Below are 56,762 nucleotides of genomic sequence, written 5' to 3' on the forward strand. Positions count from 1 at the left end.
CAGTTCGACCGTTCCGCCGCCCACGGGCTGCGGCTGGACATTCCCGCGGGCACCGCGGTGCGTTTCGAACCTGGTATCGCGCAGACGGTTTCACTCGTGCCGCTGCGCGGGACCCGGGAAGTGCACGGGCTGAGCCTCACTCCTCCCGGAAAGCTGGACGCGTCATGACCGATCTCAGCCGCGCACGGTACGCGGAGCTGTTCGGTCCCACGTCCGGCGACCGCATCCGGCTCGCCGACACCGACCTTCTGATCGAGATCACCGAGGACCGCAGCGGCGGACCGGGACTGGCCGGCGACGAAGCGGTGTTCGGTGGCGGAAAAGTGTTGCGCGAGTCCATGGGTCAGGGTCGCGCCACCCGCGCCGAGGGCGCGCCCGACACGGTGATCACCGGCGTGGTGGTCGTCGACCACTGGGGAATCATCAAGGCGGACGTCGGTATTCGGGGCGGGCGCATCGTGGCGCTCGGCAAGGCGGGCAACCCCGACACGATGTCGGGCGTGCACCCCGATCTCGTGGTGGGCCCGTCGACCGAGATCATCGCCGGGAACGGCAAGATCCTCACCGCAGGCGGTATCGACTGCCACGTGCACTTCATCTGCCCGCAGATCATGGACGAGGCGCTGGGCGGCGGCATCACGACGATGATCGGCGGCGGCACGGGCCCCGCCGAGGGCAGCAAGGCCACCACCGTCACCCCCGGTTCCTGGCACACCGCCCGGATGTTGGAGGCGCTGGACGGCTGGCCGATGAACATCGCCCTGCTCGGCAAGGGCAACACGGTCAACTCCGAGTCGATGTGGGAGCAGTTGCGCGGCGGGGTCTCCGGGTTCAAGCTGCACGAGGACTGGGGTTCGACTCCGGCGGCGATCGACGCGTGCCTCACCGTCGCGGACGCCGCGGGGGTGCAGGTCGCGCTGCACTCGGACACGTTGAACGAGGCCGGTTTCGTCGAGGACACGATCGCGGCGATCGCCGGGCGGGCGATCCACGCCTACCACACGGAGGGGGCCGGCGGCGGCCACGCGCCGGACATCATCACGGTGGCCGCGCACCCGAACGTCCTGCCCAGTTCGACCAACCCGACCCGGCCGCACACGGTGAACACGCTCGACGAGCACCTCGACATGCTCATGGTGTGCCACCACCTGAGCCCGGCGATCCCGGAGGACCTGGCGTTCGCGGAGAGCCGCATCCGGCCGTCCACCATCGCCGCGGAGGACCTGCTGCACGACCTCGGCGCCATCTCCATGATCGGCAGCGACTCGCAGGCGATGGGACGGATCGGCGAGGTGGTGTTGCGCACCTGGCAGACCGCGCACGTGATGAAACGCCGGCGCGGTTTCCTGCCCGGCGACAGCGGCGCCGACAACCAGCGCGTCCAGCGCTACGTCGCGAAATACACGATCTGCCCCGCCGTCGCGCACGGGCTGGAGGACGAGATCGGGTCGGTCGAGGTGGGCAAACTCGCCGACCTGGTGCTGTGGGATCCGGCGTTCTTCGGGGTCCGGCCGCACGCGGTGATCAAGGGCGGGATGATCGCGTGGGCCGCGATGGGAGATGCCAACGCGTCCATACCGACTCCGCAACCGGTGCTGCCCCGTCCGATGTTCGGGGCGGCCCCCAAGGCCGCGGCCGCCACGTCGCTGCACTTCGTCGCGCCGCACGCCCTCGAGGACGGTCTGGCGGATCGGCTGGACCTGAACCGGCGACTGGTGCCGGTCGCGAACGTGCGGTCGCGCGGCAAGGCCGACATGCCGCGCAACGACGCGCAGCCGCGGATCGAGGTGGACCCCGACACGTTCACCGTCCGCATCGACGGCGAGGTGTGGGAAGAACAGCCGGCGGCGGAACTGCCGATGGCCCAGCGATACTTTCTGTTCTGATGCGCCTCGCTCACCTGATGTCGCTCGCCGACTCGCGGCTGCCCACGGGCGGCCACGTGCATTCGGGCGGCATCGAGGAGGCCGTCGCCGGTGGTGTGGTCCGCGACGTCGCGACGACGGAAGCGTTCCTGCGGCGACGGATCCGGACCGCCGGGCTCGTCGGGGGATCGGTCACCGCGGCGGTGTGCGCAGGCGGGCTCACCGCCGAACGCGCCGACGCCGAGATGGACGCGCGCACCCCGTCCCCGGCGGCGCGGTCGTCGTCGCGGGCGCAGGGTCGAGGCCTGCTGCGGCTGGCCCGCACCACGTGGCCCGGAAACGACTGGTCGCCGCTCGGACCGCGCCCGCACCTGCCGGTGGTGTCGGGGGTGGTCGGGGCCGTCACCGGGGTCGGACCGCGGGAGGCGGCGCTGGTCTTCGTGTACACCACCATGACCGGGTCCGCGATCGCCGCGCAGCGTCTGCTCGCTCTCGATCCCGCACAGGTCGCCGCGTGCACGTTCGCGCTGGCCGACCTGTGCGACGACATCGCGGACCGGTGCGTGACCGGGCTGGCGAGTGTGTCCGACCCGTTCCTGGACGTCGTCGCCGAACGGCACGTTCTGCGGGACCGCCCTCTGTTCGTGTCGTGACACCGCTGTACCCAGTGAGGAGAAATCAACCATGCCACCACATTTCATCGACGGTGAACCGCACGACCACCACCACGACCGACCCCGGCGAGTCCGGGTGGCGGGGGAACCGGTCCGCATCGGGATCGGGGGTCCGGTCGGGTCGGGCAAGACCGCGCTCGTCGCCGCGCTCTGCGGGCAACTGCGCGAGGAGTTGTCGCTGGCCGTGCTGACCAACGACATCTACACCACCGAGGACGCGGACTTCCTGCGTCGCCACGCCGTGCTGCCGGACGAACGCATCGCCGCCGTGCAGACCGGTGGCTGCCCCCACACGGCGATCCGCGACGACATCACCGCCAACCTCGACGCCATCGACGACCTGATCGCGGCCAACCCGCAGCTGGACCTGATCCTGGTGGAGTCGGGCGGCGACAACCTCACCGCGACATTCTCGTCGGGCCTGATCGACGTGCAGATCTTCGTCGTCGACGTCGCCGGCGGTGACAAGGTTCCCCGCAAGGGCGGACCCGGTGTGACGTTCTCGGATCTGCTCGTGATCAACAAGACCGACCTCGCCCCGATGGTCGGAGCCGATCTCGGGGTGATGCGCCGCGACGCCGAGCAGGTACGCGAGGGACGGCCCACCGTGCTGATCTCGCTGACGGAGGACCCGTCGTCCGGACCGGCGCTGGCATGGGTGCGGGAGCAGGTGCGCACGCTCGCCGCCGTGCATCCGTAGTGCGCACCGAACTGACGATCGTCGCGTCCCCCGACCGCAGTCCGCGGATCTCCGCGGCCGGGGGACTGGCGGCCCGGATCACCGGTCGCGACACGGTCCACGTGATCGGCACCGCCGCGACCCCGCTCGGCGGCGACCACTGGGACATCACCGTCCGGGTGCTGCCGGGTGCCCGGCTGACGCTGCGCAGCGTCGCGGCGTCCCTGGCGCTGCCCGGCCGCGGTCGGGTGCTGTCCACGGCGCGGTGGTCGGTGGAGGTCGGGGACGACGGGGTGCTCGACTGCGCACTGGAACCCACCGTGATCGCGGGCGGCGCGGAGCATCGCGTCGAGACGACGGTCACCCTCGCCGAGTCGGCGACGGTGCTGCTGCGTGAACGGGTGCAGATCGGGCGGGCGGGGGAGAGTGCGGGACGCTGGGTCGGCGTCACCGACGCCGATCTCGGCGACCTGCCGCTGCTCCGGCACCAGCTGGAACTCGGCGTCGGCACCGTCTCGCACGATGTGCTGGACGGTCCGGCGGCCGTCACCAGTGAACTGCGGTACCCGGACGACCGGCCGGCTGAAGTCACGGGTGACATCCGGTCGGCGCGGACGCGTCTGCCCCTCGCCCGCGGCGGCAGCCTCACCACCCGGCTCGGCCCGCACCTGTGACGCACGTGAGCGGCAAAGTGCGTGATGGTGCGCATTTCCGCACCCGTACCGGGAGCGCCTAAGCTCTACCCTTGTGCTTTCCGTCGTTCCTCGCCCCGTCGTCGTCCGGGCCCCGTCCAAGGTCAATCTGCATCTGGCCGTCGGGGACCTGCGTGACGACGGCTATCACGAGCTGAAGACGGTGTTCCAGGCGCTCTCGCTCGGTGACACGGTGTCCGTGGTCCCGGCGGAGACGCTGTCGGTGACGGTCCGCGGGGAGGACGCCCGCGTCGTGCCCACCGACAGCGGCAACCTCGTGTGGCAGGCCGCGGAGATGCTCGCGGCCGAGTCGGGGCGGCGTCCGGACGTCGAGATCGCCATCGACAAGGGCATCCCGGTGGCAGGCGGGATGGCCGGCGGCAGCGCCGACGCCGCGGCGACGCTGGTCGGTCTGAACGCGCTGTGGCAGCTCGACCTGTCGCGCGAGGAACTCGACGGGTTCGCCGCGAAACTCGGCAGCGACGTGCCGTTCTCCCTCCACGGCGGCACCGCCGTGGGGACGGGACGCGGCGAGCGACTGCTGCCGGTGCTCTCCCGCAGCACGTTCCACTGGGTGCTCGCGCTCGCGAAGGGCGGCTTGAGCACCCCGACCGTGTTCCGGGAACTGGACCGGCTGCGTGCCGACGGGAATCCGCCGCGACTCGGCGGACCCGAAGATCTGATGCACGCCCTCACGACGGGCGACGCTGCCACGTTGGCTCCCTTGCTGGGCAACGATCTGCAGTCGGCCGCGCTGTCGCTGAATCCGGGACTGCGGCGGACGCTGCGAGCCGGGGTCGCGGCGGGCGCCCTGGCCGGGATCGTCTCCGGGTCCGGCCCGACCTGTGCCTTTCTATGTGCTGAAGCGGATGCCGCGGTCCGTGTCAGCGCAGAACTCGCAGGTGCGGGGGTGTGTCGCACGGTGCGAGTCGCCAGCGGACCCGTACCGGGCGCCCGAATAATCAACGACGCGGCGGAGGGATCGCACTGATGGCGAATCTGATCAATCTCGAGCAGGTATCGAAGTCCTTCGGCATCAAGCCGCTGCTCGATTCGGTATCCCTCGGAGTGCAGGAAGGCGAACGCATCGGCGTCGTCGGCCTCAACGGCGGTGGCAAAACCACCATGCTCGAGGTGCTCGCCGGGGTGGAGTCTCCCGATTCTGGACGTGTCAGCCGGGTCGGCGGCCTGCGCATGGCGGTCGTGACCCAGCGCGGCGTCCTGCCGCCCGGCTCGAGCGTCGGCGACGTGGTGCTCGGACCGCTCGGGGTCGCCGACCACGAGTGGGCGGGCGACGCCCGCATCCGGTCGATCCTGGCCGGGATCGGCATCGACAACCTCGGTCTCGAAGTGTCGGTCGACGGACTGTCCGGTGGCGAGAGGCGGCGCGTCGCGCTGGCGGCCGCGCTCGTCCAGGACCTCGATCTGCTGGTGCTCGACGAGCCGACCAACCACCTCGACGTCGAGGGCGTGCAGTGGCTGGCGGAGCACCTCGTCGGCCGTCGCAGCGCGCTGGTGGTCGTGACCCACGACCGGTGGTTCCTCGACACGGTGGCCAACCGCACGTGGGAAGTGGTGGGCGGCAGGGTCGAAAGCTACGAGGGCGGCTACAACGACTGGATCTTCGCCCGGGCGGAGCGTTCCCGGCAGGCCGACGCCGCCGAGGAACGCCGCCGCAACCTCGCCCGCAAGGAACTGGCGTGGCTGCGGCGCGGCGCGCCCGCCCGCACGTCCAAGCCCAAGTACCGGATCGAGGCCGCCGAGGCGTTGATCGCGGATGTCCCGCCGCCCCGCGACAACGTGGCGCTGGCGTCGTTCGCGCAGCGCAGGCTCGGCAGGGTCGTCATCGAACTCGAGGACGCGCGCCTGGAGACGCCGGACGGCCGGGTACTCGTCGGCGACCTCACGTGGCGGCTGGCTCCGGGTGAGCGTGTCGGTCTGGTCGGCGTCAACGGCTCCGGCAAGACGACGCTCCTGCGCACGCTCGCCGGGGAGATCGCGCCGGCGTCGGGCAAACGCATCCAGGGCCAGACGGTGCACATCGGCTGGCTCCGTCAGGAACTCGACGACCTGCCGACGAACATGCGGGTGCTCGAGGCCGTCAAGGACGTCGCCGAGCGGATCACGCTGGGCGACAAGGAGGTGTCGGCCGGGCAGCTCGCCGAACGGCTGGGATTCACCCCCGCCCGGCAACGGACCCCGGTCGGCGACCTGTCCGGTGGCGAGCGTCGAAGGCTGCAGCTGACGCGGGTGCTGATGTCGGAGCCCAACGTCCTGCTGCTCGACGAGCCGACCAACGACCTCGACATCGACACCCTGCAGCAACTCGAGGACATCCTCGACGGCTGGGCGGGCACGATGGTCGTCATCAGTCACGACCGGTACCTGATCGAACGCATCTGTGACTCCACCTGGGCGTTGTTCGGCGACGGCAAGCTGACGAACCTGCCCGGCGGCATCGAGGACTATCTGCGCCGACGGGCGAAGATGGTCGACACCGGCGCACCGTCGGTGGCGTCGACGGCGACCGGTGCGTCCGCGCCCAAGCAGGTGCGGGACGGGGCCGCCGAACGCGCCGCGCGCAAGGAACTGTCGCGTCTCGAGCGCGCCGTCGCGAAGCTGGACGACCGGGAACGGACGCTGCACGAGAAGCTGGCGGAGGCCGCCACCGATCCGGACAAGCTGCAGAAGCTCGACGCCGAGCTCAAGCAGGTCGTCGCGGAGAAGGAAGCCACCGAGGAACAGTGGATGGAACTGGTCGCCGAGCTGGACTAGCTCCGCCCGGTCACCACTCGATCCGGTAGTCGTACATCCAGCGCAGGCTGTCGCGGCGGCCGATCATCCGCATGACGGTCGGCAGGGTGAGGTCGCGGACGACGCGCCCGACCGGTCCGGGTGCCTTGCCGCTGCCGTTTCGCTTGCCCTGGGCGACGATTCGCTCGACCCTGGCGCGTCGTGCGGTCTCGTACGCGGCCAGGGCGACGGCGGTGTCCCGGTGCTCGCGCAGGCATCGTGCGAGCACGACGGCGTCCTCGATCGCCATGGAGGCGCCCTGCCCGGACGACGGTGACGTGGCGTGCGCCGCGTCCCCGATGATCACCATCCGCTCGTTGCGCCACGTCGGCACGGTCGGAAGGTCGTAGGTGCTCCAGCTGCCGATGATGTGCTCGGTGGCGTCGATGATCTGCAGCGCGGGCCCGGCGTCGCGCGAGAACAACTCGGTCAGTTCGGCGCGCTGCTGCTCCGGCGTGATCGAGGCGAGTTCCGCGGCCGTCGGTTCCGTACGTCGCCCGGGGTTGGCGAACCACCAGACGTCGCCGTTCGGATGGATCAGATAGCCGAAGAAGCACCGGGTGCCGAAGACGAAGTGGGCCGCGCCGGGTTCACCGTCCAGGGCGAGGCCGGTCGCGAATCCTCCGGTGTTGAGGAGGCCGAGATATCGGGGTGCGGGCGCCTGCGGGTCGAGGAGGGACCGGGTGCGCGACCACAGCCCGTCGGCGCCCACCAGCAGATCGCCGTCCGCGGACGTGCCGTCCGCGAAATCGGCGTGCACCCGATCGTCGCCCTGGCGGGCGTCCCGGAGTTGTTTGCCGTACTCGATGCGGATGCCGCGCCGGAGTGCTTCGTCGCGCAGGGTGCGGTAGAGGTCGGTGCGGCGCAGCGTCCGGGACGGCGTGCCGAAGGAGGTGAGTCCACCGTTGTCGAATTCGGCCAGGCGTTTCCCGGTTCCGCTGACGATTCGCATCCTGCGGGTGCCCATCCCGAGCCCGGTGACCCGGCGATCGAGGTCCAGCAGGTGCAGTGCCTCCAGGCCGTTGGTGGCCAGGGTCAGGAACGCGCCGACACCGTCGGCGCCGTGACCGTGCGCTTCGTACACCACGGGATCGAGTCCGGCCTTCTGCATGGCCATCGCCGTGACCGGGCCGGCGATGCCTCCTCCGATGATCACAACCTGCTTAGTCATAAATAGACTATACATAAAATGACTAACAGTGTTCGACCGATATGCTCGGCAAATGTCCTCACCGCGTAGATCCGTGCTGGCGATGGCCGTGTTGTCGATGCTGTCGGAAGAGCCGATGCACGCCTACCGCATGCAGCAACTGATCAAGGAGCGACACAAGGACGAGGTCGTCAACGTCGCTCAGCGCAACAGCGTGTACCAGACGATCGAACGCCTGCTGCGCGACGGATTGATCGAGGTCGCGGCGACGGAACGGGCCGAGAATCGACCCGAGCGCACGACGTACCGGCTCACCGCACCGGGCGCGACGACGCTGACGCGCTGGCTGCGCGAGATGGTCGCGGAACCGGCGCGCGAATTCCCGGAATTCCCTGCCGCGCTGGCGTTCCTACCGAGTCTCGACTCCGGCGACGCGCTCGACGCCCTGCGTACGCGGATCGCCTCGCTCGAACGGCAACTGGCCGGGCTCGATGCCGGCCTCGCCGAGTCCGGAACGGTTCTCCCGCGACTGTTCCTCGTCGAGGACGAGTACCGCCGGGCGGTGGTGGCCGCCGAACTCGACTACGTCCGGTCGCTGGCCGACGACGTCGCGGGCGGCGACCTGCGCTGGTAGCGCGTCACGCCAGCGCGGGCCGAGCTATCTGGGGATTCGGGGTCACGGCAATCGTGTCCGACGTTCGGTGCGGTCGGCTCGCCCGTGCGACCCGGGGCGGCAACGTTCACTGAAACTACTGTGCAGCAATGGGATTCGACCGTCACGGCTCCGGACATGCCCCGGAGGGTTGCACCACTATAAGGTGAGGCTTGCCTAAGGTAGTGTGGAGTGTGTGCTGGAGCGCAGGCCATGCAGTCATTTCGTAACCTTTTCGTGTCCCGGATCACGGCCTGAATATGCATGATCCGGGCAAAACGGGGGAATCCAACGCGAACCTGCAGATTCTCGGACTAATCTGCAGTCCAGGGTTTGCATGTCGCTGCACAGGAGGCGGGGGTCATGGATCTCGAAGCGATCAAACAGATCGAGCAGCTCAAGCACCGTTACTCACGTGCACTCGACACGAAGTCGTGGGTGGAGTTCGCCGACACGATGGTCCCGGACGTCACCGCGACGTACAGCGAATACCTCACGTTCGACTCCCGTGACTCGTTCGTGTCCTTCCTCGAGAACACCCTCGGGACACACGTCATCACCGAGCATCAGTGCGGCCAACCCGAAATCACCGTCACCGGTGACACCGCGGTCGGCGTGTGGTTTCTCGCAGACACCACGCTGATTCCCGAGGACGGCATGCTGCTGCGCGGGTCCGCCTACTACCACGACCGTTACCTTCGGTGCGCCGACGGCAACTGGCGGATCACGCACACCGGGTACGAACGCACCTGGGAATCGGTTGCGGCGCTGTCCGATTTCCCGAGTTTCCGGCTCACTTCCAACAAGTGGGCGATGTTGCAACCTCCGGCGTCCGCCTGAGGGGGCACACTGGGACGCGGGTGCATCACGGACACTGGGAGGTGACGACGTTGCCGGAAGTCCCCGTTCCCGGCGCGCTGCCGTACCTGACGGTGCGGCGCGGTGTCGAGGCGATCGAGTGGTATTCCAAGGTGTTCGGCGCCCGGGTGGTGGGTGAGCCGATCGTCATGGACGACGGCCGGGTCGGTCATGCGGAACTGCGTTTGCCGACCGGCATGATCTATCTCGCCGAGGAATTCCCCGAGATGGGTCTGACCGCGCCGGAGTCCGGGTCGACGTCCGTGAGCCTGATGTTGTCCGTCGACGACCCCGACGCCGTGCTGGTGGGTGCCCGCGACGCCGGCGGCACCGTGGAACGCTGGATCTCGGAGGGGCACGGACACCGCAACGCCACCCTCATCGACCCGTTCGGGCATCGCTGGATGCTGGTGGGGCCTGCCGATCCGGCCGTGTCCGACTGAACGATCCGGGCCGCGGCTAGTGTCGGCACATGCCGAACATGCCGACTGCACCCGACCGCTCGTCGTTTCCGGACACCCGCGCATGGATCCGCGCCCTGCCCGCACTCGGCGGTGCGACGCCTGCGCCCGTCGACACGCCGCCGGATTCACCGACCGCGCTGTTCCTCGACTGGATCGAGCAGGCCGCGGAAGCCGGTGTTCCGGAACCGCACGCCGCTGCGCTGTCGACCGTCGACGCCGACGGCAATCCGGACGCGCGTTTCCTGCTCCTCAAGGACGTCACGGAGCAGGGCTTCTGGTTCTCGGGCGACACCCGCTCACCGAAGGGGCGTGATCTGGCCGCGAATCCCGTTGCCGCACTGTCGTTCTACTGGCGCGAGCAGGGCAGGCAGGTGCGGGTGCGCGGCACCGTGATCGAGGGGGTGCCGGCGCTGTCCGCACGCGACTTCCGCGAACGGTCGGTCACCGCGCGGGCCGTGGCGGCCGCCAGCAGGCAGAGCGAGGTGCTGGACGATCCCGCCGAATACGAACGCGTGGTCGCGGCGGCGGTGGCCCGCATCGAGGCCGACCCCGACTTCGTGTCGGCGACCTGGCGGGCATGGTGCATCGTCCCGGACAGTGTCGAGTTCTGGCAGGCGGACGCCGGACGCAGGCACGTGCGCCGGCGGTACCGCCGGGAGTCGGACCGGTGGATCCGTGAGGTGCTGTGGCCCTGACCGCGCCCGGCGGCAGGAGTCAGCGCGCGGTCGAGGGCGAACGCAGGTCGACGACGATCGACTGGCCGTTCAGCTTCGCGTGGATCTCGGGGCGTTCGAACCCGGCCGCGACAAGGTACTCGCCGAGCAGCGCCAGCAGTTCGTCGGCGTCCACGGTCGGGTCGGCGGAGTGGCTGCTCGCCGACGCGAGGTGCTCCTCGAGCAGTTCGGTGTGTGCAAGACGGCCCGCGACTCGCACGGCTGCCACTCCCATCGCGTTGCGTCGCATGACGGTGCGTCCACGAGCTTCGGGCGGCGCCGTCGTGTCGGAGGCCGCGGCCGGTTCCTCGGTGCTGTGCGAACCCGAACTGCGCGTCGGCAGCGGGAAGGTGAACGTCTCGGCGGAGCTGGTCGTGGACTGGCCGTTGCCGTTGCTGCTGCCGGTCAGCCCGCCCGTGCCCGGTTCGGCGAAAGGGGACCCCGTCGCCGGGCTCCCCGCGGAGCCGTTGCTGCCCGATCCGTTCGTGGAAATGCCGTTCTCCATCGTTTCGCTTCCTGCTCGTGGCCAAACGGGTACCGCGCAAAGCCCGTCAGTGTGCTCGATTCGATCTGAAAGCTACCAGCAGCGTCCGGCGGGCCGCGCACCTCGACGGCTCACGACACGGCCCGTCGCCGCCCGGACTCTCGGTACCGCCGCGTCAGCGCACCCCCTCCGTCCGCAATTCCCGGGCCCATGCCGACGCGTGCCTCGTCAGCACACCGGCGATCCGCTCCAGCTCACCCGGGTACGACGCGACCTCGGCGGGCATGGACACACTGAGGGCGTCGGTGGCGGGGATCCGGTAGGGCACCACGGTGGCGATGCACACCACGCCGACCGTGCCCTGTTCCCGTTCGAGGGCCCACCCCCGGTTGCGGACCTCGCCGAGTTCGGTGACGAGGTCGTCGAGGTCGACGATGGTGTTGTCGGTGAACCGCTCGAGTTTCGCGGGAAGCAACTCCCGTACCTCACCGGTGGTGAGTTCGGCGAGAAGGGCCTGCCCGAGTGCGGTGACGTGGCACGGCAGTTTGCGGCCGACGCGGTGCATCCGCCGAACCTCGACCTTCGATCCGCGGCTGGCGAGATAGATGACGCTTTCCTCGTCGCGTCGCGCGAAGTGGACGGTGTGGCTGACTTCCGACCGGAGCGCCTCGAGCACCGCCGCCGCCCTCGACACGACCGAATCCTTGTCGAGATACGACGTGCCGGTGAGCAGCGCATGGGTGCCGATGCCGTAGCGGGAACCGGACTCGTCCGCCTCGATCCACCGCAGATCCTTGAGCGTGCGCAGGAGGGCGTGCAGACTCGAGCGCGGATACTTGCACGCTTCCTGCAGCTCGCCGAGGCTCATGCGGGTCGGCGACGCGGCGAGCGTCTCGAGGATGTGGATGGTGCGTTCGGCGGATTTGACCGGCTGGGATTCCGGGGCCGCCCCACGCGTGTCTTCTGTCACCATGAAGACACTATCTCTCATTCTGAACGCGATATCACCTACTGACCCGTGCCCGGTGCCGGCGAGGGGTCGCACTCAGTACTCCGCGACGAGGTTGGCCGCGATGTACTCGAGATCGATGTCCTCGCCGAGACCCGGCCGCTGTGGCATCGCCACCATGCCGTTCTCGTCGACGGGGTCGACGATGGACTTCAGGTGCGGCGGCACCCAGTCGTAGTCGACGTGCGGGTGCAGAAGACCGCGCTCGTACCACTGGACGTTGTTGGCGGCGCCGACCAGCGCGAGATTGGGGGCGCCGTTGCCGTGGATCTCGCAGTCGAGGCCGAATCCCTCGGCCATGTGCATCGTCTTCAGGGCCGGGGTGATGCCACCGCCGTTCATGGCCCCGACGCGCAGGATGTCGCACGCGTCGTTCTCGATCCAGTCGGCACGGGACCGGTGCCTGCCCGGTGTGGTCTCGGGTCCGATCACCGGGGTGTCGATCTGGTCGGCGAGCCACTTGTACGAGCGCAGCGAGAACTCGTCCATCGGCTCCTCGAACCAATCGAACTTCAGCCGGTCCAGTTCGCGCCCGAGCCTCAGGGCGTCGGTGCGCGAGTACCAGTGGTACCCGTCGAGCATCAGCGAGAAGTCCTCGCCGACGGCGTCGCGGACCGCGGCGCACGCGTCGATGTCCCGGCTGAGGCTGGGGGCGCCCGGCAGCGGCGGCATCCAGGTGTGCAGTTTGATGCCCTGGTAGCCACGCCTTCTCAGCTCGACGGCGAAGTTCGCGTAGTCCTCCGGCGTGGCGAGGCCGCCGTCGATGTCGTCACCGCACATGGTGCTGGCATACGCCTTGACCTCGGTGCGCGCGCCGCCGAGCAGTTTCCATACGGGCGTGTCGAACTTGTTGCCCGTGAGGTCCCACAGCGCCTGGTCCAGGTAGCTGCACGTGTGTTCGGGAAGCTCGACCGCCCGCGTCCGCTGCCGGATCGCCCACTTCTTGTCCGCCGCCTCCCGTGCCAGCGGGTCGGAGCCGATCAGGACGGGCCGGAAATGCTGCTCCACCTGGTCCTGCCGAAGGTAGTTCGGCTTGCCCAGGACGTACCCGCTGACGCCGTCGGAGTCGGTGATCCGCAGCAGCGCCCCGGTCGTCGGCACGGACGGACCGGGATGGCGATGACCGTACGAGTCGACCGAGGTGCGTGCCTCCGTCTTGAAAACCTGCACGGCGACTTCTGTGATCACGCTGGACATGATGATTCGCTTCCTCTTCGAAAAGTCTTATTTGCCCTGGCGGGCGACGTACTTGGCCATGGAGCGGTCGAGTTTCTCGGCGAAGTCGTCGGCGAAGTCCTGCGCGCTGAGCTGGCCGATGAGCACCTTCTGCCACTGGCCGAGCATCTGCACCTGAACGATCTTGCCGAAGTCGGGCAGGTAGTCCGGCGGCGTGACCAGCACCGTTTTCGGGTCGTCCAGTGCCGCGAGCGCGGCCTGCACCGACGGCATGCTCGCGAATTCCGGCGCGGAGCGGGCGGCCTTGTTGACCGGGATCTGCCCGACCCGCTCGTTCCAGTACGCCTGCGATTCCTGGGACGTCATGAACTCGAGGAACTTCCACGCCGCGGCCTGGTGCTTGCTGCTCTTGAACACGGTGTACGACGGGAACGGGTCGGTCATGACAGTGCGCTTTCCCTCTTCGTTCCGCGGCAGGGCCACGGCGCCGGCCTTGTCGCCGAGTGCCTTCTGGTGGTTGCTCAGCGAGCCGAGGTTGTGCTGCATCATCGCCACGGATCCGCCGCCGAAGCTCGCGACCATCTGCGGGAAGCCGTTGTTGACGTCGGCGGTCGGGGTGGCGACGTCGTAGAGCGCGGCGAAGCGTTCGATGGCGTCGACCATCTCGGGACGGTTCAGCGTCGACTCGCCGTCCTCGAAGAAGCTCTCGATTCCGGTGCTGGCGAACATGTACTGCAGCAGTGGGTAGATCGATCCGGCGCCGCCGCGAATGGTGAATCCGTAACGGCCGTCGTCCTTGTCGGTCAGATCCTTCGCGGCCTCGAAGAACTCGTCGTAGGTGTCCGGCGGTTCGATCCCGGCCTCGGCGAACCAGTCCGCGCGATACCAGAGGGTGGCGTTGTTGCTGGTGTACGGGAGACCGAACAGATGCTCGCCACCACCGGATTCGCGTGCCGAGTCGAGAATTCCGGCGTCGTACTCGTCGCGCTGCGGTGACGCCGCCATGAAGTCGTCGAGTGAGATGACCGCGTCCTGGGCGACGAGCGGGGCGAGGTAGGCGGTGGAGACGATTCCGAGATCCGGTGCCGAGCCGCCGGCGAGCGCGGTCTGGTACTTCTGCTGGGCGCTGTCCGACGGGAGGCCCACGTATTGGATGTCGATGCCGGGATTCGCGGCCTCGAACCGGCGGATCAGCTCCTCGTACAACGGAGTGCGGTCCGGTCCGGCGTTGTTGTCCCAGAACGTGAGCTGGGCGTTGTTCGGATCACCGAGGGCGCCATCGGGCAGCGAGGTCTCGGAACTGCAGGAGGCGAGCACGAGCGTGGCCGCCGCCCCGACCAGGGTGGAGCGCAGGAGCGTTCGCCGGTTCATGTGGATCCTCTTTTCGAAAGTCATGATCAGCCCTTGACGGCGCCGGCGCTCAGGCCCTGGACGAGGTACTTCTGGATGACGGCGAAGACGGCGACCACCGGCACCGCGGCGATGAGACCGCCCGCTGCGAGAACTCCGAAGTCGACGTTGTAGGAGCCGATGGTGTAGCTGAGGCCGACCGGCAGCGTGAACTTCTCCTGGCTGCTGATGAACATCAGGCCGAACAGGAAGTTGTTCCAGCTGCCGATGAAGGCGAACGATCCGACGGCGATCAGGCCGGGCCGTAGCAGCGGCAGCATGATGATGCGGAACGCGCGCAGGCGTGAGCAGCCGTCGACCATCGCGGCTTCCTCGAGTTCGACCGGGATCTGCGCGATGAAACCTGCCATGAGCATGGCGGCCAGCGGAAGCTGGAACACGGTGTCGGCGACGATGAGTCCCGTCAGGTTGTTGACGAGGTTCATCTCGCGGAACACCTGGAACAGCGGGATGAGCAGCATGGCGCCGGGCACGAACTGGCTGCAGAGCAGGGCCATCACCAACGGGATCTTGGCGCGGAACTTGAAGCGGGCCAACGCGTATCCGGTGGCCAGCGCGACGAAGGTGGTCAGGACGAGCGACAACGCGGCGACGATGAGGCTGTTCTTGAAGAAGAAGCTGAAGCCGAGGGTGTTCCACACGGTGTCGAAGTGCTCGAACGTGATGGGCCAGGGGAGCATCGAGTTCGATCCGGCGGGCCGGAACGCGAACACGATCATCCAGTAGAACGGCACGAGTGTGAACAGCAGGTACAGGGCGAGCGGCAGTCCGACGCTGAACAGGCGCGGCTTCTTCGTGCGCGCCCGCAGCGTTCCGGTGGTGTCCGGCTCGGGCAGCGCAACGGCGGGGCGATCGGTGGTGGTGGTCACGGCGGTCAGACCTTCTCACTGTTGAACTTGCTCAGGCGCAAGTAGAGGATCGAGCAGAACAGCAGGATCACGAATGCGACCGTGGTGAGTGCCGAGCCGTATCCGAAGTCCTGGGCGGTGGTCGCGAGCTGGGAGACGTACAGCGGGAGCGTCGTGGTGACGTCGGCGGGGCCGCCCGCCGTGAGGGTGTAGAGCAGATCGACGTTGTTGAATTCCCACACACCGCGCAGCAGGGTCGACAAGATGATGACGGCCTTCAGGTGCGGGAGGGTGACGAAGCGGAACCGCTGCCAGCGGTTGGCGCCGTCCACGTTGGCCGCCTCGTACAGGTCCTTGGGGGCGCTCTGCAGCTCGGCCAGGATGAGAATGGCGAAGAACGGAACACCGCGCCACAGTTCCGCGACGCCAGTCGCCCAGAACGCGGTGTCCGGATCGGCGATGGGAGCGGCGGTGCCGTCTCCGATGCCCATGTTCCCGAGAAGTTTGAACAGGCCCGTGGACGGGTTGTAGATCAGCAGCCAGATGCCGGTGGTGAGGACGCCGGAGACCGCCCAGGGAGAGAACACCAGGGCGCGGGCCAGGCCGCGGCCCCGGAACACCTCGTTGACCAGCAGGGCCAGCCCGAGGCCGAGGATCAGCTGGAACACGACCTGAAATCCCACCCATTTCGCGGTGGTGACCAGGCTGGTCCAGAAGAGGGAGTCGGCGAACATCAGCCGGAAGTTGTCGAGACCGGCGAAACCGTTGTCCCACGGCGTCGTCGGATTGTAGTACTGCAGGCTGTAGTAGAAGACGCTGCCGACCGGGTAGAAGATGAAGACCACCAGCAGGAGGACCACCGGCGCGATCAGGATGTAGGGGGCGGCGGTTCTGCGCCAGGCCGGTCTGCGGCGAATGCGACCGGGAGAGGCAGGCGCCGCCGCCGCGGTCCGCCCTCCTGGCCTGGGGGAGGTGGTGGTGACCATGGTGCACGCTCCGAGGTTCGGTGCCGGTCGCGCCGGCGGGTCAGGGGATTGTGGCTATTGCTGCTGACGCGAGATCACCGAGGGTGGCGCGTCAGCGGGAAAGGCGATGGGGAACGACTGCGGCCTCCGGCCGTCCCGGCGAGCCCGATGTGCTCGGGCCGCCGGTGGCGGTGCGTCCAATCGTTCATGTATGTGAACTCACGTTCTCTATGTGAATTGTCGAAATCACTATGACGGCAGTCACAAGGTCCTGTCAAGCGTGATGGGCTAGACGTTGCACCGGATCCAGTCGACGGCCCCGGCCTGCATGTCGGCCGAAAACCGGTGCCCGCCCGCGAACCACTGCGTGGTCAGCGCATCGGACCCGACGTACGCGCGTCGCAGCAGGCTCTCGGAGTCCCGCATCCCCTGCATGCCGAAGTGCGAATCGTCCCGCGCGTACTGAACCAGCAGCGGCCGCGGCGCACCGCATGCGGCGACCTCCGGCCAGTCGCAGACCGCAGGCAGGCCGGGGGTGATCATCAGCCACGTCGTGTCGTCTGCCCTGCCGTCCGCGACGTCGGCAAAAGTGCTCATCATCGCGGTGATCACCCCTGCTCGCAGGCGCGTCGAACACGCCAGCAGGTGTGCGACGCGAGCCCCGCCGCCCGAGAATCCCGCCGCGGCCACCCTGTTCGGATCCACGCCGTCGGTCGCGAGGAGAACGTTCAGCGCCCGCAGGTCCTCGGCGACGACCTTGGCGGCGAGCGAGGTGCCGGTCAGGGCCGCTGCCTTGGCGAGGCCGTTCTCGTGCTCGCGGGCCGCCGCCTCGTATCGGCGCAGGCGAACCTCGGGGGTGTCGGGCCCGGGTGGACATGCGGTGAAACCCGCCGACCTGGCGCGGTCCGGCAGTTCCGGCCAGGGCACGCGCCTGCTGCCCCAGGGGAAGGCATCGTGCACGAGTACGACGAAACCCGCCTGCACCAGCCCCGTTGCCACGGCCAGGCCGTCATACCCCCGTGCCCGGAGTCCGGCGACGGCCGGTGGGACGCCGCCGGGGCCGTCGGCCACCTTCTCCTTGCCGTAGAACTTGACGCCGTCGTGGGCGTGCATCAGCAGGACCGCGGGACGCGCGGCGGTCGCGGCGGGCCGGTCGGGGCGCAGGAGCCAGGCCGCGGTGTCCGGACCGTCGTCACCGGCCGCCCAGGTGAGTTCGCGACCGGCGACGCCGTCTCGGGTCCACGACCTGCCGTACCGCACGTCGGGGGTGGCCGCCGCCTGTTCGCCGGGCGCTCCGAGGACGTCGCGAACGGCGTCGCGGTGTCGGTCGGAGGGGGTCGATCGTGGACAGTGGGGCGAAAGGTGTGTTCCCATGTGTGAACTCCGTCTTGTCTACCGAATCCTGTTGTCGAACTGCCGAGGGGTTTTCACATGTCCGAAAGAACCGTCGATCGCATCGTCGCGCACGCCTATCCGTGGGACGTGCTCGGTGATCCGCACTTCGTCGACCGTGCGCGCGCCCTCGGGGTCGCCGAGATCTCGCTCGCCGCCAGCTACCACTCGACCCGCGCCGCAACGCCGCTGCATCCGGCCCACAAGGTGGTCGACGCCCACCACGCCGCGCTCTACCGCCCCATCCGGTCCGCCGCGTGGGACGGCCACACCGTCACGGCCAAGGCGGCGACCTGGGCCGGTTCCGAGGACGCGTTCGCCGATGCGGCTCGAATCCTGACCGACGCCGGCATCGAGGTGAACGCATGGATCGTGCTGTCCCACAGCACCGTTCTGGGGCATGCGCATCCGGGCGCCACCGTCGTCAACTGCTTCGGGGACCGCTACCCCTACGCGCTCGCGCCCGGGCACCCGGACATCGTCCGGTACGCCCGCACCCTCGCCGCGGAGGCGGTGCGCGGCGTCGACCTGCACGGTGTGTCGATCGAAGCGTGCGGACAACTGGGCATCGCGCACGTCGGACCGCACGAGAAGACCGATGGCGCCTATCCGGGAATCGGCGACACGCTGATGTCGATCAGCTGCACCGAACGGGAACAGGCACTGTGGGCGGATCGGGGCGTCGATCCGGACAAGCTGACGGCCACACTGCGTGCCGGCGTGGATGCGCTGACCACGGGCACCCTCGCGCCGGATGCCGCGATCACCGATGTCCTCGACGAGGCGGAGGCCGAGGCGGTGCTGTCCGTGCGCCATGCGGAGGCCGATACCCTCCGGGGTGCGGTGCTCGGCGCCGTGCGGGCCGAGATTCCGTCGGCCCGCGTCACGCTGCACGGTCATCCGAACCCCTGGAAGACCGGGCCCTCGCCGGCGCTGACGCCGGCCGCTGCGGAAGACGTCGACGCCGTGCTCGTCTCAGCCTGGCCGGGAACCGCGGAGACCGTCGCCGTCACCACACAGACCCGGGCGATCGTCGGTGACGCCGTCGACGTCGGCGCCTACGTGTCGGTGTTGCCGCCGAAGAACCTCGACGACGTGAGCGGCCACGTCGCGGCCACGGTCGCGGCCGGAGCCAACGAGCTGCACCTCTATCACCTCGGGTTGGTCAACGCGGTGCAACTCGACGCGTTGGGCCGCATCATCCGCGACTTCTCGGTCTGACGCAGTCGAGGTGGGCGCCCACGGCGCCCACCTCGGGACGTCACCGCATCCGCTGTCCGAGCGGGTGGTCGCAGAACGCTCCGCCGACCCGCTGGAGGATCGGGTCGTCGAAGGACCACTCGTGGTCGGCGAGGAACTCGTCCGCGAACACCTCCGCGTCGTCCCGGGGTTCGTACCCGATGGCGGCGCCCTCCGCTGCGGACCACCAGCTCCGCGTGTTCCGCGAGATACCCCACACGGTGTGAAATCCCTTGGCGGAGTCGGACAGTGCGGCCTCGATCAGGCGAGCGGTGTCGGCCGGGGACATCCAGGACGCGAGCCCGCGGTAGTTGGGCGGCCGGTCGAAGCTCGAGCCGATGCGCAGGTTGACGACGTCGATGCCGAAACGGTCGTGGTACAGCCGGCCCAGTGCCTCGACCGCTGCCTTGCTCCAGCCGTAGAACCCGTCCGGGCGCGGCGGAACGTCGCCGGGCAGCGGGTCGCCGCCGGCCTCCGCGTGCGTCCAGAAGCCCACGGCGTGGTTGCTCGACGCTGCGATCACGCGCGTCACGCCGTGCGCGACGGCGGCCTCGAACACCGCCTGGGTGCCGTCGACGTTGACGGACAGAATGTTCTCCCACGAGTCCTCGGTACTGAGTCCGCCCAGGTGGAGCACGGCGTCGACGCCGTCGACCGCGGCGGCGACGGCGGCGCGGTCGGTGACCGAACCCTGTACGTACTCCTCGTGTTCGGGGTCGATGTCGGTGATGTCGGCGATGTCGAACAGGCGGAGGGTGCGGCCGGGCTTGCGGAGCAACGGCCGCAGCATCTTGCCCATGTTTCCTGCGGCGCCGGTGATCAGCAGACGCGAGGCGGTGTCGGTCATGTCTTCTCGTACCTCTCTGGGGTGAGTCTTGTAATGCGCATCACGGTAGTACATACTTCGAAACGAAGTCACTACCTTGGCATAGATTCACGTATGTGAACAACATATGGGGATCGGCGTCTACTTCACACTCCCACTCGGATCGTCCGGCACGTTCCTGCCGGTGAAGGGACCTCCCACCATCATGGCAACAGTCGCATTCCACGGCGTCACCAAGTTGTTCCCCGGCGGCGACAAGGCCGCGGTCGACCACCTGGACCTCCACATCGACGACGGCGAATTCCTCGTCCTCGTCGGACCCTCCGGCTGCGGGAAGTCGACGTCCCTGCGCATGCTCGCCGGACTCGAAGACGTGGACAGGGGCACGATCGCCATCGGCGGCAACGACGTCACCGAGTTCCAGCCGAAGGACCGTGACATCGCCATGGTCTTCCAGAACTACGCCCTCTACCCCCACATGACGGTGGGGGAGAACATGGGCTTCGGTCTCCGGATCGCCGGCGAGGACAAGGCGGAGATCACGCGGCGCGTCCAGGACGCGGCCAAGATCCTCGACCTCACCAAGTTCCTCGACCGCAAGCCCAAGGCCCTCTCCGGTGGCCAGCGGCAGCGAGTGGCCATGGGGCGCGCCATCGTTCGCAAACCGCAGGTGTTCCTGATGGACGAGCCGCTGTCCAACCTCGACGCCAAGCTCCGCGTGCAGACCCGTGCACAGATCTCGGCGCTGCAGCGCCGGCTCGCCACCACCACCGTCTACGTGACGCACGATCAGGTCGAGGCCATGACGATGGGCGACCGCGTCGCCGTCCTGAAAGACGGCGTGCTCCAGCAGTGCGACACTCCCCGCCGCATGTACGAGCACCCGAACAACGTGTTCGTCGCCGGGTTCATCGGCTCGCCCGCGATGAACCTGCTCGAACTTCCCCTCGTCGACGGAGGTGTCAGCTTCGGCGGCTCCGTGGTCCCCGTTCCGCGTGCCGCGATCGCCGGGATCGGGGAGCACTCGGTCACGCTCGGTGTGCGTCCCGAGGATCTCGCGATCACCACGGGCAGCGGGCTCGACGTCACCATCGACGTCGTCGAGGAGCTCGGCGCCGACGCATACGTCTACGGCCAAGCGGACATTCACGGTCGCAGGCAGCCCATCGTCGTTCGCGCCGACGGTCGCATCCCGCCCAAGCGCGGAGAGGTGATCACGCTGTCGTACGCGGCCGAGCGCACACATCTGTTCTCCACCGTCACCGGTGACCGGCTCGTCGACTAGCGGCGACCCGGTTCTCCGACGGACACCCGACCACATCGATCAAGGAGTAAGACCATGCTCGACGGAGTTCTCTTCTTTCCTGTCACCCCGTTCGACGACAACGGCGACGTCGATCTGCCCGCACTGGCACAGCACATCGAATCCGGTGTCGCGGCCGGACCGGGCGGCGTGTTCGCCGCGTGCGGCACCGGCGAATTCCACGCACTGTCCGCGGCCGAGTTCCGGACCGTCGTGGAAACGGTGGTCGCGGTCACCGGCGGCCGGGTCCCCGTCTTCGCCGGCGCCGGAGGGCCGCTACCCGTCGCGAAAGAGTTCGTGGCCGCCGCCGCGGACGCGGGCGCCGACGGCATCCTGCTCCTGCCGCCCTATCTCGTCGGAGCGCCGGCCGACGGCCTCGTGGAGTACGTGCGGCAGGTGTCGGAGTCGAGCGACCTCCCGGTCATCGTGTACCACCGCGCGAACGGCCAGTTCACCGAGCAGAGCGCTCTCGAGGTCGCGCGACTGCCGAAGGTCGTCGGGTTCAAGGACGGCGTCGGCGACCTCGACCTGACGTCGCGAATCGTGCGCACGCTGCGGGATTCTCTCGGCGACAAAGAGTTTCAATTCTTCAACGGCCTGCCGACGGCCGAGGTCTCGCAGCAGGCCTACCGGAGCATCGGCGTCACCCTCTACTCGTCGGCGACGTTCGCCTTCGCCCCGGACGTGTCGCTCGCCTACTACCGGGCACTCGAGGAGGACGACACCGAACTGGTCGACTCACTCAACCGCGAGTTCTTCCATCCGCTGGTCCGGCTCCGCGACACCACTCCCGGATACGCGGTCGCGCTCGTGAAGGCGGGCGTGACGTTCACCGGCCTCGACGCGGGTTCGGTGCGGGCACCGCTCGTCGACGCCAGTGCCGAGCACCGGTACGCATTGGAGCAGATTCTGGCGGCGGGCCGGAAGGTTCTGGCGCAGTAGCGTCTTCGGTCATCGGCGGGTCGGCGGACCCGCCGATGACCGAAGCGCGTCTGCACTAGTCGGCGGCGGCCACGAGGGGCTCGAGCGTAAGGTCGGGCAGCTCCTTCTGGATGTACTGCAACCGCCACTTGTCGCTGACGAGGGCCAGCATCACCCCGTCCGATCGGGTGAACACCTCGACACCGCGCTGACGGTTCAGCTCGTCGGCCGATTCGGCGTCGGTGCGCCGCGCCAACGCGTAGCCCAGCGGTTCCATCCGGGCCTCGACGTTGAACTCGGCCTTCATCCGCGCCGCGACCACCTCGAACTGCATGGGGCCGACGGCGGCCATGACCGGCGAGGCGTCGCCGCGGAGGTCGTTGCGGAGGATCTGCACGACACCCTCGGAATCGAGCTGATCCACGGCCCGCCGGAACTGCTTGTACTTGCCCGCGCTCTCGGCCCGCAGGATGGAGAAGTGCTCCGGCGCGAACGACGGGATCGGCGGGAACTCCACCTTCTTCTCGAAGAACAGGGTATGGCCGGGGGCGAGTGCGGTGGCGTTGACGAGTCCCACCACGTCGCCGGGGTACGCCGATTCGACGGTCGAACGCTCACGGCCGAACACGGTCTGCGCGTACTTCGTCGTGAACGGCTTACCGGTCTGCGCGTGGGTGACCACCATGCCGCGCTCGAACACCCCCGACACGATGCGCATGAACGCCAGCCGGTCGCGGTGCGCGGTGTCCATGCCGGCCTGGACCTTGAACACGACCGCGCTGAACGGGTCCGTGACGTCGCGGGGGGTGCCGTCGACGTCCTCCCGGGCGCGCGGCGGCGGCGCCAGCTCGACGAGCGTGTCGAGGATCTGGCGGACACCGAAGTTGAGCATCGCCGACGCGAAGATCACCGGCGACGTCTGACCGCCGAGGAACAGCTCCTGGTCGTGGTCCTGACCGGTGGCCGACAGCAACTCGCTCTCCTCCGCGGCGGTCTCCCACTCGGAGCCCTCCTTCGCGAGGGCGGCGTCGGCGTCCATGACCTCTTCGGGGGCGATCTTCGCGCCGCCGGCGGTGCGCGTGAACCGGATGTACTCCCGCGGGGCGCCGTCCTCGCCGCGGCGGAGCAGGCCCCGGAAATCGCCGGCGATCCCGACGGGCCAGTACAGGGGAGTCGGGGTGAGCCCGATGCGTTCCTGGATCTCGTCGAGAAGCTCCAGCGGCGTCTGGCCGGGCCGGTCCCACTTGTTGATGACGGTGATCACCGGGATTCCGCGGTGACGGCACACCTGGAACAGCTTCAGCGTCTGCGGTTCGAGACCCTTCGCGGCGTCGATCAGCATGACGGCGGCGTCGACCGCGGTCAGGACGCGGTACGTGTCCTCGGAGAAGTCGGAGTGGCCGGGCGTGTCCACCAGGTTGATCACGTTGTCGACGGGCTCGTCCGCCGACGCCTCGGTGGAGCGGTAGTTGAACTGCAGGGCGGTGGAGCTGACCGAGATGCCGCGGGCCTTCTCCATCTCCATCCAGTCGGACACCGTCGACTTGCGGCCCGCCTTGCCGTGGACGGCGCCCGCCTCGGAAATGACCTTCGCGTGCAGCGCGAGCGCCTCCGTCAGCGTCGACTTACCGGCGTCGGGATGTGAGATCACGGCGAACGTGCGGCGACGCGAAGCCTCGGCCCGGACACCCTTCTCGGATTTCCCCTCCGGTGAGGCGGATGCCTCGGATTTCGCGTCCGATGAGTCGGACGCCGCGGCAGGCGCCGCCTCGGCTGGAATGGTGTCGGCCGAGTCGGACGGGGTAGTCAACGAAGAACCTCTCGGGGGGACGGAATGCGTGCGGGAAGGCCGTGTGGCCGCATACCAGGTTACTCGGGTGCCGAAGACCCACTCGCAGCACAGTCACATCCAGGGAGAAGTAACGATCGGAGTCCGGTGGGGGATTTATATGGGTGAGTCGTCGGGGCGCTCCGGAGTTCATCGTTTCTGCTTTCGGACACCCGTATGTGCAGGAGGAAGACAGTGAGCAAGTTCACCGACGAGATGTACGCGACCGCGGCGAGCAGCACCCGTGGTCTCAACACTGGTGAGCCCGACGCGCCACTGCGCCAGCCGTGGGGCGAGATCCACAAGGCGGCGCGCCGCATGGCGGGCGCGCTCGCCGAGACAGGCATCGGTCACGGCGACGCCGTCGGCATCCTCGCCGGTCAGCCGGTCGACATCGCGCCCTCCTGCCAGGGCACCTGGATGCGCGGCGCGTCGGTCACCATGCTGCATCAGCCGACCCCGCGGACCGACCTGGCCGTGTGGGCCAAGGACACCGAAACCGTCATCACCATGATCGAGGCCAAGGCCGTCATCCTCGGTGCGCCGTTCGACGCCGCCAAGCCGCTGCTCGAGGAGCGCGGCATCACCGTGGTGACGGTGGCCGAGCTGAACGAGGGCACGCCCATCGACCCGGTCGAGACGTTCGAGAGCGACATCGCCCTGCAGCAACTCACGTCGGGTTCCACCGGTTCGCCCAAGGCCGTGCAGATCACGCACGAGAACTTCTACACCAACGCCTACGCCATGATCGACCGCATCAAGTTCTCCATCGAGGACGACGTGATGATCAGCTGGCTGCCGCTGTTCCACGACATGGGCATGGTCGGGTTCCTCAGCGTGCCGATGCAGGTCGGTGCGGAGGTCGTGAGCATCACCCCGATGGACTTCCTCCGCACGCCGCTGCTGTGGGCGGAACTGATGGGCAAGTACAAGGGCACCGTCACGGCCGCCCCCAACTTCGCGTACTCCCTGCTGGCCCGCCGCCTCAAGCAGGCGGAAGACGGCGCCGTCGATCTCAGCACCGTCCGGTACATGTGGAACGGCGCCGAACCCGTGGACCCCGACACCATGAACGCGCTCGCCGAGGCCGGCGCCCGGTTCGGGCTGAACCCGTCCGCACTCGCCCCCGTCTACGGAATGGCGGAGACCACGCTCGCCGTCTCCATCCCCGATCCGGACCAGGGACAGGTCCTCGACCGCGTCGACCCGGATCTGCTCGAAGCGATGCAGCGTGCCGTCCCGTCGAACAAGCCGAACGCGCGCGCCCTCGCCACCCTCGGGAAGATGGTGCCGAACCTCGAGGGACGCGTCGTCGACAGCGAGGGGGAACTGCTCCCGACCCGCGGTGTCGGCATCATCGAGGTCCGCGGCAAGGCGGTCACCCCCGGGTACATCACACTCGACGGGCACAAGCCCGCGCAGGACGCGGACGGCTGGCTGAACACCGGCGACGTCGGCTACTTCACCGAAGAGGGTCTCGTCGTCGTGTGCGGTCGCGTCAAGGACGTCATCATCATGGGCGGCCGCAACATCTACCCGACCGACATCGAACGGGCCGCGGGCACCGTCGCCGGAGTGCGTCCCGGCAATGCGGTGGCCGTGCGCCTCGACGCCGGGCAGAAGCGGGAAAGCTTCGCCGTCGCGGTCGAGACCAACGACTACCAGGACCCCGAGACGGTCAAGCGCATCGAGCACGAGGTTGTGCACGCCGTGTTCTCCGAGGTCGGTGTGCGACCCCGCACCGTCGCCGTCCTCGGCCCCGGGAGCATCCCCAAGACGTCGTCGGGCAAACTCCGCCGCGCCACGTCCGCGTACCTGGTGGGGTAGGCGCTTCGCGCCCGTGCGTGGTTGGAGAGTCCAGAGACTCGTTAACCACTCACGGGCGCGAAGCGCCTGTCAGTGCAGGCGGTTCTGCGCGGCCTCGAGCCCGAGGCGCAGGACCAGTTCGACGGCGTCGGCGGATTCCTCGCAGACGAGGTCGAGTTCCTTGCGTTCGACCGACGAGAACGGCTTGAGCACGTACGACGCCGGATCCATCCGCCCGGGGGGACGGCCGATCCCGACGCGGGTGCGCAGATAGTCCTTGGTGCCGAGCGACTGCGAGATGGACCGCAGTCCGTTGTGCCCGCCCTCGCCGCCGCCCTGCTTGAGGCGGATGGTCCCGAAGTCGAGGTCGAGTTCGTCGTGGATGACGACGATGTTGCCCGGGTCGACGGAGAAGAACCGGGCCAGCCCGGCGACGGCGGAACCGGACAGGTTCATGAACGACCGCGGCTTGGCGAGGATCGTCGGACGGCCCTCGAGCCGTCCCTGGACGATCTCGGCGCCGCTCTTCTTGTGCGCGCTGAACTTGCCACCCATGCGCGCGGACAGCACGCCGGCCACCATGAAGCCGACGTTGTGCCGGGTCTTCTCGTACTGCGGTCCGGGGTTGCCCAGACCCACCACCAGGGCGGTGTCTTCACTCACCGACAGGGTCCTTCCGTGCGTGAGGGGGTCGTGTCAGACGACAGCGGCGCGTCACCCCGGGACAATCCGGGACGACGCGCCGCAGAGATCAGTGCGGTTGCGAGAGGATCAGCCCTCGGCGCCCTCTTCGGCCGGAGCCTCGGCGGTCTCGGCCGCGGCTTCGCCGGTCTCCTCTTCGAGGTCGGCCGCGGTCGGGGCCGCGACGACGTTCACGATGAGCAGTTCCTCGTCGGCCTGCAGGGTCGAACCCTTGGGCAGCTCGAGCTGGTTGGCCAGGATCTGGGTGCCGATCTCGAGGCCCTCGACCGAAACCTCGATCTGCTCGGGGATGTGCAGCGCGTCCGCTTCGAGGGAGACGGTGGCGGCGTCCTGCGCGACGAGGGTGCCGGATGCGGCCTCACCGGTGACGACGACGGGGACGTCGACGGTGACCTTCTCGCCCTTCTTGATGACGAGGAGGTCGGCGTGCTCGATGTAGCTGCGGATCGGGTGAACCACGACCGACTTGGTGAGCGCGACCTGCTCCTTGCCCTCGATGTCGAGGGTCAGGACGGCGTTCGTGCCGTGCGCGCGCAGGATGGCGGCGAACTCGCGGGACGGCACGTTCAGGTGGCGGGGGTCCTCACCGTGGCCGTACAGGACCGCGGGGACCTGGCCGTCGCGGCGCGCGCGGCGGGCGGCGCCCTTGCCGAACTCGGTGCGCACGGCGGCTACGAGGCGATTTTCGTCAGACATGGTGAAACGGCTCCTACAACTCACGGTGGTAACTGGCGGGCGGTTCGCGTCGGCGAGGGACGAACGCGCGACGGCCAGGAGCGAAACGCTCGAGCAGAGCCGTAGCCGCGTCGATCACGGTGAGCCAGCCAATTGGAACTTTTCTGGTTCACCCTCGCCGAGACAACTTATGGAACTCTACCGGATGGGCCGCTGACCTGCTAATCGGGTGTCCTCGGGCGGGTGGTGCGACCGCGCCGGTCCGGCGGCAGGTAGTGGTGTGGCTCACAACGCCGGGGGTAGCCTCGGCGTGTGAGCGCTGAACGTCCGACCGCCGACCGGCTGACCGCAGTGGCAACCGGTGTGGATCTGCCGCGACATGCGCGGCTGCTCAGCCGGGTGCACGACGCGGTGCTGTCCGGGCAGCGGCCGCCGGCGCTTCCGCGGGACGTGGTGGCGCGGTCGTGGTCCCGTCTGCAGGCGGGCGGTGTGAGTCCGGACCATTGCGCCGACGTGGAGCCCGCCGACTTCTCCGAGATCGAGGCGCGGCGCACCCGCACGGCGCTGCGTACCGTGCTCCCGGAGTTGCGCAGCACGTTGACGCAGGTCGCGGAGGACGCGAATTTCATCGTCGTCATCGCCGATGCCGACGGTGTCCTGTTGTGGCGGGAGGGTTCTCGCGGGGTCCGGAAGGCGGCCGACGCGCTCGGGTTCACGGAGGGTGCACGCTGGGCCGAACAGGCCGTCGGCACCAACGCGATCGGCACGGCCCTGATCGAAGACGCTGCGGTGCAACTGTTCTCGGCCGAACACTACGCGCCCACGCACCACGGCTGGTCCTGCACCGGGTCGCCGGTGCACGACCCGCGCACCGGCGCGATCCTCGGCGTGGTCGACATCAGCGGGTCGGCGATGTCCGTCCACCCGACCACCGTCGCGCTGGTCCGCACCGCGGTGCGACTGGCCGAGGCGACATTGTGGCGTGAGCACACCGCGCAGCTGGACAGGCTGCGCGGCCGGGCGGCACTACTGCTCGCGTCCGCGGGAGGTCCGGCGCTGGTCGTCGACAAGCACGGGTGGGTCGCGGAGGCGAGTGGCATCGCGGCGCCGGAGCGGGTCGCGCCGCCGAGTCTCGACAAGCCGCTGCTCGTCCCGGGGCTCGGGCTGTGCGTGCCCGAACCGCTCGGCGACGGCTGGCTGGTGCGCCGGCGCGTCGACGGGGCGGCCATCGAATTGGAACTCGACCTCGGCGATGCGCCGCAGGTGACGGTCCGGGGCGACGTCAACTGGACGCGGGCGCTCTCGCCGCGGCACGCCCAGATCCTGCGGGTGTTGTCGGCGGCCGGATCGGCGGGCGTCGACGCCGCGTCGCTCAGTGAAGCGTTGTTCGGCGACCGCGACCACGTGGTGGCGGTCCGCGCCGAGGTGTCGCGTCTGCGCAAGAGCCTCGGCGCGGTCCTGAGTACCCAGCCGTACCGGTTCGCGGCCGGGGTGACGGTCCGGCGCGTCGGGTAGGGCCGGTCGGGGGGTAGGTCCGGTCAGGCCTGCTTCGCCGCACTGACGCCGGCGCGGCGGCCGTAGAAGCTGCCGTCGCCGAGGGACGTGCCGCTGGCGTAGCCGCCGGCGCACACCCCGGACGTGCACCGTCCTGCTGCGAAGAGGCCGGGAATCGGTTCGCCGGAGACGTGCAGGACCTCGGAGTTCACACTCGTCCGCAGGCCGCCGAGGGTGAAGCCGAGCGTGAACCCGCGCAGGTCGAGGGCCGCGACGGGGGAGCCGATCGGCTTCACCCACTCGGACTTCTTGTGCAGCAACGGGTCCGACCCTTCGGCGGCGTGCTTGTTGTACACCTCGACGGTCGACTGCAGTGCGCCGGCGGGCAGGCCCATGTCGGATTCGAGTTCCTCGACGGTCTCCGCCGCCCACTTCGGCTGGGCGCGCAGGAACGGCGTTGCCGTGGTGGCTGCCGCGCCTTCCTCGTAGGACGCCTCGTCGATGACGAGGAACGCCTGGTTGTCCTGGTGGAACAGGGTCATCTGGCCGATGCGACCGGAGTACGTGTCCTCCGGGACGTAGCGCTGCCCCCGGCCGTTGACGAGGATTCCGCGGACGACCAACTGGGGATCGCAGAGGAACGCGACCTCGGTGGCGTCCATGTGGGCGAGGTCGGCGCCGAGGGCCTGCGCCATGAGGATCGAGCGCCCGTCGTGCTCCTCGATGGCGGCGCCGGGGCGGCCGATGAGCCGCGGCGCGTGGGCCTCGATCATCTTGTCGTTGTAGGCGAAGCTGCCGGTCGCGAGGACGACGCCGCGACGCGCCCGCACGGCCACCTCCTTGCCGTACTGTTTGGCGACGATCCCGACGACGCGTCCGGTGTCGTCGGCGACGAGCGTCTGGACGCGCATGTCGTATTCGGCTCGGACCCCGAGCTTTTCGGCGGTCTCGACGAGCGGCTTCATCAGCATGTAGCCGCCGCCCTTCTCTCCGGTCCGCTTGCCGTCCATCTGCGGAACGTGCCCGCGTGGCGCGGGGGTGGCGATCTCGTTGAACGGCGCCGCGTTCTCACCGCCGGAGTACATGAGCCCGTCGTCGAACGGGGGCTCCCAGCCGGGTTCGCCCCAGAAGCTCTCCTTGAACGGGACCCCGCAGTCGACGAGCCAGTTGTAGTGCTCGACGCTGCCCTCGCAGTAGTCGGTGATCTTCTCCTCGTCGGCGCCCGGGCCGAGCGCCGCCATCATGAACGTCTTCATGTTCTCGACGGAGTCGTCGAATCCGCACGCCTTCTGCAGCGGCGTTCCACCGCCGAGGTAGATGAAGCCGCCGGCGAGCGCGGCGGCACCGCCCCATCCGCTGGTGCGCTCGAGGACCAGGACGTCGGCGCCGGCCCGCGCCGCCTCGATGGCGGCGGACACACCGGCGATGCCGTAACCCGCGATCACGACGTCGGCCTCGTAGTCCCACTCCGTGACCGTTGCTGCGGACCGGGGGCGGATCGGTGTGGCGTCGACCATGGGTGGAAGTCCTCTCGGGCGGTCACAGGCGTAGTGTGACGTGGGTTACCCTCGAACTGTAACCTGTTACAAAACCCGAGTCGGTGGATCTCCCGGTCAGTGGGACGTGGTGCCGGGAGGCGCTAGTTCGCGAGTGTCCGGACCTCGGCGAGGAACCGGTCGAGATCCTCCGGGGAGCAGAAATAGTGCGGCGACGCCCGCACCACGGCGTCCAGTCCGCGGGCGCTCATGTCCAGCAGCGTCGAACCGCGCAGGCTGGCCGTGACGGTGACGTTGCGGGCGGCCAGCTGCTTCCGGACGTCCCCCGGCTCGAACCCGTCGACGGTGAACGAGACGATTCCACACCGGCGGGCTCCGAGGTCGCGCACGGTGACCTCGGGGATCGCCGCGAGGCCCGATCGCAGGTGCTCGGCCCCGGCCGCCACCGCCGCCTCGACCTCGTCCATTCCGAGGGCGAGGAGATAGTCGGCTGCCACCCCGAGTCCGAGGCGGGCGGCGACGTCGCATTCCCAGAACTCGAACCGGCTGGCATCGGTCGCGAGGCGGTACGCGTCCGCCGCGGTCCACTCCGCGCTGTGCAGGTCGAGGGCGGCAGGCTCGAGCGTCGCGGCCAGATCCGGCCGGACGTACAGGAAGCCGGTGCCCCGCGGCGCGCGCAGCCATTTGCGTCCCGTGGCGGAGAGGGCGTCGACGCCCAGTTCGACCACGTCGAGGGCGATCTGCCCGACGGACTGGCACGCGTCGAGCAGCACCAGCGCGCCGTGCGCGTGCGCCAGTTCCGTCACCTCGCGGACGGGATTGACCAGGCCGCCGTTGGTGGGCACGTGCACGAGGGACACGAGACGGACCCGGTCGTCGAGGAGCGTCCCCAGCGCGGCGACGTCGATCTGGCCCGTGGGGTCGCTGGGGATCACGTCGACCGTCGCGCCGACGGACCGGGCCCGCTGCAGGACGGCGATGGCGTTGCTGGCGTACTCGACCTCCGAGATCAGCACCCGGTCGCCGGCACGGAGCGGGACGGCGTGGAAGAAGTCGTTCCAGGCGGTGGTGGCGCTGTCCACCAGGGCGATGCTGTCGGCGCTCGCCCCAATCAGGCGGCCGAGGGACGACTTCACGGCCGCGAGATCGTCGGCCCGTTCGGCGGCCGCGACGTAGCCGCCCACGTCCGCCTCCCGGCGCAGGTGCGCGAACACGGCGTCCAGGACCGGGGCAGGGGGAAGCGAGGAGCCTGCGCTGTCCAGGAACACCTTGTCGAGGCAGCCCGGGGTGTCGCGTCGCGCCTGCTCGAGGTCGAGCATGTCCGATACCTCCCTTTTCGCAGTGGATGGACTCGAACGTACATGTGCAGGTTCTCGAAAAGTATGCCGATGGGGCGTGCATCGACGGCCGAGGCGCTCTAATGTCGATAACGACGTTCAGGCGGCGCCCGAAGGGGAGGGTCGAATGGCTACAGCAGTTCAGTCCGTCGAGGCAACGTGTTTCACGTCGCGGCCGGCGGCGGAGGCGTACCTGGGTGGTGTGTGTTTCAAACTGGGGCCACCGCAGCTGATCGGCGCGGAATTGGAGTGGCTGACCGCGCAACTGCCGGAATACGTGCGCCCCGACCTCGCCGCTCTCGCCGAAGCGCTCGGGCCGCACACCCCCAGAACCATCGATCCCTCTTCTCCTGCTCAGCCCCTTCCCGGCGGCAGTGCCGTCACGGTCGAACCCGGCGGACAGATCGAACTGTCCAGCGCCCCCTATTACTCCGCACGCGAATTGTGCGACTATCTCGCCGCCGATCAGGCGGTTCTCGCGGACCTGCTGTCGACCCGCTCGATCCTCATGTCGTCCGAGGCCGCGGACACCCGCCGGCCCGCGCACCGTCTCCTCCAATCGCCGCGGTACTGCGCCATGGAATCCCGCTTCACCGGCATCGGGCCCTTCGGGAAGCTGATGATGTGCAACACCGCCGCAACGCAGATCAGTGTGGACGCCGGGGCCGATCCGGTTGCGGTGGAGAGGCGGTGGCACCTGCTCCATGCCATCGGGCCCGCAATGATCGCGGCCTTCGCGTGTTCGCCGCGGCTCTACGGGGTACCCGACGGGCAGTGGGCGTCGCAGCGAATGCGTACGTGGCTCGAACTCGATTCGCCGCGCACCATCGGAACCCCGCACAGCGCGGACTATGCGGGGTGGGTGCTGGACGTGCCGTTGCTGTGCATCCGCAACGACGGAACGGACTGGACTGCGCCCGACGGCGCAACTTTCGCGGACTGGGTGGAGGGGGCGTTGGACGACGTGATCGGACGTCCGACGCTCGCCGACCTCGATTATCACCTCACCACCCTGTTTCCGCCCGTTCGTGCGGCCGGTCATCTCGAAGTGCGCTATCTCGATGCACAACCGGGCGACCAGTGGCGGGTCCCGATCGCGGCGATCGACGCGCTGCTGTCGGGTCCGGGTGCCATGGCCGAGGCGCTCGACGCGGCGCTGCCCACCGCCGAACGCTGGCGGGACGCGGCCGAGTTCGGTCTGTCCGACCTCGAACTGCGCGCTGCGGCAACAGCTCTGCTGTCGCTGGCGGCGGCGTACTCGCCGGACCCCGAATTCGTCAGACTGCTCGATGCCGCCGCCGAACGATGTTGCCGGGGCCAGGCCCCGAGCGAGGAACGCTGATGGGTACCCGCGAGAAGATCGAGACGGTGTTGACACGGGCGCGGGAGCGCACCGCCGGGTTGACGGACTGCGTGGACGGGGAGGACCTCGTCGCACAGCATTCCCCGTTGATGAGCCCGCTCGTGTGGGATCTCGCGCACATCGGCAATCAGGAAGAGTTGTGGCTCGTGCGGGACGTCGGGGGCCGGGAACCGGTCCGCCGCGATATCGACGAGTTGTATGACGCATTCAAACATTCGAGGAACTCCCGGCCGTCCCTGCCGCTCCTGAACCCGGACGAGGCCAGGGATTACCTACGCACCGTTCGCGACCGGGCGTGGGATGTGCTCGACCGCAGCACGTTTCGGGGCCGGCCGCTCGAGGAGAACGGATTCGCGTTCGGCATGATCGCGCAGCACGAGCAGCAGCACGCCGAAACGATGCTCGCCACCCATCAACTGCGTTCCGGTGCAGCGGTGTTGACCGCGGAGAGCGCGCCGCGGGTCGGTGGGGCGATCGCCGAGGACGAAGTGGTCGTTCCCGCCGGCGAATTCACGATGGGGACGTCGGACGATCCGTGGGCGCTCGACAACGAGAGAACCGCGCACCGCATAGACGTTCCGGCGTTCGTGATCGACGCCGTCCCTGTCACCAACGCCCGCTATCTCGAGTTCGTCGACGACGGTGGGTACGCGCGCCCCGAGTTGTGGAGCGAGCGGGGATGGGCGCATCGTTTCGACGCCGGGCTGGAAGCACCCCAGTTCTGGGAGAACGACGGCTGCGGAACGTGGTGGCGCCGCAGATTCGGGGTCACCGAGCCGATTCATCCCCAGGAACCGGTGGTGCACGTCTGCTTCTTCGAGGCCGAGGCGTTCGCACGCTGGGACGGCAAGAGGCTGCCGACGGAAGCCGAATGGGAGAAGGCGGCGCGGTGGGACCCGTTCACCGGCCGGTCGCGCCGATTCCCCTGGGGTGACGCCGAACCCGACTCCTCGCTCGCCAATCTCGGACAGCGCCACCTCGGACCCGCGGTGGTCGGGGCGTACCCGTCGGGGGCGTCCCCGCTCGGCGTGCATCAGCTGATCGGCGACGTGTGGGAGTGGACGTCGTCGCCCTTCGAGCCCTATCCCGGGTTTGCGGCGTTCCCGTACCGCGAATACTCGGAGGTGTTCTTCGGTGGCGACTACCGCGTGCTGCGCGGCGGTTCGTTCGGCACCGATCCGGTGGCGTGCCGCGGGACGTTCCGCAACTGGGACCACCCGATCCGCAGGCAGATCTTCTCCGGATTCCGCTGTGCCCGGGACCTTCCGGGAGACGACTACTGAGATGTGCCGACACCTGGGCTATCTGGGACCGGAACGATCAGTGGCCGACCTCGTCAGTCGCGGCGAGAACTCGTTGCTGCGCCAGTCCTACGCGCCACGCGACATGAGGGGCGGCGGAACCATCAACGCCGACGGGTTCGGCGTCGGGTGGTGGGGTGCGGACGGCTTCTCCCGCTACCGCAGTGCCGCGCCGCTGTGGTCGGATCCGGTCGTGCGAGAGACGTTGCCGAACATCCGCTCCCGCGCCGTGGTGGCCGCCGCCCGGTCGGCGACGGTCGGGATGCCCGTGCAGCACACGGCCTGTGCACCGTTCTCCGACGACACCTGGGCGTTCAGCCACAACGGGGTGGTGCGCGGGTGGCCGGAGTCGCTCGCCGGGCTCGCCGCGGAACTGCCCGCGAGCGATCTGCTGCAACTCGAGGCACCGACCGATTCGGCCGCGTTGTGGCTGCTGCTGCGCCGGGCGCTCGGAGAGCAGGACCCCGAGAAGGCGATGACTTCGCTCGTCCAGTCCGTCGTCGCCGCCGCCCCGAACTCCCGACTGAATCTGCTGCTGGGCAACGGCACGGAACTGTGGGCAACCACCTGGCATCATTCGCTGTCGGTGCTCGTCGACGACGAACGGGCCATCGTGATGTCCGAACCCTACGACGACAACCCCGCATGGCAATCGATTCCGGACCGTCACTTCGTCAGCGCACGTCCCGGACACCTGATCGTCACCCCTCTCGAGATGGGAGCACGATGACCACCACACCGACCCTCGAGGTGTACCTGCAGCCCGAGCAGCTCAGGGCCGCTCTGCGCAAGGACGCCACCGTCGGGCTCACGTCGAACCCGAAGTGGCTGCCGCCCAAATACTTCTACGACGCGCGCGGAAGCGAGCTGTTCGAGCAGATCACCACTCTGCCCGAATACTTCCCGACCCGCACGGAACGGGAACTGCTGAGACGATATTCGGGGGAGATCGCGGAGGTCGCGGCGCCGGAGATTCTCGTGGAACTCGGATCGGGGTCCTCGGAGAAGACCCGGCTGCTGCTCGGCGCCGGTACCCGGCACGGAAGCCTCCATACGTACGTACCGCAGGACGTGTCGGTGTCCGCGCTCGAGGGGGCGGCGGAGCAGATCGGCGTGGAGTTCCCGAATCTGACCGTGCGCGGCGTCGTCAGCGATTTCACCGAGTCGCTGCACCACCTTCCCCGTGGTGGCCGCCGCACGATCGCGTTCCTCGGGGGCACCCTCGGAAACATGGTGCCCGCCGAGCGGGCGGAGTTCCTCTCCGGAATCGCCGACGTCCTGGAATCGGGGGAGCACCTCCTTCTCGGCGTCGGGCTGGTGATCGATCCCGCCGTCCTCGTTCCCGCGTACGACGACGCCGCCGGAGTGACGGCGCAGTTCAACCGCAACGTGCTGCAGGTACTCAACTCGCAGCTCGACGCGGATTTCCCGGTGGACGAGTTCCGGCACGTCGCGCTGTGGGACGCCGGCAACGAGTGGATCGAGATGCGGCTCGAGGCCGAGCGGGCGATGTCGATTCGCATCGCCGAGCTGGATCTGGACGTCGAGTTCGCCGCGGGGGAGCAGCTGCGGACGGAGATCTCCGCCAAGTTCACTCTCGACGGCGTCCGACGGGAGTTGGCGGAGGCGGGATTCGGCGTCGACCGCACCTGGACCGACACGGACGAGCGCTTCGCGCTGGTGTGCGCCGCGCGGAGGTGACCGGCAAGATCAACTTCGGGCGTCGGCGCGCTTATAGTTGCCGCGTAGCGCGTCAACGACCCGAGGAGAACTTGTGCGTCAACCGAAGCTCGCTGCCCTTGCTTTCGCCACCACGGCCGTGATCGGCCTTCCCGCCGCACAGGCATCCGCTCAGCCGCTTCCCATTCCGTTCGACACGGGAAGTCTCGGCTCGGGCAGCGACGGCCCGGGAGTACCGACGGAAGACACCCTTCCGGCTCTGACGGTCACACCCGTCCTCGAGGGACTCGACCATCCGTGGGACGCCGTGCAGGCCCCGGACGGCGCGGTGCTCACGGGGCAGCGGTCGGGCGGGTTCTTCGTCCGGCGGGCGGACGGCAGCAGCGGACCGGTCGCCGCCGATCTCGCCGACCTCTACGCACAGTCCGAGACCGGGCTGATGGGTATCGCACTCGCGAGCAACTTCGCACAAACGCGCACTCTGTACACGTGCCAGGGATTCCAGGGCGGCGGCGTCACCGATATCCGGATCCAGTCGTGGACCGTCGATGCCGGCTGGACGACGCTGACCCGCGGTGCCGCGATCCTGACCGGGATCCCCGTCAACGAGGGACGTCACGGCGGTTGCCGGATCCTGACGGCTACCGACGGCACCCTGTTCGTCGGCACCGGCGACACGGCGCAGCCGACCGTGTCGCAGGATCCGAACTCGCTGGGCGGCAAGACCCTTCACATCAACGCCGACGGCACCCCCGCAGCCGGAAATCCGGATCCGGCGAGCCCCGTGTACACCCTCGGCCATCGCAATGCGCAGGGTCTCGCTCAACAGCCGGGAACGGGTCGCGTCTACGCCGTCGACCAGGGAACGTCACGGGACGACGAGGTCAACCTCCTGGTCGCCGGCGGCAACTACGGATACAGGCCGGACCGGATTCCCGGCATCTACGACGAATCCGTGCCGATGACGGACCCGGTGCGGGTGCCCGGAGCCATTGCCGCGGCGTGGAGTTCGGGCAGCAGCACCCTGGCGACCGGAAGCGGCGCGTTCGTGACCGGAGCCGGATGGGGACCGTGGGACGGCGCCCTCGTCATGGGCGGACTCAAGTCGCAGCAGCTGATCTTCCTGCGCCTGGCCGCGGACGGGCAGACGGTGACCGCTCAGACGTTCGGCCTGCAGAATCAGTACGGCCGCCTCCGGTCCGTCACCCCGACCGCCGACGGCTCGCTGCTCGTCACCACGGACAACGGTTCCACCGACCAGGTGCTGCGAGTCACCCCGCAGGGCTGACCCCCACGTGAGTGGCGTGGTGTGCCGGCGCACGCTTTGCCGCTCACCTGCTCGGACGAACGGGACGGTCGTTGCGTCAGATCGAACGAGCGTCCCGTTCGTTCAGCGGGACAGTTGCTTCCGGATCTCCTCGGCCGCACGCGCCCCGGAGGAGATCGCGCCGTCGATGTAGCCGTTCCAGATGCTCGCGGTCTCGGAGCCCGCCCAGTGGATGCGGTCCGCCGGAGCACGCCAGCCGTCGTGTCCGTGGGCGAACCACGTTCCGGGGGTGGGGCTCGCCGCGTACCCACCCCGCGCCCACACGTCTTGCGGCCAGATCTTCTCCGTGTAGTCGATCGGCGACGCGGCGCGGTCGCCGAAGAGTTCGACGAGAGTGGCGATGATCGCTGCCCGGCGGTCGTCGTCGGAGAGCGCCGACCAGGACCGCTGGCGGTCGCCGTAGACGAAGCACACGAGCACACCGTGTCCGGCATTCTCGGGGGAGTTGTCGAACACGACTCCGACAGCGCGATTGCCGTAGATGGTGGCCTGGCCGGACAGTCCGTCGGCGCGCCAGAACGGGGTGTCGAAGACGGCGTGCACCTTCGCCACGTCGCCCATCGGGCTGCGGTCGACCCAGCGGGTGCGCGCGACCGGCAGCGGGGGAGTGAACGTGACGTGCTGGGTGGCCGAGGACGGCAGTGCCATGACGACGCTGTCCGCGAGAATCGTTCCCCGAGTCGTCTCGATCCGGACGCCGTCGGTGGTGTGCTCGACGTGGCGCACAGCCGTATTCACGTGAACCCGATCGCCGAGATGATCTGCGACGGCCAGCGCTGTCGACTGTGCTCCGTCCCGGAATCGGCGCTCCTGCGCGCACCCTTCGGTTTCCATCAGTTGGTCGAATCCGCCGGCCGATGCGACGTAGAACATCAGATGGAACAGCGACAGATCGCGTGGCTCGATCGACCACACACCCTCGACGGCGAGCGCGAGTCGCCGACGGGCGTCCTCGTTCGCGACGGTCCGCTCGAAATAGGAGTGGGCCGTTTCGCTGTCCCACCTCTCGATGCCCGGAGTGGCCGTGGGGTCGTCGAGGTCGACGGTCCTCGCGAGTTCGTCGATGCGATCGGCGGCAGCCAGGTAGTCGGCCATTCCGGGACCGCTGTCGGGACCGGCGCCGGTGTACCGCCGCTGCACACCGTCGGGCCACAGTTCGAGGTGCTCGCCCGTGTTGTACGTCGGGAAGGTCGGGCAGTCGAAGCGTTCGGCGAGGGCGAGCAGATGCTTTTGCGTGGGGCCGACCCATTGCCCGCCGTGGTCGACGACGACACCGTCCTTTCTCCGTTCGGAGCACACCCTTCCGCCGACTCGATCGGATCCCTCGAGAATCAGGGTGTCGATGCCGTCGTCGTGCAGCGAGAGTGCGGCGGACAGGCCTGCGTACCCCGCGCCGACCACGACGGTCCGAGCGCGGGCCGGTAGGGCAGTCGGGTGATCCTTCATGTTCGTCATGACCAGCATCCTGTTCTTGATTGGCTCGCCAGTCAATACTCAATCCCGCTTTCCCGCGGGAGGATTCGAGGGTTGACACGCTGTGACCCGTGCCACAGACTATTGATAACTGGCCCGCCAATCAGAAATGGGGATCGCGTGGACGACGCATTCGAACAGGAACTCGAGAGGCGATTGCTCCTACTGGAATCCCCCGACGGAGGCGGGATGATCCTGCCCGACCTTCCGTGGCGGGACGTCGTGGCGGCGATCGTCGGGATCGCCGCCACGATCACCGTCATGCTGTGGTGGGGGTACTGATGCTGGACGGGCAGCGGGAGGACCGCACCACGACAGTGGGCAGTGCAGGCGCCAGCGGCACGGACGCGACGTTGAACGAACTGCCGTTGGTGCCGTCGGAGCGGATCTGGGGCTTCTGGGACTACTCTGCGGTCAACATCGGCTTGGCCGTGGCCACCTGGGCGTTTCTGCAGGGCGCGGCCGTCGCGTACTACGTCGGCGCAGTACAGGCGATCGCGAGCATCGTCATCGGCTACGCGATCAGCGTCTTCCTCGTCTCACTCGCGCCGTGCCTGCCGTCGGCGAAATACGGCATCGAGCAGTTCGTCGGGCTGAGAAGCGTGTTCGGCAGCAACGGCGCCCGAATCGTGATGGTCGTGATGTCCACGCTCTTCGCGGCGGCGTGGTCTGCAGTTCTGGCCATCATGTTCGGGCACGGCCTGGTGAACGTCATCGACAACGTCTTCGGGGTCGAGATCTCCCAGACGGGTGCGGCCGTGAGCCTGCTGGGACTGGTCGCGGTGGCCCTGTCCTGGCTCGTCCTTGCCCGGGGACCGGTCTCGGTGGAGTCCGTGTGCCGGGTGATCGCACCCGTGCTGGTCCTCATCATCGTCGGGATCCTTGTCATGGTGTTCACCAAGCGATCTTGGTCCGAACTGGCCAGTCTGCCCCCGCTCGATCCGGAGAGCGATCCGCACACCAGTTTCATGGTCGCGATCGAGCTGAACATCGCCGGCGGGTTCGCGTGGTGGCCGAACGTCGGGAACCTCGCGCGGCTCACCCGTGGTCCGCGTGCGGCGTTCTGGCCGAACTGGCTCGGACTCTTCGCCGCGTCGGTGGCCGCGGCCGTCGTCGGTGTCTTCGCCGCGCTGGCCCTGAACATCGAGGATCCGACGGAGTGGATGATTCCCCTCGCGGGAGTCGTGCTCGGTGTCCTGGCCCTGATCGTCATCGGCTTCGCCAACGTCACGGCCATCCTCTCCCAGGGATACGCGTCCATGGTCGCCCTCAAGGGCGGTGGCGGGAAGCTTCTCCGTGGCACACCGTGGCCCGTGCTCGTGGCGTTCATCCTGGGACCCGCGGCGATCCTCGTCTTCTTCCCCTCGGCCGTCTATGACAACTACGGTCGATTCCTGTCCTGGGGAGCGATCCTCGTCGCGCCACTGTGCGCCGTCCAGATCGTGGACTTCTTCCTGCTGCGCAGAGGTGTCCTGCGGATCCGTGACCTGTACCTGCCCAGTGCGCGCTCCTGCTACGGGTACTGGGGCGGTGTCAACGCCTTCGCGTTCGCGTCCGTGGCTGCCGGTGCGGCGACGTACGCTCTGCTGCTCAATCCGGTCACCTACATCCCGTCCCCGATCTTCCCATACACCACCGCCTCGATTCCGGCGTTCCTCGTCGCCGGCACGCTCCATGCCGTGTTGACCAAGACGTTCGTGCAGCCGCTCGGACTCGGCGGCTACGACCGCCTACCGCGAGTCACCGCCGGCGTCGAGAGGTGAAAGATATGTCGTCACAGCCTTTCCCACTTGTTCTCCCCGGCCGGGAGATTCTGGAGTCGCAGGACGGGTCCACCCCGGGCGCGCTGGCGCCGTCTGCCGTGCCGAGCGAACGCTTCCACGTGATGCCGAGAGCGATGACGGCGGGAGTTCGTCGAGTCTGTCGGGTGCGGTACACATCGCCGCCCCGATGACCGAATCCGTCGCCTACACCGCACCGATGGCCGCGGCCGTCAAATCCGTGGTCCGAGTTCCGGTGCGAGGATCCGCGGGCGCACACTCCCCGCCGGCAGGGTCCTCGTCGCCGATCGGCGCGGCGACCGGATCGGGCTGGGTGTCGCGAACCACCTCGCCCGGCTCGGCCACCGCGTCACGCTCGCGGTCACCGGATTCGCTGCGGGCGAACATCTCCAGCAGTACGTGCGGAACGCGATGGTGGCCGCGGCGGTGGAAGCGAAGGCGGAGATCCTGCCCAATGGCCGGTTGCGCGGCGCGGACGACGACACGGCCTATCTGCAGCACACGCTCACCGAGCGGCCGGTGCTTGTCGAGGGAGTCGGCGCAGTCGTTCTCGCGCAGGGACATGCGTCGGTCGCCGACCTGCTGGAGGTCGACGGGTTCCCGCGGGAGCGGATCCATGCCGTCGGCGACTGCCTGTCGCCGCGCACCGTGGAAGAGGCTGTGCTGGAGGGGCTCACCGTCACATCGGCGATCTGACGATCACTTCGCGGTGCGTTTGCCGGCGGTCGACGCGACCCGGTGCTTGTCGACGGTGATGGCGTCGATGAAGTCGTCGCACACGGCCCGCATCCGCGTCGGGGTCATCAGGGTGGAACCGGTGAGCACCTGGATCGCGAGGCCGTCGAGGAGACCGAGGAGCATGTCGGTGGCGGCCCCGGGATCCTTCACCCGCAGGGCGCCCTGTTCGACGCCGGCCTCGACGGTCTCCCGAACCACTCCGCGCCACTCCCCGTACACGGTGTCGTTGAGTTCCTGGAGTTCGACGTTGCCGAGTGCGGACGCCCACAGTTCCACCCACACCCGCCAGGCCGTGATCGTCTCCGGCCCGGCGGGAAGGTACGACTCCACGAGCCGGTGGAGCCGCACGAGCGGAACGTCGCTCTTCTCCATGATCCATCGCCGACGTTCCAGCGAGTGCTCGAAGTTGAACTGGAACGCCGCATGCAGCAGCGCATCCTTGGAATCGAAGTAGTAGTGGATGGTCCCGTTGCTCACCCCGGCCCGTGACGCGACGTCGGCGATCCGGACGGCGCGGAAGCCGAGTTCGGCGATGGCTTCACACGTCGCTTGAAGGATCTGTTCTCGACGTTCCGCTTCAACGCTCGGGCGTGGCATCGCGCTCTCAACTCCTAGGATGTGACGTCTCGTCTACAGAGACCGTAGTCGAGAGTTCGGCCGAACCAGCGTAGCCGTCACACCTGCTGCGTTGCCCTGCTGTTCTCGCGGATGTGCAGGAGAGTCGGGCGATCCGCGTCGAACGCCGCCGTGATCGCGTCCGTCAGCGCCGCTGGAGACTCGACGGCTCGTCCGTGACATCCCATCGCCCGCGCCACGGCGGGGAAATCGATGCCGCCGAGCGCGACCGAGTGGACGGTGTCGCCGCGGTCGGCCATCTCGTTGCGGATCTCCCCGTAGCCGCCGTTGTCGACGACCACGATGGGCAGCGGCAATCGGAGCTGCGCCGCCGTCGCAAGTTCGGGAAGCGTGAACATCACCCCGCCGTCACCGAGGATCGCCAGGACCCGTGCGTCCGGGGCGGCGACGGACGCGCCGATCGCTGCGGGCAGACCGTATCCCAGCGTTCCCTGTCCCGTCGGGTACAGGAATCCGCCGGGACGGTGCACTGGGAGGTTCGAGAGCGCACCGTAGTAGCAGGCCATCGTGCTGTCCCCGGCGATCACCGTGGAGTCGTCGACGACCGGTGCGATGGCGGCCATCATGTCCAGCCACGGAGCGCCTTCGACGGCGGCATCGGCACGCAATCCGCGTCGGAGCGACGCGGCCCGCTCGTGGGCGCCGGAATCCTCGCGCATCTTCGTGACGTCGAGCAGTTGCGACACCGTCGTCCCGGCATCGCCCAGCAGGCGGACGGCGGGATCGGCGTTCGTGGTCATCGACGTCGGATCGACGTCGATGCGAATCAGCTTGTGGTCCAGCTCGACCGGGCCGTACCAGAAGTCGGAGGGAGCGAATTCCGTGCCGATCGCGAGAACGCAGTCGGCGGCCTCGAGCACGGCGCGGACCGACGGATGGTGAACGCCGGCTCCCACCGACAGCGGGTGGTCCTCGTCGAGGACTCCCTTCCCGTTGGTCGTCGTGAGCACGGGGGCGGACAGACGTTCGGCGAGGGCGCGGACCTGCGTGGCCGCCGACCGGGCCCCGCCGCCCACGACCAGCACGGGAGACTGCGCGACGGCGAGGCGCTGCGCCGCGTCGGTCACCGCGTGCACGGGAGCGGCGAGTGGAGCCGACGCGATCGGGGCCACGATCCGGGCGTCTGCTTCCGCGTCGAGGATGTCGACGGGGATCTCGATGTGCACCGGTCGCGGTCTACCGGAGCTCATGGCGGCGAACGCGTAGGCGATCGCCCGGGGGATCTCGTCGACGCTGGTGACCCGGTGGCTGTAGGACACGATCGCCTCGAGCGCCGCGTGCTGATTCTTCACCTCGTGGAGGTAGCCGTTTCCCCTCCCCGGGTGGGTCAGCGGCAGGGCCGGTGAGATGAAGAGAACCGGGACCGAATCCGACCACGCCTGCGCCGCTGCGGCAGCGGCATTGAGGATGGCGGGACCGGTGGTGGTCAGGCACACGCCGGGTTTGCGCGTGACGCGCGCATATCCGTCGGCGGCGTAACCGGCTCCCTGCTCGTGCCGCGTCAGAACGGAGCGGATCGGCGAGTCGGCCAAGGCGGCGTAGACGGCGAGGTTGTGGGTGCCCGGAATGCCGAAGACCGTGTCGACTCCGTGTGCGGCGAGGGCCGCGACGAGTGCCTGGCCGCCGTTCTGGCTTGTCATCGATGCCCTCCCATGGGCTGTGCAGTGTTCGTGTGCGGATGGTGCGCGGGTGCCCGGACGGGCGCGCGGCGTCGGTGTGTCCGCCGCCGCGCACCCACGTCGTTCAGTCCAGGTTCCGGGAAATGACGAGCTTCATGATGTCGGACGTGCCTTCCTCGATCTCCTCCAGTTTGACGTCGCGCATCCACTGCTCGACGGGGTACTCGCGGGAGTACCCCCAGCCGCCGAGCGTCTGCACCGCGGCATGCGTGACGAACATCGCGGTCTCGGACGCCGTCAGCTTCGCCATGGCGGCGATGCCCCGGGCGTTGCCGCCGCTGTCGATGATGCGGGCGGCGTGATGGACCAGCAGCCGGGCGGATTCGATCCGCGTCGCCATGTCTGCAAGCCGGAAGGCGACCGCCTGATGCTCGATGATCGGCACCCCGAACTGCTTCCGTGTCTTGGCGTAGTCGAGGGCGTATTCGTAGGCGGCGCGGGCGGCGCCGACGGCGGCCGCCCCGAGCACGACCCGGGAGATGTCGAATGTGCCCATGAGCCCGTAGAAGCCCTGTCCTTCCGCGCCGAGGCGATTCTCCTCGGGTACGAACACGTTGTCGAAGAAGATCTCCCGGCACACGATGGCGCGCTGCCCCATCTTCTTCATCGGCTCACCGAACGTCATTCCCTCGACGCCCTTCTCGACGAGGAACGCGGAGACGCCACCGGACCGCTGGGTGCGGTCGGTCTTCGCGAACACGACGTAGAACTGGGCGGCGCCCGCATTCGAGATCCACGCCTTCTGCCCGTTGAGCTGGTAGCCACCGTCGACTCGCTCCGCGGTGGTGGCGATCGACGCCGCATCCGAACCGGATCCCGGTTCGGTGGTGGCCAGCGAGGTCATCGGGGCGTTCGGTCCGGTGAGGGGGCCGAGCCACTGCTTCTTCTGCTCCTCGGTGCCGAGGACCATGATCGGGTCGGAGAAGAATCCGTTGGAGCACACGAGGTTCCCGATGCCGGGGTCACCCCAGCACAGTTCCTCCTGCACGAGGCACTGGGTGAAGACGTCGCCCATGCCGCCTCCGCCGAACTCCTCGGGGATCATGAAGTCGGTGATGCCCACCGCGGCGGCCTTGGCGAAGATGTCGACGGGTGTCACGACATCCGCCTCGTCGACCTCCCGGCCGCGGGGCCGGATCTCCTTCTGCGCGAAGTCGCGGCACAGTTCGATGATCTGCTTCTGCTCGTCGGTCAGGGGCCAGGCCGGGATGTTCGTGGTGGTCATATCGTGGTTCCTTCGCTTCGAATGCGGTTGTGTGGGTGCGGGACTGTGGGATTGTGGCGATGCAGGTGCGACGGTCAGCGCTGCACCGCCGTCAGTTCGGTGAACTCCTCGACGCCGAACCGGCCGAGTTCGCGGCCCAGGCCGGAGGACTTCCAGCCCCCGAACGGGGCCTCGGGGTTGAACGGGGCGCCGTTGATGTCGACCTGACCGGTGTCCATCCGGGCCGCGACGCCCAGCGCCCGTTCCGGGTCGGCGGACCACACGGCGCCGCCGAGCCCGTAGTCGCTGTCGTTGGCGAGCCGGATCGCGTCGTCGTCGCCGTCGTGAGGCAGGACGACCAGCACCGGTCCGAAGATTTCGTCGCGCATGATCGGGTCGTGCGGCCCGACGTCGGCGAGCACCGTCGGTCGCAGGTAGTGGCCCGTCTCGTGGCCGGCGGGCATGCCGGAACCTCCCGCTGCCAGGCGGGCCCCGCCGGCCATGGCCGCGTCGACCGCCTCCGCGATCGATCGTCGCTGCGCAGCCGAGATCACCGGGCCGAGTTGCGTTGCGCGGTCCCTCGGGTCACCCACCCGCAACGTGCCTGCGTGGCCGGCGGCGAGTGCGACCGCTTCCTCGTACCGTGTGCGCGGCACGAGCAGGCGAGTCCACGCGCTGCACGTCTGACCCGAGTTGAGCATGGCCGCGTCGACGGTCGCGGTGACCGCTTCCGGGAGCGGGGCATCGCCCAGCACCACGGACGCCGACTTGCCGCCGAGTTCGAGGCACGCCCGTGTCAGGGATTCCGCGGCGGCGTGGGCGACGCCCCTGCCGACTGCGGTGGAGCCGGTGAAGGACACCACGTCGACCCCGGGATGCGCGGCCAGCGCGGCCCCCACCATGCGGCCGCTGCCCGGCACCAGGTTCACGACCCCCGGTGGAAGCCCGGCGTCGAGTGCGGCGTCGGCGAACAGGTAGGTGGACAGTGGGGTGAGTTCGGCCGGTTTCACGACGGTGGTGCATCCCGCCGCGAGAGCCGCTCCCACCTTGGCAGTGAGCTGGTAGAACGGGTAATTCCACGGCGTGATGCAGGCGACGACACCCGCGGGGCGGCGCAGCAGCAGCGTCCGGCCCAGCCGTTCCCGGAAGGGAAGGTCCCTGGCGAGACGCGCATACGACGCGAGGATCTCGATACCGAGGTCGATGTGCGCTTCCTCGGCCACGGTGACGGGGGCACCCACTTCCGCGACGGTGGTGTCGACGAGGAGCTGCCTCCGCGCGCGCAGCTGGGTGCACAACGCGTCGAGGATCTCGGCGCGATCTTCGGGAGCACGTGCACCCCAGGCTGTTCCGGCGGAGCGTGCCGCCGCGACGGCCGCGTCGACGTGGACGGTGCCCGCCGACGCGGACCGGCCGATCACCGATTCGGTGGCCGGGTCGTGCACCTCCGTGCAGTCGGTGACGGGAATCCAGTTCCCGCCGACGAGGATCGAGTCGCGGTCCCAGGTGGTGTGAATCGTGGTGGTCATCGGGCCGCCGCTCGCGAATCCGTGTACACGGACTTGCCGAGCCACTGGCCGCCGTCGGTGACGAGGACCTCTCCGGTGACGTAGCCGGAGCGGTCGCTGAGCAGAAAGGCCGCGGACTCGGCGACCTCTTGCGGCGTGGTGAAGCGGGCAGCGGGGACGCTCGACAGCACTCGGGCGCGGTCCTGCTCGGTGGGCCACAGGGCCGCCCCGGCTCCCTCGGTTTCGGTCGGACCCGGTGCGATGCAGTTGATCCGGACGCCGCGGCCACCCCATTCGACGGCCAGGGTGCGCGTCATGGCGACGACACCCGCCTTGGCCGCCGCACTGTGAACGGTGCCGGGGTGACCGTGCCAGGCGTAGCTGGCGATGGTGTTGAGGATGGTGCCGCGGCCGGTCGCCAGCATGTGGCGGCCTGCCGCGCGGGTGCAGTAGAACGTGCCGTTCAGGACGATGTCCACCACGGCCTTCCACCCGCCCGGCGTGAGGTCCTCGCTGGGTGCCACGAAATTGCCTGCGGCGTTGTTGACGAGGGCGTCGAGCCGGCCGTAGCGGTCGACCACCCCGTCGATTGCCGCGTCCACGGCGTCGGAATCCCGCACGTCGCACACCACGGCCTCGGCTTTCGCGCCGACCCGCTCGGCCGCCCGGACGGTGTCCTCGAGCGCGTTCTGCCTGCGGCCGAAGACGACGACGGTGCCGCCCGCGGCTGCCCACCGCATCGCGACAGCGCGTCCGATACCGGAGCCGCCACCCGTGACGACGGCGACACGGCCGCGGAATTCGTCGGTGGTGTTCGGGACGAGGCTGGGGGAGTGGGTCTCGGTCATCGCATGGTTCTCCTGTGCTGTCTCGGGATATGGACTCACGGGGCGGGGGTCGGTTCGGCGGCCACGACGAGCGCGTCGACGGTGAGTGCTCCGTCCGGGGCGACGCGGACCGGATTCAACTCGATCTCGGCGATGTCGGGCCGTTCCGCGATCAACCGGGAGACGCGCGTGATCACGTCGACCAGACCGTCGACGCACACCGCGGGGCGTCCCCGCCACCCGCGCAGAAGCGGCATGCAGCGGAGGCGTTCGAGCATCGCGAGAGCGTCGTCGGGTTCGACGGGGGCCGATTCGAGTCCGATGTCCTGGAGTACTTCGGTTTCGGTGCCGCCGGCGCCCACCACGATCACCGGACCGAGGTCGGGATCGCGGCGTGCGCCGACCAGGATTTCCACGGTGCCCGCCCGGGTGTCCTGCTCCTCGAGCACGTAGTCGCCGTCACCGAGCCGGGAGTGCATGTCATGGAAGGTGCGCGCCAGTTGTTCGGGGCCGTCGATGCCGACCGCGACGCCGCCCGCCTCGCTCTTGTGCTCGAGCCAGCTCGCCTTGAGGACGAACGGGGCACTCAGCCGGCCGGCCACGTCGGCCGCCTCCTCGTGGGTTCGGACGACTCCGCCGTCGGGGAAGGCGACGCCGAGGTCGGTGAGAAGTTCCCGCGCGGCCCAGTATCCCGGCCGGAGTCCGTCCTGCGGAACGGGCTCGGAGAGAGGGCTATTCGACGGCTTCGGCGGTCGCAGGCCGGACAGCCCGGACAGGGCGCGGATCGCGGAATCGATCGTGTCGAACACGGGGACGCCGTGCCGCCACAACGCCTGTGCGGTGCTCGATTCCGGTGCCATGGTGTGGACGACGACGGGTTTGCCCGTCTGTGCGGACGCCCGGCCGATCCGTTCGGCCACGGCCGCTTCGCGTTCGGCGAGAGTGGGCGCGTCCCGCGCGTAGCAGCCGAAATACCCGGTGAGCACCACGGCGTCCGACTCGTCGGCACGCAGAAGGTGCTCGACGACGCTCGCGTAACTTCCCAGATCCTGCTCACCCGCCCCGGCGAGGTCGACCGGATTGCTGCTGGCCGCACCGGGCGGCAGTTGCAGCGCAATGGATTCGGCGAGCGCCGGCGAGAGGTCGGGGACCGTCAGCGCGCTCGCGCTCGTCACGTCCGCGGCGATCGCGCACTGCCCGCCGCTGTCTCCGACGATGGCGACGCGGTTGCCGGCGGGAACGGTGGTGGACAGGAATGCGCGGGCCACGGTGATCAACTCGTCGGGGGTGCTCACGCGGAGCACTCCTGCCGCGCGGCAGGCCGCGTCGACGACATCCATGGCCGAGGTGAGTGAGCCTGTGTGGGAGCGTGCCAGGCGCGTGCTCGCGGCACTGGCGCCAACCGTCAGCAGCAGGGTCGGTCGTCCGGTGTCCCGCAGGGCACGCAACGTCCGGAACAGGGATTCACCGTCGCTGAAACTTTCGAGGTACAGAGCGATCACGCGCGTCGGGTCGTGGTTGCCGAGATCGGCGAGCAGTTCCGCTGCGGTGACGTCGGACTGGTTGCCGATGGACACGAACCGGGAGACGCCCACGCCGTGCCGGGCGCCGAGCGTCGCGAGTTCGGAGCCGAGTTGCCCGCTCTGCGAGATGACGGCGAGCGGCCCGGGTGTGAACCGCCCCCACGCCAGCGAGAGGTCGGTGGCGCTGTCGTAGATGCCGAGACTGTTGGTGCCGACGAGTCGCGCTCCGGCACTGCGGATCCGGGCCGCGAGTTCGGCTTCGCCGGGCACGCCCGCGGTGACGCCGAGGAATCCGCGGACGCCGAGTGCGAGGGCCTCGTCCACCACGTCCGAGACGAACGGCGCCGGCACGCAGAGAGCGACGAGGTCGGGGACCTCGGGGAGCGCCGACAGGTTCGGGTGGCACGGGTGTTCGAGGAGGGTGTCGGTTCTCCTGTTGACCAGATGGACTCGGCGGCGGTGCTCGCCGATCAGGGCGCCGCTCGCCAGCCAGTAGCCCCACTTCGCGGGGTCGGCGGAGGCGCCGACGACGGCTACCGAGGCAGGGTCGGAGAAGGCACTCAGTTGTGTGACGGACTCGGCCACCACAGTGGTCATAGGGGATTCTCCTCGATCTCATGTTGCTGTCGATCGGAAAATAGATAACTGGCGCATCAGTCAATTTAGATTGTGGCGGCACTCACAGGGGCTGTCAACCCGCCTCCCGCACGTCGCTCGGGGCGCGATGCGCTCTTGACATCGGGTGTGATCGCCCTCACGATGATTCATAACTGGCCCACCAGCCAACTATTCGACACCCTCTGTCCTGTCATCCGCGAGGAGCGTTCATGAAGACTGTGCACGATGGATCGACCACGGAGGACACGATGACGTCCCCGGCGGAAAGCACCGACGCCGAGGCTGGTCAGCTCCCGCGCGGCATCCTCCCGACGTGGGCGGTGTTCGGCGTGTCGCTCGGCATTCTCGCGCCCGCATCCACGCTGGCCCTCGCGATCGGTGTCGTCGTCACCATCGCCGGCAACCTCAGCTGGATCACGTGGGCCGTGACCTCCGTGTTGGTCCTCGGATTCGCCGGAGGCATCGGCTGGCTGGCCAAACGCTTCACCACCACCGGAGGCACGTACGGACTCGCGGCCCGCGCGGCAGGCAAGCCCGCCGGATTCTTCGTCATGGTCACCCACCTCGCGTCGTCACTCGTCGCGGGACCCGCGTGCGTGATCGGCTCGGCGATCTACCTCGACGCGTTCCTCCAGAAGGTGGGTCTGCCCGCGAGCACGTGGACGCTCGGCATCTGCGCCGGGCTCGTCGCGGTCGCGGTGACGGCCCTGAACCTTCGTGAGGTGAAACTGTCCGCGAAGCTGCTGCTGGTGATCGAATTCTTCACCGTGGCAGTGATCGTCGTGCTCCTGATCGTGGTCCTCGCGAACTCCGACACCGGACCGATCGACAGCAGGCAGTTCGACTTCCACGGCTTCAGCGCCACCGCGATCCTCGCGACCGCCGGCTTCTCCGTGTTCTCCCTCGCCGGATTCGACCACGCCGCCACGCTCGGCAGGGAGGCTCGTCATCCCAAGCGGGCCATCAGCTTCGCTGTCGTCGGCTCCGTTCTGGCCTGCGGGGTGCTCTACATCGTCGCCACCTACATCATCGTGCTCGGCTTCCGCGGGTTGCCGATCGACAACATGAACGCGCCCCTCGACACCCTGGCCGAGCACAACGGCGTCGGGTGGCTCGGCTACCTCATCGACATCGGTGTCGCCGTCAGCTTCTTCGGGTCCACCCTCGGGGTCATGGCAGGCACCAGCCGGACCGTGTACACGCTGGCCCGCGACGGCCTGCTGCCCGCCCGCCTCGGCAAGGTCGGTGCCGGCCACGGGACTCCCGTCGGTGCGGTGACGACCCTCGGTGTCATCTATCTGGTGGCCGGGCTCCTCGGCGTGCTGGTGACGACAGCGGAGACGTCGTACGGTCTGCTCGGGACGTACGCCGGTTACATGCTGATCGCGGCCTACGGACTCACTGCACTGGCGGCCGGCTACTGCGCGGTCCGGTCGCGGTCGCTGCGCCTGGGCATCGGGCTCGCGACCGTGCTCGCCGGGATCGGATCCGTGCTCGTGTACTGGTACAGCTTCAACCCGTTCCCGTCCGGAGCGCGAGGCGTCGTCGCGTGGATCTTCTTCGCGACCGTACTCGGGTACATCACGCTGTACTGCTACCTGCGGCTCCGCAAGCCGCTGGTCCTCGCCCGGATCGGTGAATCCGACCGGAAGACGACCCTCGAGGTCGATGCGGACGAGCAGGCGGGCGCGACGCGCTGACCCCCACGTGAGTGGCGTGGTGTGCTCCCGTACGCTTTGCCGCTCACCTGCCCCGACGAACGGGACGCTCGTTGCGTCAGATCGAACGAGCGTCCCGTTCGTCGGCATCGTGCGCGGCCAGTGCCGGTGCGACGAACTGTTCGAGCAGGGTGCGTTCGTCGGCGTCGTCGATGCCCGGGACGGTGAGCAGCGAGACGATGACGCGGACGAGCCACCGAGCCTTCCTGGACGTCTCCGCTCCGAAGAACCCCGCCTTCCCCAGGAAGGCGGCGCCCAGCGACTCGATGACATCCGACGAGTGCGCGATCTGCGCGGCCAGGCCCGAGTCGCCGAGCTGAAACCACGCGGCCAGGGCCGGGTCGGCGCGCACCAGCCGGATCGCGGCCAGCGTCGCCTCCACGATCGCGTCCTTCGGGTCGCCGACCCCCGATACCTCCTCCGCGACCAGTGCGCCGATGCGCCGGGCCTCGCGGTGGACGAACGCGAGCTGCAACGCCTGCCTGCTGTCGAAATAGCGGTACAGCGTGGCGCGGGAGCATCCGGCCGCCCGGGCCACGTCGGCCATCCCGACCGCGGCGATGCCCTTCTCGACGTACAACTGGGCGGCGACGTCGAGGATTCGCTCGGCGGCGAGGCGGGGTCGTTCGTCGCGCATCCAGTCGGCGTTCATTCGTGCACCCGGAACGGGACACTCGTCGGGCGGCGCACGTAGTTGCCCTCGGCGTAGACGACGGCGTCGACGTCGACGGTGAAGTCGGGGCAGCGGGCCAGCAGTTCTTCCAGCGCGACCCGGGCCTGCATCCGGGCCGCGGCCGCACCCAGGCAGTGATGGGCGCCGTGACTGAACGTGAGGATCTGCGTCGGTCTGCGGCGCACGTCCAGCTCCTCCGAATCCGGTCCGAACCGGCGCGGATCGCGGTTCGCGGAGCCGTACAGCAGGAACACCTTCCGGCCCTCGGGGATGGTGGTGCCCTCGATCTCGACGTCGCGGGTCACCGTGCGGGCGAGGCCCTGGACGGGGGCGGTGAGCCGCAGCAATTCCTCGACGGCGTCGCCGAGTAGCTCCGGGTGGTCGAGCAGATCGCGCCGCTGATCGCGATGTTCGGTGAGCAACTGGACCGCGCCGCCGAGCATTCCGGTGGTCGTGTCGTTGCCGCCGGTGACCATCGTGAACGCGAAACCGAGGATGGAGAGCAGTCCGGTGAGATCGCCGTCGGCTCCCATCCCGCCCGCGACGAGGTGCGAGACGGTGTCGTCTCCGGGGTCGGTGCGCCGCCGCTCGATCAGTCCGCCGAAGTAGCCCATCAGATCGGTGACCGCACCCGTCGCCTGCAGCGTGTCGCCCTGCGCGTTGGCCGCGACGATGGCGTCGGTCCAGCCGTCGAATTGCGCTCGGTCCTCCTCGGGGACGCCGAGGTAGTGGGCGACGACCATGCTCGGCAGCGGCTTGAACAGCTCCTTCACGACGTCGCCCTCGCCGGCCTCCCGCAGTCGTTCGAGGCGCTCCACCACGAACGCCCGGACCGCCGGTTCGACGGCGGTGACCTGGCGCGGGGTGAATCCCTTGGACACGAGGCGGCGGAACGCGGTGTGGTCGGGTGGGTCGAGCATCACCAGCGGCGGATTGTCCTGCAGGCCGATCTTCTCCAGCTCGCCGTACGTCGTGGTGAGGCCGGCGGCGGACGAGAACGTCTCGGCGTCCCGGGCCGCCGCGTAGACGTCGGCGTGCCGGGACAACACCCAGTAGTCGTTCCCGGGTGCGTCCTCGGGGACGACGTGATGGACGGGGTCGTGGTCGCGCAGGGCGGCGTACATATGCCACGGGGCGCGCCACGTGGGTCCGGACCTCGGCACGAACGAGACGCTCGACACATGTGCGGTCATGTATCGATGGTGAGACACATCGCCGGAGGTGTCAATGGCGCTGGGGGTCGGGCGCCTAGCCGAACAGGGCGAACGCCACCACGGCGAGGATCATCACGAGTACCGGGGTGAGAATGAGCAGCAGCCCGAGCAGACCGGGATTCTTCACCGGCCGGTGGTCGATGGCGCCCTTGCTGAAACTGCTGAACGGCGACGCGTAATACACCGGGGGAGCCGGGTGGTACCGGTTGTCGACGGTGATCTGCGCCTTGCCCTGCTCCCAGATCCACGGGACCGCGATCTCGATGTGGTGCACACCGGGAGGCGCCGGGATGACATTGTGACCCCACCGAAGCGGCACGGGAAAGCCGTTGATCCGAGCGTTGGGCGTCACCAGCATCGGGCCCATCGGCGGTTTCTTCGCGTCGATGACCAGCGCGGTGGGAGAGGAGACGGGCTGCACGAAGGGCGACGGTATCACCCTGCGGCAGCCCGGAGGCCGTGGCCTACTGGCCGGCCGCGATCCGGGCCTTCTCCAGTGCCGCGAGGGTGCGGAGCACGGTGGCGCGCTGCTTCTCGAGGTCGCTGATCCGGGCGCGTGCGGCGAGGCCGGCGGGCTCACCGATCAGGTTCATCTGAGCATCGATGGCCGAGAGCTGATCGAGCAGGCCGGTAACGCGCGATTCGAGCGCGGCGACGTCGACGGCGTCGGTGCGCACCGGTGCCACCGGCGGCGTGGCCGACGTGCGGGACGCGCTCGGGCGGGACGATGCAGTGGTCGACGACGTTCCGGAATGGGCGGTGCTGCGCGGCTCCGACACCACGCTGGCAGCCCGGGGACGGAGCGCCTTGCGCACTGCGGCCGGGTCCGGGAGTTCCGCGAGCTTCGTCTCGTTGAGGTCGCGGCGCGCGTCGCGGGCGTTGACCCGGTGCTCGCGCTCCTCGTCGTCGTCGGACTGCAACGTGCCGCCGAGCGGACGCAGTCCGTACATGCCCAGGAATCGGCGGGCCTCGTCGATGACCGTTTCCTTCTCGCGGCAAGTGCCACACCGAGGTTCGTTACGGAACATCTCGACTGCGTTGTCGTCTCCGCACCATACGCACGCCCCCGGCGACCAGCGCCGGACGTTTCGAATTGCCGCGATATCGATAGGGCCGGAGAGAGTCTGCGCGTCGATCACGACGAGCCACAGTAGGGGAATTCGCGCGTGCGAGTCACATCGCCGTAAGTACGACCTGCGGTTCTGTGGCCAAGCGTGACGAAGATCATGCCGACGCCCCGGAAAGTGCCGAGGAAACGCTGTGTGCCACACATGTTTTCCCGACCGGTCAGTTTCATTCTCCGGCGCCGATCACGGTGGTCAGCCAGTCGACGAGCGGGCGCATCGAACGCCACGCAATGCGGACTTCGTCAGCGGCGCGGGGAGTTTCGATCCAGTCGGGGGAGAGGTAGCTCCGGCTGGCGGTGAGCGATTTGTGCCGCATCAGGTCGAGGCGCGGGTGGTCCTCGGCGACACCGCGTGGGCGCGTCTTCAGCGTGTCGCCGCCGATCTCGAAACCGGACGACCGGACCTTCTTCACGAGCCGGACGAGTTCGCGGCCCTTGCGGTCGTCGTCGACGGCGTCACGGAAGCGGCCGACCTGCAGTGGGGTATGCGAGTAGAAGCCGCCCGCGACGAACAGCCCGGCCGCATCGATCTGCACGTAGTAGCCCACGCCGGGGCGGGTCTCGACGAATCCGCCCTGATGGGTCTTGTAGGGCGTCTTGTCTTTCGAGAACCGGACGTCGCGGTAGGGGCGAAACACCTTGCCCGCGCCGAACTCCGATTCGAGTTCCGCGAGCAGGGCGGTCATGGGTGCGCGCACCGAGTCGTCGTAGACGGATTTGTGCGCGGTCCAGAAACTCTTGCTGTTGTCTGCCTCGAGGTCCTCGTAGAAGTCGAGAGCAGCGGTGGGGATCCCGGTGAACACACGGGCAAGGCTACGCCTGTGAGTGGTTGACGAGTCCCTGGACTCGTCAACCACTCACAGGCGCGAAGGGCCTAGGCGTTGCCGTTGAACAGCGACGTGACCGAGCCGTTCTCGAAAACTTCCTTGATGGTGCGAGCCAGCAGCGGCGCGATGGACAGCACCGTGAGGGTCGGGAACTTCTTCGACTCGTCGATCGGGAGCGTGTTGGTGACGATGACCTCCCGCGCACCACACGCGGCGAGGCGCTCGGCCGCCGGGTCGGACAGGACGCCGTGGGTGGCGGCGATGATCACGTCGCCCGCGCCGGCCTCCTTGAGGATCTTCACGGCGCCGGCGATGGTTCCACCGGTGTCGATCATGTCGTCGATCAGGATGCAGGTGCGGCCTTCGACGTCACCGACGACGCGGTTGGACTTCACCTGGTTCGGCACCAGCGGGTCGCGCGTCTTGTGGATGAACGCCAGCGGCGCGCCGCCGAGGGTGTCGGCCCACTTCTCGGCGACCCGGACGCGACCGGAGTCGGGGGAGACGACGGCGATGTTCTCGGTGCCGTAGTTGCCGCGGATGTACTCGGCGAGCTGACCCTGCGCGTGCATGTGGTCGACGGGGCCGTCGAAGAAGCCCTGGATCTGGTCGGTGTGGAGGTCGACCGTGATGATGCGGTCGGCGCCGGCCGTCTTGAGGAGGTCGGCGATCAGGCGAGCCGAGATGGGCTCACGGCCGCGGTGCTTCTTGTCCTGGCGGGCGTAGGGGTAGAACGGCAGGATCGCGGTGATGCGCTTGGCCGATCCGCGCTTGAGCGCGTCGATCATGATCAGCTGTTCCATCACCCAGGTGTTCAGCGGCGCCGGGTGGCTCTGCAGCACGAAGGCGTCGGAGCCGCGGACCGACTCCTCGAAACGGACGAAGATCTCGCCGTTCGCGAAGTCACGGGCAGTCTGCGGGGTGACCCGCACGTCGAGTTCCTTCGCGACCTGTTCGGCCAGCTCCGGATGCGCGCGACCAGAAAAAAGCATGAGGTTCTTCTGGTTGTCGATCCAATTCGCGGTCACTGCTCTATGCCATCCTTTAAATCTTGCTTCTCGGTTTCGTGCAGATCTGAACTGTGGTGCGGTCCCGCGGCGGACGCCGCGTCGGCGGCGGCGGTACCGGGCCGATTTCGTTGCACCCAGCCCTCAATATTGCGCTGCTTCCCTCCGGAGACTGCGAGTGCCCCCGGCGGTACGTCGAAACGCAGCACCGTGCCGGCGCCGGTGTAAGCACCGTCACCGACCTGTACCGGAGCGACGAACATGGTGTCCGATCCGGTCCGGACGTGTGACCCCACCACCGTACGGCTCTTGGCGACGCCGTCGTAGTTGACGAACACGCTCGACGCACCGATGTTGCTGTACTCGCCGATCGTGGCGTCGCCCACGTAGGTCAGGTGAGGAACTTTGGTGTGCGCCCCGATGTCGGCGTTCTTCGTCTCGACGAAGGCGCCGAGTTTGCCGGACGCACCGAGGACGGTGCCGGGACGCAGGTAGGAGAACGGACCGACGGTGGCGCCCGCGCCGATCGTCGATTCCGAGCCGTGGGTACGCACCACGCTGGCGCCTTCGCCCACCGACACGTCGGTGAGGGTGGTGTCGGGACCGATGACGGCGTCCTCGCCCACTGCGGTGGTGCCGAGCAGTTGCACGCCCGGGTGGATGGTGACGTCGCGGGCGAGCGTGACGCCGACGTCGATCCAGGTGGTCGACGGATCGACGACGGTGACCCCGGCCCGCATCCAGTTCTCGACGGTCCGGCGGTTGAGTTCGGCGGCCAGCCTCGACAGCTGGACGCGGTCGTTGGCGCCTGCGACCTTCGCGGAGTCGGCCAGGTGGGCGGCGAAGACGGGGGCGCCGGCCTTGCGGGCGATCTTGACGACGTCGGTCAGGTACAGCTCGCCCTGCGCGTTGTTCGCGTTGAGCTGCCCGAGCGCGGAGCGCAGGAACTCGGCGTCGAACGCGTACACGCCGGCGTTGACCTCGGTGATGGCCGCCTGCTCCTCGGTGGCGTCGGCCTCCTCCACGATCTCGGCGATGCCACCGTCGTGAGGCAGACGGACGATCCGACCGTAGCCTCGGGGTTCGGG

At 68.7% G+C, this 56,762-nt stretch carries 54 protein-coding genes (2 of these 54 only partly in view); 25 read left to right on the forward strand and 29 right to left on the reverse strand.

The genetic code is table 11. From position 1 onward, the window contains the following. The 7 genes from P3H15_RS01255 to P3H15_RS01285 all read left to right on the forward strand — a co-directional run. On the forward strand, positions 1-168 hold the 3' portion of the coding sequence (locus tag P3H15_RS01255; RefSeq protein ID WP_276135582.1) for an urease subunit beta. Its footprint begins 147 nt before the window's first position; the window shows 168 of its 315 coding nt (coding positions 148-315); its start codon lies beyond the left edge, outside the window; its stop codon occupies positions 166-168. After that, entirely contained in the window at positions 165-1,886 is a 1,722-nt protein-coding gene (locus P3H15_RS01260) for an urease subunit alpha (protein WP_276135583.1), read from the forward strand. Before P3H15_RS01255 ends, P3H15_RS01260 begins: the two co-directional genes overlap by 4 nt. Beyond that, positions 1,886-2,518: an urease accessory protein UreF gene (locus P3H15_RS01265; protein ID WP_276135584.1), complete on the forward strand. Its 633-nt coding sequence runs from the start codon at positions 1,886-1,888 to the stop codon at positions 2,516-2,518. Before P3H15_RS01260 ends, P3H15_RS01265 begins: the two co-directional genes overlap by 1 nt. Before the next feature lie 31 nt (positions 2,519-2,549). Next, on the forward strand, positions 2,550-3,239 hold the full coding sequence (gene ureG, locus P3H15_RS01270) for an urease accessory protein UreG (RefSeq protein WP_276135585.1): 690 nt from the start codon (positions 2,550-2,552) through the stop codon (positions 3,237-3,239). Next, the gene (locus P3H15_RS01275) at positions 3,239-3,892 is read left to right on the forward strand and encodes an urease accessory protein UreD (RefSeq protein WP_276135586.1); all 654 of its coding nucleotides are present in this window, start codon (positions 3,239-3,241) and stop codon (positions 3,890-3,892) included. Before ureG ends, P3H15_RS01275 begins: the two co-directional genes overlap by 1 nt. 73 nt (positions 3,893-3,965) lie before the next feature. Then, positions 3,966-4,901, forward strand: a complete 936-nt coding sequence (locus tag P3H15_RS01280; RefSeq protein ID WP_276135587.1) for a 4-(cytidine 5'-diphospho)-2-C-methyl-D-erythritol kinase — start codon at positions 3,966-3,968, stop codon at positions 4,899-4,901. Beyond that, positions 4,901-6,685 (forward strand): ABC-F family ATP-binding cassette domain-containing protein, encoded by a 1,785-nt coding sequence (locus P3H15_RS01285; RefSeq protein WP_276135588.1) that lies wholly within the window; start codon positions 4,901-4,903, stop codon positions 6,683-6,685. The genes P3H15_RS01280 and P3H15_RS01285 overlap by 1 nt, the downstream gene beginning before the upstream one ends. Positions 6,686-6,695: 10 nt before the next feature. On the opposite strand, the gene P3H15_RS01290 is transcribed toward P3H15_RS01285, so the two are convergent. Next, positions 6,696-7,874 (reverse strand): NAD(P)/FAD-dependent oxidoreductase, encoded by a 1,179-nt coding sequence (locus P3H15_RS01290; RefSeq protein WP_276135589.1) that lies wholly within the window; start codon positions 7,872-7,874, stop codon positions 6,696-6,698. A 52-nt stretch (positions 7,875-7,926) separates the two neighbouring features. Between P3H15_RS01290 and P3H15_RS01295 the strand changes: the two genes are divergently transcribed. From P3H15_RS01295 to P3H15_RS01310, 4 genes are all read left to right on the forward strand, one after another. Continuing rightward, positions 7,927-8,487: a PadR family transcriptional regulator gene (locus P3H15_RS01295; protein ID WP_276135590.1), complete on the forward strand. Its 561-nt coding sequence runs from the start codon at positions 7,927-7,929 to the stop codon at positions 8,485-8,487. 381 nt (positions 8,488-8,868) lie between these two features. Then, complete coding sequence (locus P3H15_RS01300; protein WP_015889488.1) at positions 8,869-9,345, forward strand: nuclear transport factor 2 family protein; 477 nt, start codon at positions 8,869-8,871, stop codon at positions 9,343-9,345. 41 nt (positions 9,346-9,386) lie between these two features. Then, entirely contained in the window at positions 9,387-9,806 is a 420-nt protein-coding gene (locus P3H15_RS01305) for a glyoxalase/bleomycin resistance/extradiol dioxygenase family protein (protein ID WP_192581684.1), read from the forward strand. A gap of 38 nt (positions 9,807-9,844) precedes the next feature. Continuing rightward, positions 9,845-10,522, forward strand: coding sequence for a pyridoxal 5'-phosphate synthase (locus P3H15_RS01310; RefSeq protein WP_276135761.1), 678 nt, complete (start codon positions 9,845-9,847; stop codon positions 10,520-10,522). 19 nt (positions 10,523-10,541) lie between these two features. On the opposite strand, the gene P3H15_RS01315 is transcribed toward P3H15_RS01310, so the two are convergent. The 7 genes from P3H15_RS01315 to P3H15_RS01345 all read right to left on the reverse strand — a co-directional run bounded on the left by P3H15_RS01315 (position 10,542) and on the right by P3H15_RS01345 (position 17,806). Continuing rightward, complete coding sequence (locus P3H15_RS01315; RefSeq protein ID WP_276135591.1) at positions 10,542-11,045, reverse strand: hypothetical protein; 504 nt, start codon at positions 11,043-11,045, stop codon at positions 10,542-10,544. A gap of 154 nt (positions 11,046-11,199) precedes the next feature. After that, a complete protein-coding gene (locus P3H15_RS01320; RefSeq protein ID WP_072941079.1) occupies positions 11,200-11,997 on the reverse strand; it encodes an IclR family transcriptional regulator in 798 nt (265 codons plus the stop codon). Positions 11,998-12,069: 72 nt separating this feature from the next. Next, the gene (locus P3H15_RS01325) at positions 12,070-13,230 is read right to left on the reverse strand and encodes an enolase C-terminal domain-like protein (protein ID WP_276135592.1); all 1,161 of its coding nucleotides are present in this window, start codon (positions 13,228-13,230) and stop codon (positions 12,070-12,072) included. A gap of 27 nt (positions 13,231-13,257) precedes the next feature. Continuing rightward, on the reverse strand, positions 13,258-14,580 hold the full coding sequence (locus P3H15_RS01330) for a sugar ABC transporter substrate-binding protein (protein WP_276135593.1): 1,323 nt from the start codon (positions 14,578-14,580) through the stop codon (positions 13,258-13,260). A 26-nt stretch (positions 14,581-14,606) separates the two neighbouring features. After that, on the reverse strand, positions 14,607-15,488 hold the full coding sequence (locus tag P3H15_RS01335) for a carbohydrate ABC transporter permease (protein ID WP_276135594.1): 882 nt from the start codon (positions 15,486-15,488) through the stop codon (positions 14,607-14,609). Positions 15,489-15,493: 5 nt separating this feature from the next. After that, entirely contained in the window at positions 15,494-16,453 is a 960-nt protein-coding gene (locus P3H15_RS01340; protein WP_276135595.1) for a carbohydrate ABC transporter permease, read from the reverse strand. A gap of 267 nt (positions 16,454-16,720) precedes the next feature. Next, positions 16,721-17,806 carry a hypothetical protein gene (locus P3H15_RS01345; protein ID WP_276135596.1) on the reverse strand — a complete coding sequence of 362 codons (1,086 nt, stop codon included), beginning with the start codon at positions 17,804-17,806 and terminating at the stop codon, positions 16,721-16,723. 57 nt (positions 17,807-17,863) lie between these two features. Between P3H15_RS01345 and P3H15_RS01350 the strand changes: the two genes are divergently transcribed. Next, on the forward strand, positions 17,864-19,045 hold the full coding sequence (locus P3H15_RS01350; RefSeq protein WP_276135597.1) for a hypothetical protein: 1,182 nt from the start codon (positions 17,864-17,866) through the stop codon (positions 19,043-19,045). Between the two features lie 40 nt (positions 19,046-19,085). Here P3H15_RS01350 and P3H15_RS01355 read toward each other — a convergent pair whose 3' ends face one another. Further along, a complete protein-coding gene (locus tag P3H15_RS01355; RefSeq protein ID WP_072941063.1) occupies positions 19,086-19,910 on the reverse strand; it encodes an NAD(P)-dependent oxidoreductase in 825 nt (274 codons plus the stop codon). A 184-nt stretch (positions 19,911-20,094) separates the two neighbouring features. On the opposite strand from P3H15_RS01355, the gene P3H15_RS01360 reads away from it, so the two are divergent. Then, positions 20,095-21,174, forward strand: a complete 1,080-nt coding sequence (locus P3H15_RS01360) for an ABC transporter ATP-binding protein (RefSeq protein ID WP_276135598.1) — start codon at positions 20,095-20,097, stop codon at positions 21,172-21,174. Between the two features lie 54 nt (positions 21,175-21,228). Further along, a complete protein-coding gene (locus tag P3H15_RS01365; protein WP_276135599.1) occupies positions 21,229-22,134 on the forward strand; it encodes a 5-dehydro-4-deoxyglucarate dehydratase in 906 nt (301 codons plus the stop codon). Positions 22,135-22,189: 55 nt separating this feature from the next. Here the strand turns inward: P3H15_RS01365 and P3H15_RS01370 are convergent, their stop codons facing one another. After that, positions 22,190-23,923, reverse strand: coding sequence for a peptide chain release factor 3 (locus P3H15_RS01370; RefSeq protein WP_276135600.1), 1,734 nt, complete (start codon positions 23,921-23,923; stop codon positions 22,190-22,192). A 213-nt stretch (positions 23,924-24,136) separates the two neighbouring features. Between P3H15_RS01370 and P3H15_RS01375 the strand changes: the two genes are divergently transcribed. Beyond that, positions 24,137-25,768: a fatty acyl-AMP ligase gene (locus tag P3H15_RS01375; protein ID WP_276135601.1), complete on the forward strand. Its 1,632-nt coding sequence runs from the start codon at positions 24,137-24,139 to the stop codon at positions 25,766-25,768. Positions 25,769-25,837: 69 nt separating this feature from the next. Here P3H15_RS01375 and pth read toward each other — a convergent pair whose 3' ends face one another. Both pth and P3H15_RS01385 read right to left on the reverse strand, forming a co-directional pair. Next, complete coding sequence (pth, locus tag P3H15_RS01380) at positions 25,838-26,410, reverse strand: aminoacyl-tRNA hydrolase (RefSeq protein ID WP_015889504.1); 573 nt, start codon at positions 26,408-26,410, stop codon at positions 25,838-25,840. Positions 26,411-26,518: 108 nt separating this feature from the next. Then, complete coding sequence (locus P3H15_RS01385) at positions 26,519-27,145, reverse strand: 50S ribosomal protein L25/general stress protein Ctc (RefSeq protein WP_276135602.1); 627 nt, start codon at positions 27,143-27,145, stop codon at positions 26,519-26,521. 291 nt (positions 27,146-27,436) lie between these two features. Here P3H15_RS01385 and P3H15_RS01390 point away from each other — a divergent pair, with 291 nt between their 5' ends. Further along, positions 27,437-28,639: a helix-turn-helix domain-containing protein gene (locus P3H15_RS01390; RefSeq protein WP_276135603.1), complete on the forward strand. Its 1,203-nt coding sequence runs from the start codon at positions 27,437-27,439 to the stop codon at positions 28,637-28,639. A 23-nt stretch (positions 28,640-28,662) separates the two neighbouring features. On the opposite strand, the gene P3H15_RS01395 is transcribed toward P3H15_RS01390, so the two are convergent. Then, a complete protein-coding gene (locus P3H15_RS01395) occupies positions 28,663-30,135 on the reverse strand; it encodes an FAD-dependent oxidoreductase (RefSeq protein WP_276135604.1) in 1,473 nt (490 codons plus the stop codon). A 122-nt stretch (positions 30,136-30,257) separates the two neighbouring features. After that, positions 30,258-31,433 (reverse strand): aminotransferase class V-fold PLP-dependent enzyme, encoded by a 1,176-nt coding sequence (locus tag P3H15_RS01400; protein WP_276135605.1) that lies wholly within the window; start codon positions 31,431-31,433, stop codon positions 30,258-30,260. A 145-nt stretch (positions 31,434-31,578) separates the two neighbouring features. On the opposite strand from P3H15_RS01400, the gene egtA reads away from it, so the two are divergent. From egtA to P3H15_RS01425, 5 genes are all read left to right on the forward strand, one after another. Continuing rightward, entirely contained in the window at positions 31,579-32,793 is a 1,215-nt protein-coding gene (gene egtA, locus P3H15_RS01405) for an ergothioneine biosynthesis glutamate--cysteine ligase EgtA (RefSeq protein ID WP_276135606.1), read from the forward strand. Continuing rightward, a complete protein-coding gene (gene egtB, locus P3H15_RS01410) occupies positions 32,793-34,097 on the forward strand; it encodes an ergothioneine biosynthesis protein EgtB (protein ID WP_276135607.1) in 1,305 nt (434 codons plus the stop codon). The genes egtA and egtB overlap by 1 nt, the downstream gene beginning before the upstream one ends. A gap of 1 nt (position 34,098) precedes the next feature. Continuing rightward, on the forward strand, positions 34,099-34,845 hold the full coding sequence (egtC, locus tag P3H15_RS01415; RefSeq protein ID WP_276135608.1) for an ergothioneine biosynthesis protein EgtC: 747 nt from the start codon (positions 34,099-34,101) through the stop codon (positions 34,843-34,845). Further along, positions 34,842-35,816, forward strand: a complete 975-nt coding sequence (gene egtD, locus P3H15_RS01420; RefSeq protein WP_276135609.1) for an L-histidine N(alpha)-methyltransferase — start codon at positions 34,842-34,844, stop codon at positions 35,814-35,816. Before egtC ends, egtD begins: the two co-directional genes overlap by 4 nt. Before the next feature lie 73 nt (positions 35,817-35,889). Then, the gene (locus tag P3H15_RS01425; RefSeq protein ID WP_276135610.1) at positions 35,890-37,083 is read left to right on the forward strand and encodes a sorbosone dehydrogenase family protein; all 1,194 of its coding nucleotides are present in this window, start codon (positions 35,890-35,892) and stop codon (positions 37,081-37,083) included. A gap of 102 nt (positions 37,084-37,185) precedes the next feature. On the opposite strand, the gene P3H15_RS01430 is transcribed toward P3H15_RS01425, so the two are convergent. Next, positions 37,186-38,586, reverse strand: a complete 1,401-nt coding sequence (locus tag P3H15_RS01430) for a flavin monoamine oxidase family protein (RefSeq protein WP_346348738.1) — start codon at positions 38,584-38,586, stop codon at positions 37,186-37,188. A 129-nt stretch (positions 38,587-38,715) separates the two neighbouring features. On the opposite strand from P3H15_RS01430, the gene P3H15_RS01435 reads away from it, so the two are divergent. Together P3H15_RS01435 and P3H15_RS01440 are read left to right on the forward strand one after the other, a co-directional pair. Further along, positions 38,716-38,877, forward strand: a complete 162-nt coding sequence (locus P3H15_RS01435) for a hypothetical protein (RefSeq protein ID WP_276135612.1) — start codon at positions 38,716-38,718, stop codon at positions 38,875-38,877. Beyond that, positions 38,877-40,358 carry a cytosine permease gene (locus P3H15_RS01440; RefSeq protein ID WP_276135762.1) on the forward strand — a complete coding sequence of 494 codons (1,482 nt, stop codon included), beginning with the start codon at positions 38,877-38,879 and terminating at the stop codon, positions 40,356-40,358. The genes P3H15_RS01435 and P3H15_RS01440 overlap by 1 nt, the downstream gene beginning before the upstream one ends. A 204-nt stretch (positions 40,359-40,562) precedes the next feature. Here P3H15_RS01440 and P3H15_RS01445 read toward each other — a convergent pair whose 3' ends face one another. Further along, positions 40,563-40,763: a hypothetical protein gene (locus P3H15_RS01445; protein WP_276135613.1), complete on the reverse strand. Its 201-nt coding sequence runs from the start codon at positions 40,761-40,763 to the stop codon at positions 40,563-40,565. Positions 40,764-40,787: 24 nt separating this feature from the next. On the opposite strand from P3H15_RS01445, the gene P3H15_RS01450 reads away from it, so the two are divergent. Continuing rightward, positions 40,788-41,072 (forward strand): hypothetical protein, encoded by a 285-nt coding sequence (locus P3H15_RS01450; protein WP_276135614.1) that lies wholly within the window; start codon positions 40,788-40,790, stop codon positions 41,070-41,072. A 3-nt stretch (positions 41,073-41,075) separates the two neighbouring features. On the opposite strand, the gene P3H15_RS01455 is transcribed toward P3H15_RS01450, so the two are convergent. The 6 genes from P3H15_RS01455 to P3H15_RS01480 form a co-directional block, all read right to left on the reverse strand. Then, positions 41,076-41,711, reverse strand: a complete 636-nt coding sequence (locus tag P3H15_RS01455; protein ID WP_072941028.1) for a TetR/AcrR family transcriptional regulator — start codon at positions 41,709-41,711, stop codon at positions 41,076-41,078. A gap of 77 nt (positions 41,712-41,788) precedes the next feature. Continuing rightward, positions 41,789-43,390 (reverse strand): thiamine pyrophosphate-binding protein, encoded by a 1,602-nt coding sequence (locus P3H15_RS01460; protein ID WP_276135615.1) that lies wholly within the window; start codon positions 43,388-43,390, stop codon positions 41,789-41,791. A gap of 103 nt (positions 43,391-43,493) precedes the next feature. Further along, positions 43,494-44,654 carry an acyl-CoA dehydrogenase family protein gene (locus P3H15_RS01465; RefSeq protein WP_276135616.1) on the reverse strand — a complete coding sequence of 387 codons (1,161 nt, stop codon included), beginning with the start codon at positions 44,652-44,654 and terminating at the stop codon, positions 43,494-43,496. A 74-nt stretch (positions 44,655-44,728) separates the two neighbouring features. Then, the gene (locus P3H15_RS01470) at positions 44,729-46,162 is read right to left on the reverse strand and encodes an aldehyde dehydrogenase family protein (protein WP_276135617.1); all 1,434 of its coding nucleotides are present in this window, start codon (positions 46,160-46,162) and stop codon (positions 44,729-44,731) included. Next, complete coding sequence (locus tag P3H15_RS01475; RefSeq protein ID WP_276135618.1) at positions 46,159-46,989, reverse strand: SDR family oxidoreductase; 831 nt, start codon at positions 46,987-46,989, stop codon at positions 46,159-46,161. Before P3H15_RS01475 ends, P3H15_RS01470 begins: the two co-directional genes overlap by 4 nt. A 35-nt stretch (positions 46,990-47,024) precedes the next feature. After that, entirely contained in the window at positions 47,025-49,088 is a 2,064-nt protein-coding gene (locus tag P3H15_RS01480) for an acetate--CoA ligase family protein (RefSeq protein WP_276135619.1), read from the reverse strand. 230 nt (positions 49,089-49,318) lie between these two features. Here P3H15_RS01480 and P3H15_RS01485 point away from each other — a divergent pair, with 230 nt between their 5' ends. Next, positions 49,319-50,809, forward strand: a complete 1,491-nt coding sequence (locus tag P3H15_RS01485; protein WP_276135620.1) for an APC family permease — start codon at positions 49,319-49,321, stop codon at positions 50,807-50,809. Positions 50,810-50,885: 76 nt separating this feature from the next. Here P3H15_RS01485 and P3H15_RS01490 read toward each other — a convergent pair whose 3' ends face one another. From P3H15_RS01490 to glmU, 7 genes are all read right to left on the reverse strand, one after another. Continuing rightward, positions 50,886-51,479, reverse strand: a complete 594-nt coding sequence (locus P3H15_RS01490) for a TetR/AcrR family transcriptional regulator (RefSeq protein WP_276135621.1) — start codon at positions 51,477-51,479, stop codon at positions 50,886-50,888. Next, on the reverse strand, positions 51,476-52,693 hold the full coding sequence (locus P3H15_RS01495; RefSeq protein WP_276135622.1) for a cytochrome P450: 1,218 nt from the start codon (positions 52,691-52,693) through the stop codon (positions 51,476-51,478). Before P3H15_RS01495 ends, P3H15_RS01490 begins: the two co-directional genes overlap by 4 nt. A gap of 55 nt (positions 52,694-52,748) precedes the next feature. Then, positions 52,749-53,135, reverse strand: coding sequence for a hypothetical protein (locus tag P3H15_RS01500; RefSeq protein WP_095861186.1), 387 nt, complete (start codon positions 53,133-53,135; stop codon positions 52,749-52,751). Positions 53,136-53,178: 43 nt separating this feature from the next. After that, the gene (locus P3H15_RS01505; protein ID WP_276135623.1) at positions 53,179-53,742 is read right to left on the reverse strand and encodes a hypothetical protein; all 564 of its coding nucleotides are present in this window, start codon (positions 53,740-53,742) and stop codon (positions 53,179-53,181) included. 265 nt (positions 53,743-54,007) lie between these two features. Then, on the reverse strand, positions 54,008-54,643 hold the full coding sequence (locus tag P3H15_RS01510; RefSeq protein WP_276135624.1) for a DUF2461 domain-containing protein: 636 nt from the start codon (positions 54,641-54,643) through the stop codon (positions 54,008-54,010). A gap of 71 nt (positions 54,644-54,714) precedes the next feature. Next, positions 54,715-55,695 (reverse strand): ribose-phosphate diphosphokinase, encoded by a 981-nt coding sequence (locus P3H15_RS01515; RefSeq protein WP_276135625.1) that lies wholly within the window; start codon positions 55,693-55,695, stop codon positions 54,715-54,717. After that, positions 55,692-56,762, reverse strand: partial view of a bifunctional UDP-N-acetylglucosamine diphosphorylase/glucosamine-1-phosphate N-acetyltransferase GlmU gene (gene glmU / locus P3H15_RS01520; protein ID WP_276135626.1) — the 3' portion only. Its footprint extends 432 nt past the window's final position; 1,071 of the gene's 1,503 nt are visible here — the last part of the coding sequence; its start codon lies off the right edge, out of view — the gene reads right to left on this strand; it ends in the stop codon at positions 55,692-55,694. Before glmU ends, P3H15_RS01515 begins: the two co-directional genes overlap by 4 nt.

The sequence above is a fragment of the Rhodococcus sp. T2V genome, from assembly GCF_029269925.1.
GTDB classification, from domain to species: Bacteria; Actinomycetota; Actinomycetes; order Mycobacteriales; family Mycobacteriaceae; genus Rhodococcus_F; species Rhodococcus_F koreensis.

Bases quoted from the DNA above. Each gene is read 5' to 3' on its own strand.
- P3H15_RS01395 (WP_276135604.1), bottom strand. From the start codon at position 30,135: ATGGTCGACGCCACACCGATCCGCCCCCGGTCCGCAGCAACGGTCACG.
- P3H15_RS01345 (WP_276135596.1), bottom strand. From the start codon at position 17,806: ATGGGAACACACCTTTCGCCCCACTGTCCACGATCGACCCCCTCCGAC.
- P3H15_RS01295 (WP_276135590.1), top strand. From the start codon at position 7,927: ATGTCCTCACCGCGTAGATCCGTGCTGGCGATGGCCGTGTTGTCGATG.
- P3H15_RS01505 (WP_276135623.1), bottom strand. From the start codon at position 53,742: ATGTTCCGTAACGAACCTCGGTGTGGCACTTGCCGCGAGAAGGAAACG.
- P3H15_RS01265 (WP_276135584.1), top strand. From the start codon at position 1,886: ATGCGCCTCGCTCACCTGATGTCGCTCGCCGACTCGCGGCTGCCCACG.
- P3H15_RS01290 (WP_276135589.1), bottom strand. From the start codon at position 7,874: ATGACTAAGCAGGTTGTGATCATCGGAGGAGGCATCGCCGGCCCGGTC.
- P3H15_RS01315 (WP_276135591.1), bottom strand. From the start codon at position 11,045: ATGGAGAACGGCATTTCCACGAACGGATCGGGCAGCAACGGCTCCGCG.
- P3H15_RS01465 (WP_276135616.1), bottom strand. From the start codon at position 44,654: ATGACCACCACGAACATCCCGGCCTGGCCCCTGACCGACGAGCAGAAG.
- P3H15_RS01310 (WP_276135761.1), top strand. From the start codon at position 9,845: ATGCCGACTGCACCCGACCGCTCGTCGTTTCCGGACACCCGCGCATGG.
- P3H15_RS01385 (WP_276135602.1), bottom strand. From the start codon at position 27,145: ATGTCTGACGAAAATCGCCTCGTAGCCGCCGTGCGCACCGAGTTCGGC.
- ureG (WP_276135585.1), top strand. From the start codon at position 2,550: ATGCCACCACATTTCATCGACGGTGAACCGCACGACCACCACCACGAC.
- P3H15_RS01440 (WP_276135762.1), top strand. From the start codon at position 38,877: ATGCTGGACGGGCAGCGGGAGGACCGCACCACGACAGTGGGCAGTGCA.
- P3H15_RS01300 (WP_015889488.1), top strand. From the start codon at position 8,869: ATGGATCTCGAAGCGATCAAACAGATCGAGCAGCTCAAGCACCGTTAC.
- egtD (WP_276135609.1), top strand. From the start codon at position 34,842: ATGACCACCACACCGACCCTCGAGGTGTACCTGCAGCCCGAGCAGCTC.
- P3H15_RS01455 (WP_072941028.1), bottom strand. From the start codon at position 41,711: ATGCCACGCCCGAGCGTTGAAGCGGAACGTCGAGAACAGATCCTTCAA.
- P3H15_RS01450 (WP_276135614.1), top strand. From the start codon at position 40,788: ATGGTGGCCGCGGCGGTGGAAGCGAAGGCGGAGATCCTGCCCAATGGC.
- P3H15_RS01340 (WP_276135595.1), bottom strand. From the start codon at position 16,453: ATGGTCACCACCACCTCCCCCAGGCCAGGAGGGCGGACCGCGGCGGCG.
- P3H15_RS01490 (WP_276135621.1), bottom strand. From the start codon at position 51,479: ATGAACGCCGACTGGATGCGCGACGAACGACCCCGCCTCGCCGCCGAG.
- P3H15_RS01470 (WP_276135617.1), bottom strand. From the start codon at position 46,162: ATGACCACCACGATTCACACCACCTGGGACCGCGACTCGATCCTCGTC.
- egtA (WP_276135606.1), top strand. From the start codon at position 31,579: ATGGCTACAGCAGTTCAGTCCGTCGAGGCAACGTGTTTCACGTCGCGG.
- P3H15_RS01330 (WP_276135593.1), bottom strand. From the start codon at position 14,580: ATGAACCGGCGAACGCTCCTGCGCTCCACCCTGGTCGGGGCGGCGGCC.
- P3H15_RS01355 (WP_072941063.1), bottom strand. From the start codon at position 19,910: ATGACCGACACCGCCTCGCGTCTGCTGATCACCGGCGCCGCAGGAAAC.
- P3H15_RS01460 (WP_276135615.1), bottom strand. From the start codon at position 43,390: ATGACAAGCCAGAACGGCGGCCAGGCACTCGTCGCGGCCCTCGCCGCA.
- egtB (WP_276135607.1), top strand. From the start codon at position 32,793: ATGGGTACCCGCGAGAAGATCGAGACGGTGTTGACACGGGCGCGGGAG.
- P3H15_RS01365 (WP_276135599.1), top strand. From the start codon at position 21,229: ATGCTCGACGGAGTTCTCTTCTTTCCTGTCACCCCGTTCGACGACAAC.
- P3H15_RS01360 (WP_276135598.1), top strand. From the start codon at position 20,095: ATGGCAACAGTCGCATTCCACGGCGTCACCAAGTTGTTCCCCGGCGGC.
- P3H15_RS01260 (WP_276135583.1), top strand. From the start codon at position 165: ATGACCGATCTCAGCCGCGCACGGTACGCGGAGCTGTTCGGTCCCACG.
- P3H15_RS01480 (WP_276135619.1), bottom strand. From the start codon at position 49,088: ATGACCACTGTGGTGGCCGAGTCCGTCACACAACTGAGTGCCTTCTCC.
- P3H15_RS01320 (WP_072941079.1), bottom strand. From the start codon at position 11,997: ATGGTGACAGAAGACACGCGTGGGGCGGCCCCGGAATCCCAGCCGGTC.
- egtC (WP_276135608.1), top strand. From the start codon at position 34,099: ATGTGCCGACACCTGGGCTATCTGGGACCGGAACGATCAGTGGCCGAC.
- P3H15_RS01485 (WP_276135620.1), top strand. From the start codon at position 49,319: ATGAAGACTGTGCACGATGGATCGACCACGGAGGACACGATGACGTCC.
- P3H15_RS01325 (WP_276135592.1), bottom strand. From the start codon at position 13,230: ATGTCCAGCGTGATCACAGAAGTCGCCGTGCAGGTTTTCAAGACGGAG.
- P3H15_RS01350 (WP_276135597.1), top strand. From the start codon at position 17,864: ATGTCCGAAAGAACCGTCGATCGCATCGTCGCGCACGCCTATCCGTGG.
- P3H15_RS01430 (WP_346348738.1), bottom strand. From the start codon at position 38,586: ATGCTGGTCATGACGAACATGAAGGATCACCCGACTGCCCTACCGGCC.
- P3H15_RS01400 (WP_276135605.1), bottom strand. From the start codon at position 31,433: ATGCTCGACCTCGAGCAGGCGCGACGCGACACCCCGGGCTGCCTCGAC.
- P3H15_RS01285 (WP_276135588.1), top strand. From the start codon at position 4,901: ATGGCGAATCTGATCAATCTCGAGCAGGTATCGAAGTCCTTCGGCATC.
- P3H15_RS01495 (WP_276135622.1), bottom strand. From the start codon at position 52,693: ATGACCGCACATGTGTCGAGCGTCTCGTTCGTGCCGAGGTCCGGACCC.
- P3H15_RS01445 (WP_276135613.1), bottom strand. From the start codon at position 40,763: ATGTTCGCCCGCAGCGAATCCGGTGACCGCGAGCGTGACGCGGTGGCC.
- P3H15_RS01475 (WP_276135618.1), bottom strand. From the start codon at position 46,989: ATGACCGAGACCCACTCCCCCAGCCTCGTCCCGAACACCACCGACGAA.